This window comes from Pedobacter sp. (genome assembly GCF_046462515.1).
Lineage (GTDB): Bacteria > Bacteroidota > Bacteroidia > Sphingobacteriales > Sphingobacteriaceae > Pedobacter.
Genome location: NZ_JBKGVD010000011.1, coordinates 1 through 57,671, shown reverse-complemented (window position 1 = coordinate 57,671; position 57,671 = coordinate 1). Strand labels below are relative to the sequence as shown.

46 protein-coding genes (1 of these 46 running past the window's edge) are annotated in these 57,671 nt (G+C 36.9%); 13 read left to right on the top strand and 33 right to left on the bottom strand.

Annotated elements, in window-relative coordinates; all coding sequences use genetic code 11:
* From ACLHG9_RS15605 to ACLHG9_RS15575, 7 genes are all read right to left on the bottom strand, one after another.
* On the bottom strand, positions 1-1,337 hold the 5' portion of the coding sequence (locus ACLHG9_RS15605) for a RagB/SusD family nutrient uptake outer membrane protein (RefSeq protein ID WP_410222431.1). Its footprint begins 46 nt before the window's first position; 1,337 of the gene's 1,383 nt are visible here — the first part of the coding sequence; its start codon is at positions 1,335-1,337; its stop codon lies beyond the left edge, outside the window.
* Between the two features lie 11 nt (positions 1,338-1,348).
* On the bottom strand, positions 1,349-4,744 hold the full coding sequence (locus ACLHG9_RS15600) for a TonB-dependent receptor (protein ID WP_410222430.1): 3,396 nt from the start codon (positions 4,742-4,744) through the stop codon (positions 1,349-1,351).
* A 33-nt stretch (positions 4,745-4,777) separates the two neighbouring features.
* Positions 4,778-5,962, bottom strand: coding sequence for a FecR family protein (locus tag ACLHG9_RS15595; protein ID WP_410222429.1), 1,185 nt, complete (start codon positions 5,960-5,962; stop codon positions 4,778-4,780).
* An 80-nt stretch (positions 5,963-6,042) separates the two neighbouring features.
* On the bottom strand, positions 6,043-6,624 hold the full coding sequence (locus tag ACLHG9_RS15590) for an RNA polymerase sigma factor (protein ID WP_410222428.1): 582 nt from the start codon (positions 6,622-6,624) through the stop codon (positions 6,043-6,045).
* Between the two features lie 36 nt (positions 6,625-6,660).
* A complete protein-coding gene (locus tag ACLHG9_RS15585; RefSeq protein ID WP_410222427.1) occupies positions 6,661-8,451 on the bottom strand; it encodes an ABC transporter ATP-binding protein in 1,791 nt (596 codons plus the stop codon).
* Positions 8,452-8,580: 129 nt separating this feature from the next.
* Complete coding sequence (locus tag ACLHG9_RS15580) at positions 8,581-9,135, bottom strand: DUF5606 domain-containing protein (RefSeq protein ID WP_410222426.1); 555 nt, start codon at positions 9,133-9,135, stop codon at positions 8,581-8,583.
* 12 nt (positions 9,136-9,147) lie between these two features.
* Positions 9,148-9,606 carry a peptidylprolyl isomerase gene (locus tag ACLHG9_RS15575; RefSeq protein ID WP_243361287.1) on the bottom strand — a complete coding sequence of 153 codons (459 nt, stop codon included), beginning with the start codon at positions 9,604-9,606 and terminating at the stop codon, positions 9,148-9,150.
* A 234-nt stretch (positions 9,607-9,840) separates the two neighbouring features.
* On the opposite strand from ACLHG9_RS15575, the gene ACLHG9_RS15570 reads away from it, so the two are divergent.
* From ACLHG9_RS15570 to ACLHG9_RS15560, 3 genes are all read left to right on the top strand, one after another.
* A complete protein-coding gene (locus tag ACLHG9_RS15570; protein ID WP_410222498.1) occupies positions 9,841-11,022 on the top strand; it encodes an asparagine synthetase B in 1,182 nt (393 codons plus the stop codon).
* A gap of 56 nt (positions 11,023-11,078) precedes the next feature.
* A complete protein-coding gene (locus ACLHG9_RS15565) occupies positions 11,079-11,519 on the top strand; it encodes a VOC family protein (RefSeq protein WP_410222425.1) in 441 nt (146 codons plus the stop codon).
* A gap of 297 nt (positions 11,520-11,816) precedes the next feature.
* Complete coding sequence (locus ACLHG9_RS15560) at positions 11,817-12,500, top strand: porin family protein (protein ID WP_410222424.1); 684 nt, start codon at positions 11,817-11,819, stop codon at positions 12,498-12,500.
* 50 nt (positions 12,501-12,550) lie between these two features.
* Here the strand turns inward: ACLHG9_RS15560 and ACLHG9_RS15555 are convergent, their stop codons facing one another.
* The 8 genes from ACLHG9_RS15555 to ACLHG9_RS15520 form a co-directional block, all read right to left on the bottom strand.
* Positions 12,551-14,548 carry a putative porin gene (locus ACLHG9_RS15555; RefSeq protein WP_410222423.1) on the bottom strand — a complete coding sequence of 666 codons (1,998 nt, stop codon included), beginning with the start codon at positions 14,546-14,548 and terminating at the stop codon, positions 12,551-12,553.
* Entirely contained in the window at positions 14,548-15,363 is an 816-nt protein-coding gene (locus ACLHG9_RS15550) for a purine-nucleoside phosphorylase (RefSeq protein WP_410222422.1), read from the bottom strand. Before ACLHG9_RS15550 ends, ACLHG9_RS15555 begins: the two co-directional genes overlap by 1 nt.
* On the bottom strand, positions 15,335-16,387 hold the full coding sequence (gene lpxK / locus ACLHG9_RS15545; protein ID WP_410222421.1) for a tetraacyldisaccharide 4'-kinase: 1,053 nt from the start codon (positions 16,385-16,387) through the stop codon (positions 15,335-15,337). The genes ACLHG9_RS15550 and lpxK overlap by 29 nt, the downstream gene beginning before the upstream one ends.
* Positions 16,388-16,496: 109 nt before the next feature.
* Positions 16,497-19,538: an efflux RND transporter permease subunit gene (locus tag ACLHG9_RS15540; RefSeq protein ID WP_410222420.1), complete on the bottom strand. Its 3,042-nt coding sequence runs from the start codon at positions 19,536-19,538 to the stop codon at positions 16,497-16,499.
* A gap of 13 nt (positions 19,539-19,551) precedes the next feature.
* Positions 19,552-20,613: an efflux RND transporter periplasmic adaptor subunit gene (locus ACLHG9_RS15535; RefSeq protein WP_410222419.1), complete on the bottom strand. Its 1,062-nt coding sequence runs from the start codon at positions 20,611-20,613 to the stop codon at positions 19,552-19,554.
* 2 nt (positions 20,614-20,615) lie between these two features.
* Positions 20,616-21,992: a TolC family protein gene (locus ACLHG9_RS15530; RefSeq protein ID WP_410222418.1), complete on the bottom strand. Its 1,377-nt coding sequence runs from the start codon at positions 21,990-21,992 to the stop codon at positions 20,616-20,618.
* On the bottom strand, positions 21,992-22,627 hold the full coding sequence (locus tag ACLHG9_RS15525; protein WP_410222417.1) for a TetR/AcrR family transcriptional regulator: 636 nt from the start codon (positions 22,625-22,627) through the stop codon (positions 21,992-21,994). Before ACLHG9_RS15525 ends, ACLHG9_RS15530 begins: the two co-directional genes overlap by 1 nt.
* A gap of 106 nt (positions 22,628-22,733) precedes the next feature.
* Entirely contained in the window at positions 22,734-25,880 is a 3,147-nt protein-coding gene (locus tag ACLHG9_RS15520) for a right-handed parallel beta-helix repeat-containing protein (protein WP_410222416.1), read from the bottom strand.
* Positions 25,881-26,503: 623 nt separating this feature from the next.
* Here ACLHG9_RS15520 and pruA point away from each other — a divergent pair.
* A complete protein-coding gene (gene pruA, locus ACLHG9_RS15515) occupies positions 26,504-28,138 on the top strand; it encodes an L-glutamate gamma-semialdehyde dehydrogenase (protein WP_410222415.1) in 1,635 nt (544 codons plus the stop codon).
* A 90-nt stretch (positions 28,139-28,228) separates the two neighbouring features.
* On the top strand, positions 28,229-29,653 hold the full coding sequence (locus ACLHG9_RS15510) for an amino acid permease (RefSeq protein WP_410222414.1): 1,425 nt from the start codon (positions 28,229-28,231) through the stop codon (positions 29,651-29,653).
* A gap of 50 nt (positions 29,654-29,703) precedes the next feature.
* On the opposite strand, the gene ACLHG9_RS15505 is transcribed toward ACLHG9_RS15510, so the two are convergent.
* The 3 genes from ACLHG9_RS15505 to ACLHG9_RS15495 form a co-directional block, all read right to left on the bottom strand.
* Positions 29,704-30,366 (bottom strand): carbonic anhydrase, encoded by a 663-nt coding sequence (locus ACLHG9_RS15505; RefSeq protein WP_410222413.1) that lies wholly within the window; start codon positions 30,364-30,366, stop codon positions 29,704-29,706.
* 3 nt (positions 30,367-30,369) lie between these two features.
* Positions 30,370-31,971, bottom strand: coding sequence for a SulP family inorganic anion transporter (locus ACLHG9_RS15500; protein ID WP_410222412.1), 1,602 nt, complete (start codon positions 31,969-31,971; stop codon positions 30,370-30,372).
* Positions 31,972-32,110: 139 nt separating this feature from the next.
* Entirely contained in the window at positions 32,111-32,386 is a 276-nt protein-coding gene (locus ACLHG9_RS15495) for a hypothetical protein (protein WP_410222411.1), read from the bottom strand.
* Between the two features lie 243 nt (positions 32,387-32,629).
* Here ACLHG9_RS15495 and ACLHG9_RS15490 point away from each other — a divergent pair, with 243 nt between their 5' ends.
* From ACLHG9_RS15490 to ACLHG9_RS15470, 5 genes are all read left to right on the top strand, one after another.
* Positions 32,630-33,865: a porin gene (locus ACLHG9_RS15490; protein WP_410222410.1), complete on the top strand. Its 1,236-nt coding sequence runs from the start codon at positions 32,630-32,632 to the stop codon at positions 33,863-33,865.
* A gap of 4 nt (positions 33,866-33,869) precedes the next feature.
* A complete protein-coding gene (locus tag ACLHG9_RS15485; protein WP_410222409.1) occupies positions 33,870-34,376 on the top strand; it encodes a DUF1648 domain-containing protein in 507 nt (168 codons plus the stop codon).
* Between the two features lie 8 nt (positions 34,377-34,384).
* Positions 34,385-35,926 (top strand): acyl-CoA carboxylase subunit beta, encoded by a 1,542-nt coding sequence (locus ACLHG9_RS15480; protein ID WP_410222408.1) that lies wholly within the window; start codon positions 34,385-34,387, stop codon positions 35,924-35,926.
* Positions 35,927-35,998: 72 nt separating this feature from the next.
* Positions 35,999-37,168, top strand: a complete 1,170-nt coding sequence (locus tag ACLHG9_RS15475; protein ID WP_410222407.1) for an MFS transporter — start codon at positions 35,999-36,001, stop codon at positions 37,166-37,168.
* Positions 37,169-37,183: 15 nt separating this feature from the next.
* A complete protein-coding gene (locus ACLHG9_RS15470; protein WP_410222406.1) occupies positions 37,184-37,597 on the top strand; it encodes a GNAT family N-acetyltransferase in 414 nt (137 codons plus the stop codon).
* Here ACLHG9_RS15470 and ACLHG9_RS15465 read toward each other — a convergent pair.
* A complete protein-coding gene (locus ACLHG9_RS15465) occupies positions 37,583-37,984 on the bottom strand; it encodes a hypothetical protein (RefSeq protein WP_410222405.1) in 402 nt (133 codons plus the stop codon). The genes ACLHG9_RS15470 and ACLHG9_RS15465 overlap by 15 nt on opposite strands.
* A gap of 111 nt (positions 37,985-38,095) precedes the next feature.
* Here ACLHG9_RS15465 and ACLHG9_RS15460 point away from each other — a divergent pair, with 111 nt between their 5' ends.
* Entirely contained in the window at positions 38,096-39,220 is a 1,125-nt protein-coding gene (locus ACLHG9_RS15460) for a M42 family metallopeptidase (protein WP_410222404.1), read from the top strand.
* 71 nt (positions 39,221-39,291) lie between these two features.
* Here ACLHG9_RS15460 and ACLHG9_RS15455 read toward each other — a convergent pair whose 3' ends face one another.
* On the bottom strand, positions 39,292-40,662 hold the full coding sequence (locus ACLHG9_RS15455) for a dipeptidase (protein ID WP_410222403.1): 1,371 nt from the start codon (positions 40,660-40,662) through the stop codon (positions 39,292-39,294).
* A gap of 138 nt (positions 40,663-40,800) precedes the next feature.
* Here ACLHG9_RS15455 and ACLHG9_RS15450 point away from each other — a divergent pair, with 138 nt between their 5' ends.
* Both ACLHG9_RS15450 and ACLHG9_RS15445 read left to right on the top strand, forming a co-directional pair.
* The gene (locus ACLHG9_RS15450; RefSeq protein WP_410222402.1) at positions 40,801-41,766 is read left to right on the top strand and encodes a GDSL-type esterase/lipase family protein; all 966 of its coding nucleotides are present in this window, start codon (positions 40,801-40,803) and stop codon (positions 41,764-41,766) included.
* A gap of 74 nt (positions 41,767-41,840) precedes the next feature.
* Complete coding sequence (locus ACLHG9_RS15445) at positions 41,841-42,797, top strand: zinc dependent phospholipase C family protein (protein ID WP_410222401.1); 957 nt, start codon at positions 41,841-41,843, stop codon at positions 42,795-42,797.
* On the opposite strand, the gene ACLHG9_RS15440 is transcribed toward ACLHG9_RS15445, so the two are convergent.
* From ACLHG9_RS15440 to ACLHG9_RS15380, 13 genes are all read right to left on the bottom strand, one after another.
* On the bottom strand, positions 42,794-43,462 hold the full coding sequence (locus ACLHG9_RS15440; protein ID WP_410222400.1) for a VTT domain-containing protein: 669 nt from the start codon (positions 43,460-43,462) through the stop codon (positions 42,794-42,796). The two genes, ACLHG9_RS15445 and ACLHG9_RS15440, sit on opposite strands and share 4 nt — an antisense overlap.
* A 68-nt stretch (positions 43,463-43,530) precedes the next feature.
* Complete coding sequence (locus tag ACLHG9_RS15435) at positions 43,531-44,211, bottom strand: DUF4397 domain-containing protein (RefSeq protein WP_410222399.1); 681 nt, start codon at positions 44,209-44,211, stop codon at positions 43,531-43,533.
* 78 nt (positions 44,212-44,289) lie between these two features.
* On the bottom strand, positions 44,290-45,414 hold the full coding sequence (dnaN, locus tag ACLHG9_RS15430) for a DNA polymerase III subunit beta (RefSeq protein WP_410222398.1): 1,125 nt from the start codon (positions 45,412-45,414) through the stop codon (positions 44,290-44,292).
* Positions 45,415-45,447: 33 nt separating this feature from the next.
* Positions 45,448-47,130 carry a gliding motility-associated ABC transporter substrate-binding protein GldG gene (gldG, locus tag ACLHG9_RS15425; RefSeq protein WP_410222397.1) on the bottom strand — a complete coding sequence of 561 codons (1,683 nt, stop codon included), beginning with the start codon at positions 47,128-47,130 and terminating at the stop codon, positions 45,448-45,450.
* The gene (gene gldF, locus ACLHG9_RS15420) at positions 47,124-47,852 is read right to left on the bottom strand and encodes a gliding motility-associated ABC transporter permease subunit GldF (RefSeq protein ID WP_410222396.1); all 729 of its coding nucleotides are present in this window, start codon (positions 47,850-47,852) and stop codon (positions 47,124-47,126) included. The genes gldG and gldF overlap by 7 nt, the downstream gene beginning before the upstream one ends.
* 98 nt (positions 47,853-47,950) lie before the next feature.
* Positions 47,951-48,601 (bottom strand): porin family protein, encoded by a 651-nt coding sequence (locus ACLHG9_RS15415; RefSeq protein WP_410222395.1) that lies wholly within the window; start codon positions 48,599-48,601, stop codon positions 47,951-47,953.
* A gap of 145 nt (positions 48,602-48,746) precedes the next feature.
* The gene (locus tag ACLHG9_RS15410; RefSeq protein ID WP_410222394.1) at positions 48,747-49,274 is read right to left on the bottom strand and encodes an outer membrane beta-barrel protein; all 528 of its coding nucleotides are present in this window, start codon (positions 49,272-49,274) and stop codon (positions 48,747-48,749) included.
* A 128-nt stretch (positions 49,275-49,402) separates the two neighbouring features.
* Positions 49,403-49,948 carry a hypothetical protein gene (locus ACLHG9_RS15405; protein ID WP_410222393.1) on the bottom strand — a complete coding sequence of 182 codons (546 nt, stop codon included), beginning with the start codon at positions 49,946-49,948 and terminating at the stop codon, positions 49,403-49,405.
* On the bottom strand, positions 49,945-50,655 hold the full coding sequence (locus ACLHG9_RS15400; protein WP_410222392.1) for an ATP-binding cassette domain-containing protein: 711 nt from the start codon (positions 50,653-50,655) through the stop codon (positions 49,945-49,947). The genes ACLHG9_RS15405 and ACLHG9_RS15400 overlap by 4 nt, the downstream gene beginning before the upstream one ends.
* Position 50,656: 1 nt before the next feature.
* Complete coding sequence (locus ACLHG9_RS15395; protein WP_410222391.1) at positions 50,657-51,586, bottom strand: glycerophosphodiester phosphodiesterase family protein; 930 nt, start codon at positions 51,584-51,586, stop codon at positions 50,657-50,659.
* Positions 51,587-51,797: 211 nt separating this feature from the next.
* Positions 51,798-54,683 carry an outer membrane beta-barrel protein gene (locus tag ACLHG9_RS15390; RefSeq protein ID WP_410222390.1) on the bottom strand — a complete coding sequence of 962 codons (2,886 nt, stop codon included), beginning with the start codon at positions 54,681-54,683 and terminating at the stop codon, positions 51,798-51,800.
* A gap of 8 nt (positions 54,684-54,691) precedes the next feature.
* A complete protein-coding gene (locus ACLHG9_RS15385; RefSeq protein WP_410222389.1) occupies positions 54,692-55,576 on the bottom strand; it encodes a hypothetical protein in 885 nt (294 codons plus the stop codon).
* Positions 55,577-55,695: 119 nt separating this feature from the next.
* Complete coding sequence (locus tag ACLHG9_RS15380; RefSeq protein ID WP_410222388.1) at positions 55,696-57,465, bottom strand: S8 family peptidase; 1,770 nt, start codon at positions 57,463-57,465, stop codon at positions 55,696-55,698.
* Between the last annotated feature and the right edge of the window lie 206 nt (positions 57,466-57,671).

Here is a 57,671-nt window from a genome sequence, read left to right as displayed (position 1 = left end):
TGTGCTGGTATAGGGAAAGCATACTGGGCTTTTGTTGGCAATAATTCAACAGCTCCTGATGCATTTACCGCATCTGCTGCCAGCCTCTGAACCGGCATACTTCTTCTTCTCAGGTCATAAAAACGATGTCCTTCAAAAGCAAGCTCTTTAAATCTCTCCGCATAAATCGCTTCTATAAGTGCATTTTTATCTGCAAAATTCTGATCGGTATAGCCATTAATTCTTGCAGCCCTAAGCGTATTGATATCACCAGCTGCATCTCCTGAGGATTCTGCTCTTGCTTCGGCTCTGATCAGATACATTTCCCCGGTTCTGTAAAGTTTAATATCAGTTAAACCTGGTGCAGTAACTGTACCTCCTATGTATTTATTGACAAGATATTTTGATTTGGTACCTGTACGCGTAGCGTCATATTTAATATAGGCGGTATAACGTAAATCATTGGCCTGATCAAATGTATTGATTAATTTCTGAGCCGGTGCATACAATACAATACCCCCTGTTTGTCTATAATAAAAATCGCCCACTCTCGAATCGGTAGTCCCTACACGTTTTGCCTTCCAAATGATCTCACTGTCATTAGCATCTGTCCATAATCCCGGGAATTGTGCCTTTGTTGCCAATGGAAAAGCATTGATCACTTCTGTAGCATATGTAATGGCATCGCTCCAGTTCTTTTCATATAAAGCAACCCGAGCCTGTATAGCAGAGATAGCCGTTTTGGTGATACGTGTTTTATCATTAAAAGCAGAAGGCATCAATGGTTTAGCTTCTACCAAATCGTTTTTAACTTCTGCTATTACCTGTTCGAAATTTAACCTTGCTGGGTAAATTACGCCAGAGCTCTTCATATAGGGAATACCCAAGGCTCCGGTTTCGTACTTAGCCGCATAATTACGTAACAGCTCAAAATGAAAATATGCTCTAAGACCTAATAATTCTGCCTTGTAACGGTTAGCCAAAGCAAGATCTCCTGATGCTATTTCTAATTTGCTCATGCCTTCAAGAACTCTGTTAACTCTGTCTATGCCTCTAAAATACTCATAATAAAGCGAGGTAACAGAGCCAGAACTGGCATTGTATAACCATCTGAAAGCATCGCTGTTTCCAACTGTATTTTCAGTTGGGTACATGGCTTCATCTGATACGGTTGAAACAAGGCTTATAGGTGTATAATCTACTACTGCGTATGCCCCTATGATACCCATATTCACATCATTGAGATTTCTGTAGGCTTTATCAGGTGATATACTATCTGTTGGCACTAAATCTAATTTAGCACATGATATTGTTAAGATTAACAAAGAAAATATAACGCTATATAATTTGTTTTTCATTGCTATCGTAATTAAAAGTTAACATTTAAACCTGCTGTATATGTTCTGGTATTCGGATATTGAAAACGACCATATATGGCATTATTTTCAGGATCAAGACCTCTCCATTTTGTCCAGGTATACAGGTTTTGGCCTTGTACAAATATTTTTACGGCTTTGATAAAACCTGTTTTATTAAGAAGTTGCTGAGGAACCGTATATGAAATATTCACATTTCTCAATCTCAAGAATGAAGCATCCTGGATATCTTTTGAGGTAAAATTTCTCGGAATATCAAATCGCTGTAAGATGGCATTGTCTCCGGGTTTTTTCCACCTATCATTTAACATCCTTACCGTTTGATTACTGGTTGCATAGCGCTGATTTTCGTTATAAAAATCTTCGTTGTTCCAACGCATTACATTTGATACAAAAGAGAATAAAGCAGAAGCTGTAAAACCTTTATAGCTTAATGAGGTATTAAACCCGCCTGTAAATGTTGGATATAAACTTCCGGAGTTGGTATTATTTTGGGTAGCCGCATCATAAACCGTAGTAATACTACCATCCAGTTTATAATATTGAGCCTCTCCTGTTTGCGGATTAACCCCTGCCCAATCTGGCGCATAATATGTACCCACAGGGTAACCAACTTTATAAACACGAGTATCGCCATCAAGTAATAAATCAGCTAAAGGAGTAAGGTATAGTATCTTATTTTTGTTATATCCGGCATTTACTCCCACAGACCAGGTAAAAGTGCTGTTCTTGATCACATCTCCATTAATTTCAAACTCTATTCCTCTGTTACGCATTTTTCCGGTGCTTAAAGGTAAAGAACCTCCTGCACCAGCACCAGCAACTGCAGAAACCGGTTGATCAAAAAACATGTTGATCGTTTTTCGATTGTAATAATCAGCTGATAATCTTAGTCTTTTTGATTTGAGCAAGGACAGGTCAAAACCTATGTTTAATTCATATACATATTCCCAATCATAATCTGGATTACCTATTGCTGATGGCCTTATTCCAGCAACACCGCCGTAAGTAGTGCCCACAAACGTTGGAAGATAAGAAAAATCACCAGACAATGGACTGGCTGTTTTTCCATAACTGGCACGTAGTTTTAAGTCTGATATAAATTCTGCTTTCTGCATAAAATTTTCTGCTTTAGCATTCCAGCTTGCACCAAATGAATAAAATCCTTTCCATTTGTTTTTAGGGGCTACTTTTGTTGACCCATCATAACGATAACTGGCATTAAGTGTATAGCGGTTATCATAAGTATATCTGCCTATACCTATTACTGAGGCCAATGCACTCTTGGTTTTACTACCTTTAATGGCGGGTAAAAAGGTTGAACTTGAGGTTACTCCGGCTGGCGTTTCAGGCAAACGTCCGTCTATGCCATAAGCATCAAATCCAAAAGATGAGAAATTATTATAAACATACTCGTAATAACCTGCCAGTTCCACATCATGTTTAACATTAAATGTTTTATTGAAAACTAAACCCGAAGTAGAAATAATATTAAAATTCCTGCGACTAACATCTGTAAGCCTGCCTTTTCCACCCAAAGTATTGGAGTTACTCCTTGAACCATAATAAGAATCAGGATTGATAAAGGTCTGATCTGCTGAATTACGGTAATCGATACCTGCTCTCGTTGTAATTTTTAATTCGGGTAAAATCTGGTATGCAAAAGAGGTACTGATAATGGTTTTTAATTGATCCGTTTTATCAGATGAGTTGTACAGGCGTTCAAGTCCCTGGCTGCCCTCTCTCTGATCTAAAATAAAGTACTTAGACTGGTTACCGGGATGGATTAGCGTTCCATCGGGTGCATAAGGATATTCGTAAGGCAGCGCATAATACACCGATGCCATTGCCGTACCAGCTCCCGTTCCCCCTTCTCCTTCTGTAAAACTTGATTGAGAATAACCTAAAGATAGGTTTACATTTCCTGAAAACTTGTTATCATTAAAATCGACATTGCTGCGTAAAGCATACCTATCCATACCGGTACGTTTAGCCACGCCATCTTGTTTGTAATAGTTTAATGAATTGTAAAAGCGGATTCTTTCATTACCCCCACTGATACTTACCTGTTGTTCCTGGAACTTACCTGTCTGGAAAAACATATCTCTCCAGTCTACATTGATATGCCTTAAACTATCTAATATACGATCGGCATTAGCTCTGAAAGTAGGTGTTCCTGAGATATAATTAGGGTTTTTAGATGAGTAAGTCCAGCCAGGCCCCAGATTTCTGCCATAATTTAACCCTATTTCTTCCTCAAACTGAAGTCTTTGGCTTGTGTTCATCATCTCAAAATTTGGACGACTTAAATTAGAGAAACCGTATTGTGAGTTATAATTGATAGATAAAGCTCCGGATTTTCCCTTTTTAGTTGTAAGTATGATTACACCGTTTGATCCTCTTGAACCATATAAGGCTTTAGCCGAAGCATCTTTAAGTACCGAAGCACTTTCTATGTCTTCAGGATTTATCGTTTGAAAATAATTACCTTCAATAGGTACCCCGTCTAAAACATATAAGGGTGTTGACGATCCGTTTACACTACCTATACCCCTGATTACCACAGCAGCACTTTGCCCTGGTTGACCAGAAGTAGAAATTACACTCATACCCGGAACACGACCTTGTAAAATCTGATCTACCGTTAAACCCGGAACCTGATTAATTTTATCTGCACTTACGGTTGATACTGCTGTCGCAGATTGCGACCTGGTGTAATTGGTATATCCCGTAACAACCACATTTGCCAGGGTATTGGTTTGTGGGTTAAGTTTAATGTTTCCTAATTGTGTTTTTGCCTTAACTTCTCGTTCTTCGTAGCCAATGTAGGAAATTACCAGTATGGCTTGCTCATCTATGTTCTTTAAAAGAAAATTCCCCTGATTGTCTGCAATTACCGCAACAGAGCTTCCCTTTACACGTACAGAAGCTCCAGCCATGGGCAATCCATTTTCATCTACTACTGTACCCTTTACATCAATATTGGTCACATCAGTTAGCAATAAGGGTTTGATTAAAATTGTATTGGCCTTGATTTCAAAATCAAAAGGCTGGGCTTTTAATGCCAAAGTAAGTACTTCTTTAATATCGGCCTCTTTAACCGAAATATCTACCGGTTTTGATTTTTGCTGTAACAGATCTAGGTCATATAGAAAAAAATATCCCGTTTGACGTTTTATTTCTTTAATAACCTTTTCTAAAGGCATGTTCTTTTGGTTAATAGTCACTTTCTGTGAAAAAACCGCCGCATTTAACTGCAAACAAAAAATGGTAAAGAAAACAATAGTTAGTTTCATCACTCTTAATAATTTAAGGTTAACAATCTTTCTAAAATTGTAAGTAAGAGGATCAGCGTTTGCTTGATGATTTTTTAGGTAATCTTTTAGCATGTGATTTGGTTTTGGTTGTTGATTTGTATTCTATTATCGAGTTTGGTTTATGTACAGTTTTCGGTCTTGTGTAAGTTCAAATTCAATGTTTCCTGTTAACGACAGCATATTTAACACTTCAGAGAGGTTAACTTTACGAGATATTACGCCATTAAATCTCTTATTAGGTATATTTTTCATATCTGCGTCTATATTATACCAGCGTTCTAATTGTAGGAGGATAGATTGCAGTGAGGCATTGTTAAACCTAAACAATCCATTTTTCCAATCTATTTCATCTTCTACATTTACGGGATATACCTGTATCTGGTTATGTGTTAAACTTGATTGATAAGATGGGGCTAAAACTTTTGATACATTTCCATTAGAAACTCTAACACTTCCTTCTGCAAGTGTAGTTCTTATAGCAGCATCATAACTATTAATGTTAAAATGTGTTCCTAAAACTTCCACCTCCTGCTTATTGCCTGACATTAATGAACTGGATTTTACAATGAAAGGGTGCACTTTATCTTTTTCCACTTCAAAATAACCTTCTCCCTGTAATTCTACTTCGCGAGTTTTTCCGTTAAATGCCTCCGGAAAGCGTAAAGAGGATAAAGCATTTAGCCATACCTTAGTACCATCAGAAAGGATAAGCTGAATCTGATTGCCTTTTCTGGTTTCTATAGTATTAAAGCTATATGAATCTGACGATCCAGCATTAATAGCTTTTACTTTATATACCAGTTGCCCTTCTGCATTGCTAGAGATGCTCAAGCGATTATCATTTAGTAATTTTTTACGGTTGTTTTCATTTAAAGCAATGGTTTCTCCGGTTGATAGTGTTAATAACGCAGCATCTTCTCCGGGTAAAACATCTAGTTTACCTTTATATACCACCAAAGGATTTACCTGTAACTGCTTTTGGGTGTTCAGATAATGGAAAGCTGCTGCTGTTATGCCCATTAATAATACAATTGCTGCAGTGTACTTTTTCCAATCAAGGTTTTTTACAGCTTTACGTGTTGTTTTTATACGCGATTGAATGGTATTGAGGGCCCTATCTTCCAATTGCGCTAATTCTTCATCACCCAACGCTTTTTCTGCACTTTCTTGAGCATCAAGAAAACTGTAATAAGTTTCTATGAACTTAACCTCAGCCTTGGTCGCTTTTCCGTTAATGTATTTATTAATAATCTTGCGAAGTTCTTCTTCTGAATCAAAAAAAGTGCTCATGATACATGGGTTTATATACTATGTACCATATGTAAGCATTTATCCCGCTTTTTTTAGAAAAAAGAAAAAATAATATGTTATTAAAGTAAAAAGAAAACAATAACCAATAACAGAAACATATTGGTTATCCTCAATTTTAATAATTTTCCGGCCGCGGCCAACTGATTTCTGACCGTCTTTTCTGAAATATCAAGTGTAGTCGCTATCGTTTCAACCTTTAATCCATCCAGATAATACATCTCAAAAATCTGCCTTCTTTTTTTAGGAAGAGTTGCTATAAAAAGCTCAACAATTAACTTAACTTCTTTTTCCAGAACTGTTTCGTCTGTTTTTAAGGGAGAGATGATTTCTTCATCAAAAACATTAAAAAACTTACCTTTTTTGCTATCCCTACTAATGAATTTAAGTACTTGGAACCGCACTGCTGTATGCAAATATGCCAATGGCTTTCTTAGATCCAGCTCATTTCTTCTGTTCCACAGATCTACGAAAACATTTTGTATAATATCCTGGCATTGCTCTTTTTCTGGCAGCCTTTTGTAAGCTGCATTAAATAACTCTTTCCAATACTTATGATAAATTTTGACAAAAGCATTTTCATCGCCCTGCTTAAGCAAGGCAAAAAGGGTTGCATCGTCATTATTTTCAAAATGAATTTTCAAAAGGGGTTAGTATTTAACCAAATTTAGTTATTTATACTAATCTTTTGCAATCCCTACAGATGAAAACTGCAATTCATAAAGCTTTTTATAATAGCCATTTAATTTTAAAAGCTCTTGGTGCGTTCCTTTTTCCTTGATTTCCCCTTTGTCTAAAACAATGATCTGATCGGCTTTTTGTATAGTTGATAGGCGGTGCGCAATTACAATAGAAGTACGTCCTTGCATAAGGTTTTCTATGGCATGCTGTATCATCAGCTCTGTTTCTGTATCTACAGATGAAGTAGCTTCATCTAATACCAAAATGGCAGGTTTATAAACCAATGCCCTGATAAAAGAAATCAATTGTGCCTGCCCGGCAGAAAGCGTTGCGCCACGCTCCATCACATTGTAATGATAAGCTCCCGGCAGACGTTCAATAAATTCATGGGCACCTACTTTCTTTGCAGCCTGTATCACTTCATCTAGAGAAATATCAGGATTATTTAAGGTAATATTGTTAAAAATGGTATCGGAGAACAAGAATACATCCTGAAGTACCGTAGCTATTTTACTTCTCAGATAGCTTAGTTCATACTGTTTTATATCAACATCATCTATGGTAACAGTACCTTTTTGAGTTTCATAAAACCTGTTCAGGATATTGATAGTTGATGACTTACCTGCACCTGTAGCACCTACTAAAGCAACGGTTTGCCCAGCTTTTACCTCAAAGGTGATATTTTTTAAGGCATATTCGTTCTCTGCCACTTCTGTGTCCTGATTGTAGCTAAACCATACATTACGAAATTGGATATGCCCGTTAAGATGTCCCGGTTTCAATGTGCCCTCATTAACGGTTGTTTCCTGAGTATCTAATACGCTGAATATACGATCGGCACCCACCATACCCATTTGCAGAGTATTAAATTTATCCGCCAGTTCCCGTATTGGCCTAAACAGCATATTAATGTACATGATAAAAGCTGTAATTACACCTGGCTCTACATCTAAAGGCTTTAGCAATACATTTTTAGATCCGTACCATATCAACAAACCTAAAGACATGGCCGAAATGAGCTCTACAACTGGAAAGAAAATAGAATAATACCAGTTTGAACGGATGTTCGCATCACGATAGCGAGTATTGATCTCTTCAAATTTTTTATACTCCTGCTTTTCGCGGGCAAAGTATTGTATAATGGCAATACCGCTGATATGTTCCTGTAAGAAAGTATTAAGATTGGAAACCTCGGCTCTTACTTCTTGAAATGCTTTTTTTATGGCCCGCTGAAATATACGGGTAGCGATGATCAAAAGTGGCATAGGGAGCAATACCACTAAGGTAAGTTCCCAGTCTATGTAAATCATTACCCCAATGATTACGATCACCTGCAACATATCGCCAATCATAGCAATCAATCCTTCTGAAAAAATATCGGCAATGGTTTCGAGATCAGAAACAGTTCTGGTAATCAACTGTCCTATAGGAGTTCTGTCAAAATATTTTAGCCGCAAACTAGAAATATGATTAAACACATTTATACGCAGATCTCTTATAACCGACTGACCTAAAGTATTAGTAAGTAAAGTATGCAGGTATTGAAAGACAGTTTGCAGCAACAATAATACAAGAGCCAGGATGCTCATTTTAATCAGACCATTATAATCGGCCTTTAAAATATATCGATCTAAAGTATAACCTACCAAAAATGGTCTTACCGGAGCCAAAGCCGCTAAAATTAGCGTTAGTACTACCGACCATACAAAAATGCTTTTATAAGGTTTTACATACGTAAATACACGCTGCAATAAATTTACATTAAAGGCATCTCCGGTAACTTTAGACATGAGCTAAGAAAGGATTAAATTTTAATGGGATATGTTTCAAATTTAAGGTAAAAGCTTAAAAAGAAAAAGGTATCCAGAAATATATTAAACATTTACCGGATACCTTAAGCTCTATAATATGATTGGGTATTAAACGCCTTTTTTGCTGGTCATATTAGCTTTTTTAGCTGGTGCCGAAGCTTTAGTTGTTGGTGCTTTAGCATTTGCAGGTTTTGCTTTTGGTGCTTTAGCCTTTGTTTCTGCCTTAGCTTTTATTTCTGATTTTTCTTCAGCTTTTGAAGCTTCAGTTGTTTCTTCTACTTTCTCAGTAAATAATGGCAGATCTTTTAACTGGTTATACCATGCCAAGATTTTTTTCATATCAGAAGCATACACCTTTTCCTGATCATGACCAGGTGCTACTTCCAGGAAAAATTTTCTTAGCGTAGTACCATCGGCCTTTGCATCAGGTACAGCTGTTTTGGTTTTTGAAATAGCTTCCAGAACATCAGAAAGTTTTATTTCTTCTTCTTCACCATAAACCGTAATATCTTCCAACGAAGCTAATTTTGTATTAGCCAGGTTCGCAACAATTTTCAGTTTTTGCTCATCAAGACCTTCTAAAACATACCCTGCTTTATTTTGACCAATTAGTTTAAATAATCCCGGTCTGCCAGAAACAGCTACAATTCCTCTTAAATTCATATGATTTGGATATTAATCTTCAATTACTTCAATCGTTAAAATTCTGTCACCTTGACGAATGTCATCAACAAGGTCAACATTTTCAACCACTTTACCAAAGCAGGTATGGTTTCTATCTAAGTGAGCTGTATTATCTCTGCTATGGCAAACAAAGAATTGTGAACCTCCTGTATTTCTTCCGGCATGAGCCATAGATAAAACACCTCGGTCATGATATTGGTTATCACCTGTTAATTCACAATCAATTTTATAGCCCGGGCCGCCTGTACCTGGTATGCCTGTAGCACCTTCTTTAGAGTTTGGACAACCGCCTTGTATTACAAAATTAGGAATTACACGGTGAAAAGTAACTCCGTCATAAAATCCTTCTTTAGCTAGTTTTTTAAAATTGGCAACTGTGTTAGGAGCATCTTTTTCATAAAACTCCACAGTCATGTTACCTTTTTCAGTTTTTATAATCGCTTTACTCATAATCTTTTTTTAAGGTTTCAAATTTAGCAATTTGCCTGATATATGCCATCAAATAAAAACATCATCATATCATTTAATAATTTTTAACGTTTTTAACATACATTAAATTTTAAATACGGCCTTTTTACGTTATTTTTAGCTTCATACTTTATCATGGTTTTTAAAAAATTAGGTTTATGGCTGTTCTTTATGACTGCCGCTGTAGTAGCAAAGGCTTCTTCTATCCTTATTCATATGGATGAAGACCAAAAAAATCACCTTAAAGCTTATGGTATTGCTTATTGGACCATTAAAAATCAGTTAGAGGTTGACTGGTTACTCAATTACCGGGGTGGAAGCTTTCTGATCAAATATGCCAAATCTGTTGAAGATGAATGCAAGATCAGAGGAGTTTCTTATGAAATTTTAGCGGATGGTAGGGTGACTTCCATTTTAAATGAAATTAACAAGCCCGATGTTAACATGGAAATGGTGAAACTTGAAAAAGCACCAAAAATTGCCGTTTACTCGCCTAAAAGCAAATTACCCTGGGATGATGCTGTAACTCTGGTGCTTACTTATGCCGAAATTCCCTACGAAGTAATTTATGATGATGATATCTTAAAAGATAAATTGGTTTCATACGACTGGCTGCATTTACACCATGAGGATTTTACAGGTCAGTACGGAAGGTTCTGGGCCGCTTACCAGAATGCAAAATGGTACCAAGATGATGTAAAATACCAAGAAGAAGCTGCCAAAAGGAATGGTTTTAAAAAAGTGTCTGAGATGAAACTGGCCGTAGCCAAACGCATTAAAGAATACTGCGTGGGAGGAGGTTTTTTATTTGCCATGTGCTCTGGCACAGACAGTTTTGATATTGCTCTTGCAGCCGAAGGTGTAGATATTGCAGACCGAATGTTTGATGGCGACGGTGTAGATCCCCAAGCTCAAAGTAAATTAGATTATAGTAAGACCTTTGCTTTTACTGATTTTAGGTTAGACATGAATCCTTATAACTATGAGTTTGCCAATATTGATGTTACACAAACCCGCAATTTTAACCCAACCAACGATTTCTTTACCTTATTTGATTTCTCTGCCAAATGGGATCTGGTTCCTACCATGCTTACACAAAATCATGAAAGGATAATCAAAGGTTTTATGGGACAAACTACCGCTTTTAGAAAGCGTTTGGTAAAACCGAGTGTTACCGTTATGGGCGAAAATAAAGCTGGTGAAGAGGTGCGTTATTTACATGGTGAAACCGGAAAAGGTCAATTTACTTTCTACGGCGGACATGATCCGGAGGATTACCAACATCAGGTTGGCGACCCGCCTACCGATTTGAGTCTACATCCCAATTCGCCGGGCTATAGGCTCATTTTAAACAACGTGCTTTTTCCGGCAGCTAAAAAGAAACCTCAAAAAACCTGATCGTAGTTTTTCTATGAAACTTAAAAAATTTAAAACAATAATAAAATCTTAGAACCATGGCTACTGTAAATGTTTACTTAACTTTTGAAGGAACTTGCGAAGCTGCATTTAACTTCTACAAATCTGTTTTTGGTGGCGAATTTGCTCATATTGGTAAATTCAAGGATATCCCACCAAGCGAAAATATGCCACCGGTGGCTGATGCTGATGCTGAAAAAATCATGCACGTTAGCTTGCCCATCAGTAAAGAAACTGTATTAATGGGCAGCGATACAGCAGGCGAATGGTCTGGAACGCTTACCGTTGGAAATAACTTTGCCGTATCTATTAATGCTGAGAGTAAAGCAGAAGCGGATAAATTATTTAATGGCTTATCTGCTGGCGGTAAAATAACCATGCCTATGGCAAATACTTTCTGGGGTGCTTATTTTGGTATGTTTACTGATAAATTTGGCATAAGCTGGATGGTAAATTTCGATGAAATGCCTCAAAAATAAATTCTGATTTGACAGGTATTCAAAAAGGAAGATAGTCTGTTTTTTTTTGAATACCTTTTACGCTTAGGTCTCTTTATCTCGCTCTTGTTTTAAGATTATTTTAGCTCGCTGCTTAAATTCTGACCTGTTTTAAGCACTATATCCGCAAATTAGCACGTCGCTCAAAAAACTTTAAAAACACACTGAAAACCAGAACTTTAAAGCAAAAACACACAAATTAATCTCGTTTTTGGCACAGCTTTTGGAACTTGCTTACTGTTTTAATATTTAAAAAATTAGACATCAAAACAGAAAGTTATGAAAAATTTAATTGTAGCGTCAGCATTTACGTTTCTCTCAATAGGGGCCTTTGCACAAACCAATAAAATGTCGGGAAACGATGCCCGCTTTGGTGTAAAAGCAGGGGTAAATTTATCAAGTTTAAAATATAGCGGAGAAAACGCTGGCCAGTTAGATCAGTATTCAAAAAATATTGTGGGCTTTAACGTTACTGCTTATGGCGATTTTGGTGTAGCCAATAACTTCTTTATCCAGCCAGGCATTTCCTTACAGAACAAGGGTGGAAAAATAGAAGGAAACATATTTGGTGGTACCGGTAAAATAGAACAAAATGTAATGGCTATTGAGGTTCCGGTAAATGCCGTACTTCGCATTCCTACCGGTGACGTAGGTGCATTTCAGATCAGTGCAGGTCCTTATGCGGCTTTTAATATTTCAGGTAAATACAAAAACAGCGTAACCGGATCATCCTCTACTATTTCTGGCGACAGAGATATGAATTTTGGAAGTAAAAACTCTGATGATATGAGCAGCATGGATTTTGGAGCCAACTTTGGTTTAGGTTATCGTATTGCTTCAGGTTTTTCTATAGGTGCAAATTACGGTTTAGGTCTTAGCAACTTAATTCCAAGTAACCAAAAGTCAAATGACAATAAAGTAAGTAACCGCGTATTGGGTTTTACCGTAGGTTATTCATTTTAAGATTTGTTAAAGCAATAAAAAGCAGACCAAATGGTCTGCTTTTTTTATTATTAGTCGTAAAAATTCCAGCTTACCCCTACCTTAAATAACCTGTCGGGCATTGGGTACTGGTTAACCGTATAATATCCTTTGCTAAATACGCCTTGGTTTACATATTCATACTTTGCAAAAAGATTAGCTCTTCTCAAACCCGCTTTTATCCATACATCTGCTACCGGTTTTGACCCGAACACCACATTATCGCCATTATAAAACTGTGCAACTGCCGGAGCGTAAGATTTGGCTACATAGGCTGAGTTATATCTTACATCGAAACCAATTTGTGTTTTCAGGGTTTTAAAAAAGGTCTGGTCTTTATAGATACTTGCAAAAGCATAAAACTCAGGCGTTCTTAAAATATTAGCATAATCTGTTTTCTGGTATACGCCGTAAACATCAAAATGAAAACTTCCTAAGTTTGTGCTTTTACCTAAATTGATCTGCAATAAACTGATGTTTCCACTTTCTTGTGCCGGATTAATCACATTAGGTGCCGTTTGCACGAAATAAGTATAATTTGAAATGAGGTAATAAGATGCTTTTGTATCAAGACCAAGTAATCCATTTATATATCTGAAAGAAAAACTGGCTGTTTTAGTTCTATCCAGGTCTTTTCTAAAATCCCAGTTATAATAGTTACTATTGTAAAAGGTGTAGATACTTTCAGGAGATTTGTTCTGGATATAAGCATCCATAATAATTTTACCTGCTTTATTGCCTATATCTATATTAGACTTTGCTTCATACAGAAAATCTCCCGCATACCTGCCCTGAAAGATCTGTTGTACGTCTAAATTCAAATCGATCTTATTGCTAAATCTGTAACCTAAAGCCCCTAATAAGGTAAGGTCTTGGAAAGTGGTTTTATAGTCAAAAAATGATGTTTTATCTTTCTTCAATACAGACTGTCCAAAGCTATAGTAATTATGCCTGATACCTGCATCAATCTTTAATTCATTTTTAATGAAAGAACTTGATTTAGATCTTAGAAAAAATGAATACACAAATTCATTTTGTAACTGTTTTACAAAAGTAGTATCGTTGGTAAATACCAGATCTCTTGCTGTGGCAGGCAATACCTTAAACTCATCTTCCTCGTCTTTTTTAAAGTTATACGAGTTTGTATTATAAATCAGTGTATAGGATACCTTATTGGTTGGTAATATATTTTGCGAATTCTGGGTTTGCGTACTGTCTATCCGACCCACAAAATAATCCTGCTTAATCATAATGTTGGTATTTCTGTACAATTGCTTAGCCGTATTTAATTTTACCGGTTCAGCCTTTTTGCTCACCAAGTTATCGCCTTCATACGCAAATATATCTCCTTTTACTACCCCTCCATTTTCCTGAGCTTTTAATGTATTAAAAATCACATCGGCCAGCAGGTTATAGCGTTTGTTAGGCGATTGATACCAAGTAAAGATCGCAGCATTCAAATCATCTCCCCGTTGATGGGTATAAAATCCATTAGCCCCTATACGATTGAAGTTAGCTCCAAAATTCCAGTTACGCTTGATGTTTTGAGAGTGTATGATTTTAAGGGTTTGTTCATTATCAGATGCAGCCGTGTAATTTAAACTGGTAAACGGTGATCTTGCCCTGTAAAACTTAACATCATCATGCGTAAGCTTATAAAAATCAAGCGCATGAAAACCTGCATCAAAACCTATATTTTTTGAGGGCATATACAACATGGGTGCTGCCGCCAAACCTAAAACACCCGTACCTACCGTAGGCATATACGGTTGTTTAATGGGACTAAAATTCTGGATACCTGCCAATGTGGTATCAAGAGGTATGGTTTGCACACTATCTCTCATTAATTTGAGTGTAGTGTACCTGATATATTTTGAATTAAAAATAACCGTATCTTTTCCTGCTTCTTCCTGTTTTCTTAAAGAATCTAATTCTTTGTTACGTCCCACAGAAGTTTTCAGATCCTGTGCCTGCACATAACCAGCGCTTATCATAAGCAAAAGAATAATAGATGCAATGTGTTTACGCATTATAAACCAGATATAAGCTTACTTAAGATAAAGGTCATTTTAGGTTCGGCTTTTGCCGCTGTTTCAATAATTTCTTCTACGCTTACCGGCTTAAGATCGGCAGGAAAACCTTCATCCGTTAGCACAGAAATAGCAAAAACAGGTAACTTCATATGATTAGCTACAATTATTTCGGGCACAGTACTCATACCTACCGCATCACCGCCAATTACTCTCAAATATTTGTATTCTGCCCTGGTTTCAAGATTTGGCCCGGTAACGGCTACATATACCCCTTTATGGCATATTATATTTGCTTCTTTGGCTATCGTCAATCCTTTTTCAATCAAATCATGATTATAAGGCTGGCTCATATCCGGGAAACGGGGACCTAAATTGGTATGGTTTAATCCTCTTAACGGGCTTTCGGGTTGCAGATTGATATGATCGTGAATGATCATCAGCTCTCCTTTTCTGAATTCAGGATTTAAAGATCCCGCAGCATTTGATACAAATAAATGTGTAATGCCCAGCAGTTTCATAACCCTTATAGGGAAGGTAATCTGCTGCATGCTATAACCTTCATAGTAATGCAGCCTACCCTGCATGGCCACTACTTTTTTGCCATTCAACGTACCAAAAATAAGTTTTCCTGAATGGAATTCAAGCGTTGATATCGGGAAATTAGGAATGCTTGAATACATGATACTGTGCGCAACATTTATCTCGTTTACCAAAGCACCTAATCCTGTACCTAAAACAATACCTACCTCAGGTGTAAAATCTCCTATTTTATGTTTAATGTATTTAACTGAATCTTCTAAAGCTTGCAACATAGTTTAAAATTTTTTGATCAAACGTCTGTTTATCCTCTTCTTGCACAACCATGCTTATAGGCAGGTAGTAAACAGGCAAATTTAACAGTAAATCTCTTAAATTATTATTTAATAAACGCTGGGCATCCTTTTCTGTTGTAATTATTATTTTTTCCTGAGCAGGATTTTGTTCAAATGCCTTAACCAGCCTGTTTATTTCATTTAGGGTAAAGTTATGGTGATCTGCATATTTAAAATGGTGCAGATTAACCGGGAATTTATTTAAATATTCTACTAATGGATTGGAGTTGGCTATAGCCGTTAGTAAAAATACTTCTCCGCCAATGCTTTTATCATACACGTCTTTATTGAACAAATGAATTGGTTTTTCATAAGCAATACCCGCAAAAGCAAGGTTTTGATTACTGGCAAGTTCAAATTTATGTGATACAGCCAGTTTTAAGTTTAATGACGACAGAGGCGGACATTTTGTTACCAGTACACTGTCTGCTCTTGTTACCCCATCAAAAGTTTCTCGCAGGTTTCCGGCTGGCAGCATAAATTGAAAGCGACTAAGCCTGTCAAATTCAAAAAGCAGAATACTGAAACCGGGCTTTACCTTTCGGTGCTGAAAAGCATCATCCAGTAAGATGATATCGTGTTTTTCTTGCAATAAAGAAATTCCTTTAATCCTGTCTTCGCAAACAGCAACCGTTACCTGTTTAAATTTATGGTAATACTGCATAGGCTCGTCACCAATGGTAGCTGCCGTTGCATGCTCATCGGCTAAAATAAACCCATTTGTTTTACGCCCGTACCCTCTGCTTAAAATCGCAATTTTATAAGTACTTAAAAGGTTAACCAGATATTCTGTTGCCGGTGTCTTACCCGAACCCCCTACAGCCAGATTGCCCACACTGATTACCGGAATATCGAAACTAACTGATTTAAGCAGGCCTTTATCGTACAAGTAATTTCTTATTGTTGTAATTAGACCGTAGATAAATGAAAAGGGCAGAAGAATTAAACGTAAATATTTTAGCATGCAGGTTTCAAAAGTAAATAATTATTTGATGGCAATGAAACAAAAAAGCCATCCCCAGTGGCCAAAAAATATTACCTGACCGGTGATGGCTTTGCTTTTAACAGTTTGCCTATATTTTGGGCGGCATCAATTTATAAACCACCGGCGTTACTATTCTCGACAATAAAGTTGAGCTGATTAAACCGCCAATCATTACAATAGCCAATGGCGATATCAAAGGATTACTTGACATAGCGATAGGCAGCAAACCTCCTATTGCGGTAAAAGTGGTTAAAATGATGGGTAGAAACCTCACCTCACCTGCTTCTTCAATCGCTTCGTTCAATCCTTTACCTTCGGCTCTCAATTGATTGGTAAAATCTACCAAAAGGATGGTATTTTTCACTTCTATACCCGCCAGTGCAACAATACCAATGGTAGCCACAAATGACAATGAATTTCCGGTAACCAAAAGTGCCATAACAGCACCTACTATGCCTAAAGGAATAACCGAAAGTACAATAAGCGTGCTCTTAAAGGTTTTGAACTCAAGCACCAGCACCGCTATAAACAAGAATACTGTAATCAAGATGATGCTTCCAAAACCACCAAAAGATTGATTACGACTTTCTACCTCTCCGCCCATGGCAAATTCATAACCTTTAGGCAGTTTCATTTTCTGCATTTGTGCTTCAACCTCTTTAATTACACGATCGTTTAAATAACCACTTTTTACAAACGCGTTTACAGAGGTAGTTCGTTCTTTATTCTGGTGGTTGATGCTAATAGCAGAGGCTTCCAATCTTAAGGTTGCAATTTGTGATAAAGGAACAGAAATACCCTGATTATTATTCACATATAAATTTTCTAAAACTTTAAGTGTAGGATTTGCAGGTCTGCTGGTAGTTAATATAATACTGTAATCATCGCTGTTTGCATTAGGGTTTACAAATTTTCCTACTTCAACACCGGCTAAAGCCATACGCACAGTACGATCTATGTTAATGGTGGCAATGCCCAAAGCATTGGCCTTTTCTTTATCAATTTCTACTTTAATATCAGATTTTAGGTTTTTAAGTGGATTGTTTACATAAATAGTTCCTTCTGTTTGCTTTAACAAATTTTCTACTTTTGCCGATAAATGACGTAAGGTGTCTAAATCATCGCCAAATAAACGTACTTCTACCGGCGAAACAATGGGCTGCCCCTGTTCAAAGTCTTTTACTTCTATTTTGGCCCCTGGATAGGGCGACCATTTCTTACGAAGATTTTCTATGAGTTCTACCTTTTTATTGGCCTTTATATCATCTTTTAAAAGAACAAATATTTCTGAAAAATCTGATCGCTCATTTTGCGGTAAAACATTATAATAAATCCGGGGATTTCCTTTACCCACATTTGTGGCAAAATATTTTACCTCCGGAATGGTTTTTAACTCTCGTTCTATTTGGCGGGCTATTGAATCTGTATATTGTAAATTAGATTGTAAAGGTGTAGAGATATTAATCAGAAACTGTGGCTTTTCTGATGAAGGAAAAAGGCTGAAACCGATAACCGGTATCAATGCCAATGATCCGCCAAAAATTACAACCGCAACAATGATAGTCACTACAGGTTTATGCAAGGCTTTATCTAACAACTTAGCATAAGTTCCATGAATTATTTTTTGCAGGGTTTTTAAAACAATGTTTCCCGTAGGGTCTTGATGTGGTTTTAAAATCTTGCTCGATAAGAACGGCACAATGGTCAGTGCCACAAACATGGAACCGAGTACCGAGCTCATTACAGCTACAGGCAGACTTCGAATGAATTCACCTGATGCCTCAGGCATAAACATTAGCGGCATAAAAGCAATAATAAGTGTTGCCGTACAGCCAATAACCGCCAAACCTATTTGTTTGGTAGCTTTAAAAGTTGCTTCTATGCGACTGTGCCCCTCCCGCATCCACCGTTCTATATTTTCTACCACAACAATGCTATCATCAACCAGCAAGCCTAAAGAAACCACTAAGCCTACAATACTCAATTGGTTTAAGCTAAAGCCAAATAAATTAACCAGAATAATGCCAATAGCTAAAGACAGGGGAATAGAAACCATTACCACAATGGATGCCCTTGTGCCTAAAGGCAACAAAGTAATTAGTACCAAGGTAATGGCAATCATAAAATCTACACCCAGACCGCTTAATCTTGTATTTACATTTTCAGCCTGATCAAACATTACCTGCATATCTATATTATGTGGCAAGGTATTTTTAAACTGATTGATTGCCGGTAAGTATTTCTCTTGTGATTGCGATATATTGCTTCCTGATTTTAAAGCCGCCACTACAAATACACAACGATAACTATTTAAGCGGGCAAGGTGCTTATCCTGCGAATAATCAAAATAAACATTGGCAACATCTTTAAGCATGATATTTTTACCCCCAGCGCTGAATACAATGGTATTTTTAATCTCATCTATATTCTGATAATTGCCGCTCGTTTTAATATTAAATGATTTATTACCTGCATTTACACTACCTCCCGGGATATTGGCTACCTCGCTTTGAATTGCATTAGCAATAAAGGTTATAGGCAATCGCAGCTGAGCCATTTTATCGAGATTTAAATCTACCCGGACTTCCTGATCGGGCAAACCCACAATAGCTACATTTTTTAAGGTGGGAACCTTTTCAAGTCCGGTCTGCAATTTTTCTGCAGCTGTTTTAAGATGATTTCTCGATGCATTCTGAGAAATCAGTGCGATTTGTAGCACATTAACATCAGAGGGACTTACTTTCTGTACTTCGAGACTGTAAATCTCTTTGGGCAGATTTGCCCGTTCAATATTGATCTCTCTGATTAGCTCCTGATACTTGTTCTCTACATTTACATTGTATTTATATTCTACAAAAATTACCGCTAAACCATCTCTAATTGTGGTTTTGATACTTTTTATATTATCCAATCCATAAATCCTTTTTTCAAGCGGTTTAACCACCAACTCTTCCATGTCTTTAGGACTGGCTCCCGGATAAACTGCCACCACCGGAAAATTGGGCGCGTTCATATCAGGATCTTCAGCACGTGGCATATTCAATACCGTTGTAATACCCAATACCAGTAACATGAGCATGATGATAAGGGTGAACTGGTAATTTTTTACGGCATATTCAGATATCTTCATTTTCTGTTTAAGCTTAGTTTAACACCTTGATCTTTGAATTGTCTTCTAAATAAGCACTACCTGAAACAATGATTGCTTTTGCCTGGCCCAATCCTCCGGTTATGACCACTCTGTTTTGCTGTAAAGCTCCCAGAGAAACCTTGATTTTCTTTGCCGTGCGCTTATCATTGGTAATAAAAATATACCCTTCATTTTCATTGGCATCTAAAAGTGCATCGTAAGGAATACTGTATTGAGTAAGCGAGAGCGTTGGAAAAACTTTGGCCTTACCAAACAAACCGCTTGCCAGTCCCTTAACAGCAGCATCCTGCACTTTCAATTCAATGCCGAAAGTTCCGTTTGAGGGATCTATGCTTTCCGCTTTCCTGCTTAATATGGCATTAAAAATTTTACCCGGTAACGCATCTGTGCTGATCTCTGCTCTATCTCCTATTTTTAAAGCAGCCCATTGTTTATCACTCAAACCCGCTTTTAAAATCCAGTTGCTCTGTCCCGCCCCGTTAACCTGCAAAACCGGAGTTCCCGGGCCAACTACCTGACCTTCGTTTGCTATTTTTCTAAGGATATATCCGTTTTTCTGTGCTCTTATTTCGACATAGCCCACATTGATATTGACTGCATTTAACTGTTGTTTTGCAACATCCAATGCAGTTTTGGCATTTTGCATCTGTTCTAAGGTAGCTACGCTGTCTCTGAACAGTTTTTGCGCTCTGTTATAATCGCGTTCTGCCTTTTGAAAAGCCAGCTTAAGTTGATTGGCCTGTGTAGAAATTTCATTCTCGCTCACTGCGGCCAGTAATTGTCCCTTACGTATCGCATCTCCTTCTTTTACATAGATTTTTTTGATGACTCCACCGTTTTTAAATGACAGAATAGTTTCATCATCAGTAGAAAATTGCCCCGACACAGTAATGACCTGTTTAATATTTTCTGTTTGCAAGGTCTCCACCTTTACGGGAATAACATCTCCGTTATTCATCATGCTCTTACTTTCCTGAGCGTGCCTGCAGGCCAGACTCGTTAACATAGCCGTAACTCCTATGGCATAAAGTCTTTTATTTGTGATTGCTTTCATGATCATTTTATAGCATAAGCGGCTGTTTCTCTTTCCAGATCTGCAAGCGCGATTAATACTTTGTACTTATTTATTTGTGTTAATATTTTAGAGCCTGTAAACTGATTACGGGCATCAATGGTTTCTACAAAAGAATTAGAACCAGCCAAATAACCTTTATCTATCAACCGCTGGTAAGCCGCAGCGGATTCAAATTGTTTTAATGATGATTGGTAGTTTTGATTAGCAGAAAGAAGATTGTTCTGTGCAACTTTTACAGCCAGATTTAATTGCTGATACACTAAACTGCTGTTCAATTCAGCATTCTTAATATCTAAATTGCTTTCTCTGATCTTATAGCTGTTTCTATTACCAGAAAAAATTGGGATCTCTAACTGTAATCCCGCCATGTAGTATCTTGAATTTTGATTAAACTTAAAACCTTCTGACTGCGAACCCGCATCGATAAAAGCCCCAAGTTTAGGTACGGCATATAATTTATTCAGTTTATTTACATCTCTGTTAATAGCCGCAACCTGATTTGTAAGTTTAATCTCTTCCCGTAAACTGGCATCGTTTACGGTCAAAAGCATAGTGTTTACTTTATGGAGTTCGTCATCAACTTTAAAATCAACCTCAATCTCTTTATCTGCTTCTCGGTTCAATAAAAAATTAAAATACATTTTTGCATTTTTAACTTGCTGTTCTGCAGTAACTATCTGGGCTTTAACATTTTCAATTTCACTTTTAGAGCGTAACACATAAGCAGGTAATCCTTTGCCATTTTCCAATAGTTTCTCGTTAACCCGCAAAGCTTCCTGAGTTAATTTCATAGCAGATTGATAGATTTCTACAGCCTGCAAGGCGCTTAAATAGTTATAATATGCGGTTTTAACATTTCTAACCAATTCTCTCTTGTAAATAGCTACTTCATATTCTTTAAGTGTATATTGCTTCTGAACAATTTTTTTATTGTAGGTTAAATCAGTGTTGATCAATGGAATTGTAGCCCGTAGTTTGGCATCATAAAAATTTTTAGGAAAAAAATTGATCTGTTCATTCTCTAGCATAGGAAATTTATCAGATTGAGTAATCTGGTTAAGCGTAGTATATACAGGATTTAACAAATCGCCAAGTGGCAAAGGAATATTTCTTCCTCCATCTGCCGTTTGGTAAGCTCCCTGAAAGTTTAGCGAAGGAAGAAAAAAACTGTTAGCAGTTTTAAGTGCCATTTGTGCTTTTTCTAAGCTTATATTTTTCTGCATCAGTACAATGTTGTTTGTACAGGCCTGGTCTATATATGCATCTAATGTGTTTTGAGCCTTTAGTATATTTGTACTTCCACATAGAAGCATACAAACAGTTACAAATACATCTTTTATTAACACCGTTAATTTCATTACCTTAAGCTGTTTATCATTAATATTAAACCATTATAGGCATCTTCTAACACATCTCTTTGCATACCCTCTCCGAAATGAGCTGCCGCAACATGGTCTAAATGCCCCTGTAATTTTAAACTGCATAAACCATGCACAAGCGCCCAGATGTTAAGCGCTACCATTCTTTCATCCATTCCTTTGAAAAAGCCTTCTTTTTTACAATCAGCAACTGTATTGAGTAAACTGTTAAAGGCCTGCTCACCCTCTTCCCATTCGCACACATTCTGCCTGCTTAGAAATTCAATTGGCTCTTTCATGATGAACATAATCTCATAAAAATCAGGATTTTCTAAAGCAAAACGCAAATAAATTCGGCCCATGGCTTTTAAACGCTCAAAGGCATTCTCCACACTTTGCAATACCATAAACTGCTTGCCCAGTATTTTAAAGCCTTCTTTGTGCAGCGCATAAGCCATATCACTTTTATCTTTATAATAGAGATAAATAGTTGTAGGACTTATACCTGCTTCCTGCGCAATTTTTCTCATCGATGTAGCTTCATACCCGTCTTTAAGAAACAGGTTTTTAGCTTCTTTTAATATCATTTGCCTGATATCTTCGCGCTGTTGCTCATTTTTTTCTTTTCTACCCATAATGCTAAAATCGAACAAATATAATTAACACCGTTAATTTAAAAAATAAAATGATAAAAAAAGAGGAAAGATCTGGTCTTTCCTCTTTTTCATAGCTCAGGTAAACTTAGAGTTTTACGATTTTCTTGGCCAAGTCGCCCGTATTTTTCAGTATTCTCAATGTATATACACCTGGTTTAGCATCGCTGATATCAAATGTGATAGGCTGAGAAGTATCTGCCTGTTGTACTTTAAGAATTCTGCCAGTTATATCCACTAATTGTAGCTTAACCACCTCTTTTTCTGTTGAAGCAATACTTACAAAAAGTTTTGATGCAGTAGGATTTGGATAAGCGGTTACGCTTACACCATCATTTAATCCTTTTACAAATCTGGTTAACTTATCGTACGCAGTAGATTTTCCATCTGCATCTATCTGTACAAGTCTGTAATAAGCAGATTTCAAGAAAGTTACATCTGTATAGCTGTACTTACCAGCACCTTTGGCATCTATTCTTTTCAGTTCAAAGAATTTCTTACCATCAAAGCTTTTTGTAACCACAAATTCCTTATTCTGGTTTTCAGCTGCTGTTTCCCAAGTAATTAAAGCTCCGTTATTTGCCCGGGCTGCTTCAAAAGCAACAAGATCTACCGGAAGAGTAGTTCCTGTACCAAAAGTAAATTTACCAGAGATAGTATTAATAGGATTTAAATCAGAAGTTACACTAAACTTATTACCTGCAACAGTTTGTGAAGTTCCGCCATAGCTAACCCACTCTGTACCTCCATAAAATGCCACTTCTGTAATTAAGGTGCCTGAAATACCACTACCGCTTTTATCGAAAGTAGTTAACGAGACACTCCCTAGCGTACCTGTGCTGCTTACATTCCAATACTCTTTATTACTTACGGCTGTAAGCGAAGATCCCGACGCAATAGTGGAAGTATTACCTGCATCTGCATTAAAATACTCGGCAGTTATGGCAGCTGTAGGATTATTAAACGAAATTAAAGTTTGCACACCGCCTTTACCTAAAGGCATATCGTAAGTAGCAACAGCACCTGTTAATGTTAACGGACCATCAACATAACCAACGCCACTAACAATAGAATTAGATGCAGTTAAGGTATTGGCTGTTGTTGATTTAATGTTACTGCCCGCAAATTCTATAGTACCATTAAAAGTAGCTGGTTTTGCAAGGGTTAACATCGTGTTGTTTCCGTTCAGTTTTAAATTTCCATTCACAACAATTGTCGCATTATCTGCATCAAGTGTTGCATTTACAGGGATATCTCCTCCTGAGTTTATAGCTGCGTCTTTCAGTAAGATGGTTCCTCCCGGATTTACAATTTTAGCTGCCGATGAAAGTCGTGGTGATAAAGTAGCCAAGGGGCCTCTTTCAAAAACCCAAACCTTAGTATCATTAGGTTGGTAACCTATTGCCGGATCCGTATCTGTATAATTTTCTAAATCAGCCGAATAATCCACTTTGTCTGAATGAACACCGCAAATCATATAGGAACTACCTGGCGCAGTAGCAGTCCCGCCAAAAGCGACAGGAATTTGCGCAGCATAGCCCGGTTCGCCCGAAGGATTTGTAGAAACTGAAGGTGCCACTCCTGGAGTTTGACCTAAATTATTTGCACCAAAATTAAGCACATTAACATTATCCCCCCTGAACTCTATTTGTGAGTACCAGTTACCTGTGATATTATTTTTAACAATATCAGCCGCTGTAGCCTGTGCTGTTACTGGAGGATTGGGAGGACTAGAAGGATCATTAAATAAAAATCCCATTGTCCAGTTATTGGTTATATTATTGTTTCTGATAATAGTTCCAGATATATTATTTGCAACCTGTATCCCAGTACGGTTATTGTCTATATCGCAATATTCTACCAGTACATTTTGACGGCCGTTAATATACATCCCGTTTCTGTTACCTGTAATAATCAATTTTCTTGCAGTAGTATTGTTGGCATCCATAGAGACTCCTTGTTTATTCAGAACTCCATAGCTATCATTCCAATCTGTTAGGTTATTTCCTTCTCTTGTAATGGTAAAACCCTCTACTGTAGCTCCATCAGCAGCAATAGACAATGTAGTTGCAGAAGAATTTCCTTTTATACCAATAATTTTTGTAGTCTGTTCATTTGCTCCTATAAGTTTAAGCCCCTGTTTATTTACCACAACATCTTCAAAATAATTACCCGCCGAAACATTTATTGTATTTGCAGCCCCTGAATTGTCTATTGCATCTTGAATGGTGATATAACCCGTAAAAGATGGAGAAGATGAACTAATTGCTCTGCATAATGCTGCCCCATTTATGTTAGCAGTGGCGGCATTAAAAACTCCTATTGTTGTAATTTTAGCAGTTGCATCGCCTGAAACAGCATTAGGATAACCAGTACTACTATTATCGGTAAAGTGATATTTATCATTATCATAATCGCTATTTACGTTATGATCATCTACCGTAAATCCACCATTGGTACGGCCATTACGAATGGCATTATTGGTTTCATCAAAATAATTACCCTGCAGAGCAATTGCAGTTGTAGCATCTGATGAATTAAGCTCAAAGCCCCCAGCTAAATTCCCTATAAAATCATTATAAGCAATCCTAGCGGTTACCTGCCCAGTTAAGGAAGCATTATCTGACGCACCTAAAAAGATAAAGCCATAGCTTCTGTTTCTGAAAAATTTATTGCGCTCGATTTTAAGACCAGTTACTGATGGACTACCCGAAGGATCTATAACAAGCCCCGTCCTGTTATTTTCAAATTCGTTGTCACTTATTACGTGATTGCTACCTTGTAAATAGATAGCCGTACGATTTCCAATAAATTTACATTGAGTAATAGAAATATTATTGCTCCCACTATAAGTTGAAACAGATATGGAATTACTTATACCAGGCCTGGTAACGGTAACACTGCTCAATGCACTATTTGATTGCAATTGAATATTTCCTGAAGTTTCCAAGGTTGTCAAACTAGCGCATTCGCCTACTACCCTTACCCCCGATGGAATCGCAAAACCAGAGGTCGTGTATACGCCTGCAGACAGCTTAATATATTTCAATGTTATGGATGGATCTACTATTGCTGCTACCGCAGCAGATAAAGAAGCTTTAGCCGTAGCCGGAGTTTTCCCATCATTTCCATCATTTCCCGATGGTGATACATAAATCTGTGCTCTTATGCCAAAGGAGCAAAGCAACAGCAATGCAAGTAAAAAACAACATTTTTTTAAGTAAAGTTTTTTCATATTATTTCAGTTTATTGGTGATTGGTTTTATTTTTCAGTATTAAAAATTAAGTTACAGGTCATAAGGAATAGGAAAAATGATGGCAAATGCCATCAAGCGTAATGATGATTTGACCTGGCCGTTCAGGTAGTTATTTATCAGGCATTAACCATATAAATGGTAATTCCCCTGGAATTGCATGGCAGTTAAGAAGAGCATTAAAACAACAAATAGCATAGGTAGCGCTTTTTGTAGATTTTCTTTCATAGAACCTTATTTTAAAGGCAAAACTATTTTGTTTAAAGATAAATATTAACTATTTAAAAATAAATAACTTAACCTATTTTTTTTTCAAAAACGCATAAACATTTAAGTTTTAAGCCTTATAGCGCTTTTAGACAAAGAAACTGAGAAAAAGTAGCAATTGATTTTTTAAATAAATCAGGAAAAGGTTAAAAATCCAACCCAGCTTAACTTTAATTGGTTAGCTGCAAACAAAACAATCATCACTTAACAGAAAGAAAAACTAACTGTAATTAACCAGTATTTATCGTTAATTATCATTTCAGTTTACTTTTACATCCTCATCAGACTTTTTACTTCATAAAAAGCTATATTTGTGCATTAACTACTTATTTCACGCATGTTAAAAGGATTTTTTAATATACCGGCTCCGGTAAATGAACCTGTTTACAATTACGCTCCGGGTTCTAAAGAAAGAAAGCTACTAAAAGAAGCTTTGGCTGATGCCCGTTCTAAAGTTTTAGACATACCTATGTATATTAACGGTAAAGCAATTTTTACCGAAGACAAAGGAAAAATTAACCCTCCTCATGATCATCAACATTTATTGGCTACTTATAGCAAAGGTACCAAAAAACATGTTGAGCAAGCTATCGATGCTGCTCTTGCAGCAAAAGCAGATTGGGAAAATTTAGCATGGGAACAAAGGGCTGCTATTTTCTTAAAAGCTGCCGATCTCATTGCAGGTCCTTACAGATATAAATTAAATGCCGCCACCATGTTGGGGCAAAGCAAAAACGCTTATCAGGCCGAAATTGACTCTGCCTGCGAGATCATAGATTTCTTACGTTTTAACGTAAGTTATATGGCCGAAATCTACAAACAACAACCTCCCGTATCGCCTAATGGCAGCTGGAACCGTGTAGAGCAGCGCCCTTTAGAAGGTTTTGTATTTGCGCTAACGCCGTTTAACTTCACAGCTATTGCGGGCAACTTACCTTCGTGCGTAGCAATGATGGGTAATGTGGTGGTTTGGAAACCTGCCAACACCCAAATCTATGCTGCCAATGTATTAATGGAAATTTTCCGTGAAGCAGGGCTTCCTGATGGTGTAATTAATCTAATTTATGTTTCCGGCCCTGATGCTGGTGATGTAATTTTTAATCATGCTGATTTTGCGGGTATTCACTTTACCGGATCCACTGGCGTGTTCCAAGATATCTGGAAAACTATTGGTAATAACATCCATAAATACAAAACTTATCCTCGCATTGTAGGTGAAACCGGCGGTAAAGATTTTATTCTGGTTCATGGTTCTGCTGATGTAGAGGCGGCCAATACAGCTATTGTAAGAGGTGCTTTTGAATACCAAGGACAAAAATGTTCGGCTGCTTCAAGGGTTTATATTGCCAAAAGTATATGGCCTCAGTTAAAGGAGCTGATGGTTCGTGATCTTGCTTCTTTCAAAATGGGCCCAACAGAAGATTTCAGTAATTTCATCAACGCGGTTATCGATGAAAAATCATTCAATAACTTAGCAAAATATATTGATGCTGCCAAAAAAGATAGTGGCGTTGAGATTATCGCCGGTGGTAATTATGATAAATCTAAAGGTTATTTCATTGAACCTACTGTTTTAGTTGTTGACGACCCTAAATATACTACTATGTGCGAGGAGCTTTTTGGTCCTGTACTTACCGTGTATGTATATGATGACAAAGATTTCGACAAAATTTTAGATATCATTGATACAACTTCTATTTATGCTTTAACAGGAGCCGTGATAGCTCAAGATAGATATGTAATTGCACAAGCTACTCAGGCGTTAAGAAATGCGGCTGGTAATTTTTATGTAAACGATAAATGTACCGGAGCTGTTGTGGGTCAGCAACCATTTGGCGGAGCAAGAGGCAGCGGAACCAATGATAAAGCGGGGTCTATGATTAATTTATTGCGCTGGGTTTCTCCCCGCACGATCAAAGAGACCTTTAATCCTCCAAAAGATTACAGATATCCCTTCTTAAGCGAAGAATAATATAAAAGCCCCGAAATTCGGGGCTTTTTTGTTTTCTAAAGTAGTATTTTAGCCCCCAATTAAGCATACAAATTTTAACCATCTGTTTCTTTGGAAAATACGGAAAACAAAAAAGAGCTGAAAAGAGGCTTACAGAACAGGCACATACAGCTCATTGCATTGGGAGGTGCTATTGGCACAGGATTATTTTTAGGGATTGGTCCGGCGGCGGTCTTAGCTGGCCCTTCTGTTATTTTGGGCTATGCCATTGCAGGCTTTATTGCCTTTTTTATTATGCGCCAGCTGGGCGAAATGGTTGTACAAGAACCTGTTTCGGGTAGTTTCAGTCATTTTGCTTATAAATATTGGGGACCTTTTCCCGGCTTTGCCTCAGGTTGGAATTACTGGATGCTGTACATCTTAGTGAGTATGTCTGAGCTGACCGCAATTGGAGTTTACATTCAGTTCTGGTGGCCCGATATTCCATTATGGGTATCGAGCTCATTTTTCTTTGTTGTAATTAATATACTCAACCTGGCTTCTGTAAAAGTATATGGAGAAGCTGAATTCTGGTTTTCTATTATCAAAGTAGTTGCAATCATAGCCATGATCCTGTTTGGCTCATATCTGCTGATCAGTGGTACGGGTGGTGAGCACGCCACACTTTCAAATTTATGGAACGATGGTGGCTTTTTACCTAAAGGCTGGTTAAGTTCAAATACTAAAGGCGGTTACGAAGGACTTTTAGCGGCAATGGCACTCATCATGTTTTCTTTTGGCGGATTAGAATTGGTAGGGATTACCGCAGCAGAAGCCGAAAATCCTGAAAAAAATATCCCTAAAGCAACCAATCAGGTAATTTACCGCATCTTGATTTTTTATGTAGGTGCTTTGATTATCTTATTTTCTTTATCGCCCTGGAAAAACATTACCGGTGGCAGCAGTCCTTTTGTAATGGTATTTGAAAGATTAAAAGGTTTTCAGTTCGATCTTTTTGGGCATACTGTTTATTTTACAAGTCTTATTGCCAATGTTTTAAACGTAATTGTACTTACTGCTGCCTTGTCTGTTTATAATAGCAGTGTTTACAGTAATAGCCGTATGTTGTACGGACTGGCCGAACAGGGCAATGCTCCTAAATTCCTATCAAAACTTAATAAGAATTATGTTCCCGTAATGGCTATCCTGGTTTCGGCCATATTTGCTGCCATTTGTATTGTTGTAAATAAAGTCATTCCTGAAAAGGCACTGAATATACTAATGTCGTTAGTGGTATCCTCATTAATTATTAATTGGCTGATGATCAGTTACACTCATATTAAATTCAGGCAGTCACATGGTAAGGAAACAACCAAATTCCCTTCTTTTATGTATCCCTTAACCAATTACATTTGTTTGTTCTTTTTATTGGGCATCTTGATTATCATGTGGCTTACCGGTTTAAAAATGTCTGTTGAACTTATTCCACTATGGCTGGTGTTTTTATATCTGTGCTATTCATTGGTTAAACGTAAGCAAAAGAAAACTGCAAACTAAAAAAGCCCCGAAATTCGGGGCTTTTCAAGACTAAAACAAAAACTAAAAAATTAATCGAATTTGAGCTTAAATACCGGCGATACATCATCGGCATTTGAAGCGCTGACTTTTAAATCGGTTATCAGACCTGTTTTTAAACTATAAACCCAAGCATGAACTGAAAGCGTCTGACCTGATTCCCAGGCTTTTTGCACAATAGAGGTACTCATTACGTTGGCGGCACCTTCTATGGCATTGAGTTCTACCATTCGGTCTGATCGTCTTTGCGGATCTTTAATGGTCGACATTTCTCTTTCGTGTACACGGTAAACATCTTTGATGTGGCGTAGCCAGTTGTCAATTAAACCTACCTGTTTATTGCTGATAGCGGCATTTACACCTCCACAACCATAGTGACCACACACAATAATATGCTTTACTCTCAACACGTTCACTGCATAATCCAGTACACTAAGCAGACTCATGTCTGAGTGAGTTACAACGTTTGCAATGTTACGGTGCACAAAAATATCGCCCGGCAAAGTATTGGTAATCTGATTAGCTGGTACGCGACTATCTGAACAACCGATCCATAAAACCGGCGGGTTCTGACCCGCCGCCAGTTTATCAAAGTATCCTTTATCTAATTTAAGGGTTTCTTCAACCCATGTTTTGTTACCTTCTAAAAGGCTATCGTATGTGATATTCTCTTGATGTTTATGTTGATTTGTCATAACTTAATTTACGTTTTCTTCTATTTTTATATTCAATTTTGGGATAGTATAGTTCTTCTGAATGTTTTCTAAAGTTACAATTATGCCTTTAGAATAAGCGCTGTGTTTGTAATTAAAAATTGTCTCCAAAACGTCAGGATCAATGTATCTTGAGTTGGATCCATCAATAATTACATTCGTTTCTTTTGGCACTCCAGCTAATAAAACCTGTATAGAGGCTTTATTTAAAAACGACACCTCTTCGGCCAGTTTAATCCTCAAATTCTTCTTGCTGCCTTCATGCTGTATTTTATAGAAATATGGGTTACGCATATTGTTGCGCAACAAATAAAAGATAGATACCAGCATACCAATGGCAACCCCTTTGAGCAGATCTGTAAACACCACGGCAAGAACGGTTACTACAAAAGGTACAAACTGATCCCAGCCTTTACGGTACATATGCTTAAATAATGCAATACGGGTAAGTTTATAACCGGTAACTAATAAAATAGCAGCCAAAGCAGCTAAAGGTATCATATTAATTAAGCCCGGAATAAACAGCAACGACAGCAATAACCAAAATCCATGAAATACTGCCGACATTTTTGACTTTGCGCCTGAATTTACATTGGCAGAGCTTCGTACAATTACCGATGTCATAGGTAATCCGCCAATCATACCGCTACTGATATTACCTATACCTTGTGCAATAAGCTCACGGTTAGTTGGGGTAACTCTTTTCTTAGGGTCTATTTTATCTACTGCTTCAACCCCTAACAAGGTTTCAAGACTGGCAACAATAGCAATTGTACCTGCTACGATCCAAACTTCCTTATTCATGATCTCCCCAAAATTTGGCAAGCTAAAAAGGCCTATAAATTCATTCCATCCATTAAACAAAGGAATGTTTACCATTTGTGTTGCCTTTAGTGCATAAGGTGTACCTGCAAAAGTAAAAGATAAAATAACACCTGTTACCACCACAATTAACGGGGCCGGAACCACCGCCAGTTTTTTAAATTTAGGCCAGTAGATCAGAACCAGAACCGATAATAAACTGATTGCAAAAGCAACCGGACTGATTTTGCTCAGTGCTCCTAAAACCGCACTGAAAGTATTTTCATGATTGCCTTGTGTAAATGCTTCGTCTCCAAAAAAGTTGCTGTCTACACCCAGTGCATGAGGCAATTGTTTCAAAATCAAAATAATACCTATTGCGGCCAGCATCCCTTCAATTACACTCGAAGGAAAATAATTACCAATGGTACCTGCTTTGATCATCCCCAAAACCAATTGGAAAATCCCTGCCAGGACCAAAGCCAATAAAAAGGTCTGGTAACTGCCTAATTGCGCTATAGATCCTAAAACAATTACGGTTAAGCCTGCAGCAGGCCCGCTCACACTGAGCTGAGAACCACTCACAAAACCTACAACAATACCTCCTACTATACCGGAGATTAACCCTGCAAAAAGCGGAGCACCAGAGGCAAGCGCTATTCCTAAACATAAAGGCAATGCAACTAAAAATACCACTATACTCGATGATAAATCGCTCTTCAAGTTTCTTTTAAGCACATTACTTTTTGCTCCGAACCTAAAAAAGTTCGAATTTTTCTTTTTCATAAATTAAATTCTTAATCATAATCCATCTGCGTTATCAGGAATCTGACCAGACATAATATGCCCTCATAAAACGCAGTTTTACTAATACAAATGTTAAATTCAGATTAAGCATCTCGACTTAATCATAAAAATTACTGGATTAAGAAAAGTTAGGAGGAGGTGTTGGTACCTGAGGATGGTATGGATCTACATACCGGCGTGAATGCTCAATAAAGCTATTGGTTACGCCATAATCGATATCTTCACTTACATAAGTAAGTTCTGTACGCTCAAAATAAGCTTTATGGTCAGCCGAATATTTAATACTCGATTTGCCATCTTCGCTGTGATGCTCGTTTTCAAGCTGCATGATAACGGCATTCATAAACTTATTATCTAAATCGCCAGAAAACACAGGGGCAACCGAAATAACCATCTTAGCTACGAAGATGCTTATAAACGCAATTGCTATTAAAAATTTAAATTTCCTGACTGTCATCAAGTTCGATTTGCTGCAAAATTAAGACCGCAAATTAAAAATCAAATAAAAAAATCGTAATTAAATTGTAATTTATCTTTAAACCTAAGTCTAAATCTGTTTAACTTTCATTCAATTTTATGCAATTTCCAATCAATACACCGAAATTTGCAGTAATTTAATCCCTTCAAAACCTGATGAATGAAAAAGACCATTGTTTACCTCATTACTCTTATGCCATTTGCGCTTTTTGCCCAAAACAACAATGCCCCATCATCAAAAGATATACACGATATTAAAATAACCGGCTACCTTCAAACCCAATATCAAAAAGCGCAATCCAATGGTATTGTATCTTTTTCAGGAGGTGATTTTGCTCAAAACAGCGATAGCAGGTTTATGATCAGAAGAGGTCGCTTAAAAATAGACCGGGTCGATGAATACTCTAACATTGTTTTCCAGTTAGATGCTACTCAAAATGGTGTAAATCTGATGGATGCTTTTATCCAGCTTCATTTACCTAAAGTAGAGAGTTTTCTTTTAACCGGAGGACTGTTTAACCGACCTTTTGGTTATTCAATTATTTACTCATCCGGATACCGGGATTTTCCTGAGCGTGCAAGAGTATTTCAGACCTTAATGCCCAGAGAGCGTGATCTGGGAGCAATGATAACCTACAAACCGCAACAGATATTAAAATATTTATCAGCCGATTTAGCTGTAATTAATGGCAGTGGCCTAACAGCCCGCGATTATGATTCTAAAAAAGACATTGTAGCCAATCTGGCTTTTGATTTCGATAGTCTGGCTAACAAAACCATGTCTTTAGGTTTTGGTGCTTCTTACTACGGTGGTACGGTTCGCAGCAATACAGATACTTATTATACTTTTAAAGATAATGGCTTTGTAGCTTTAACAAATGGTCAGAATGTTGGTAAAAATTTAAAAAGAACATATTATGGTGCCAACCTGCAATTTCAGTTTGACAATCCGCTGGGAAAAACCAGCTTTAAAACAGAATATGTAGAAGGTACCCAGCCGGGTATTGCAGCGTCAACAACTGTTAATGGCCCAACGGCTAGTACCAGTTTTAACAATCAACCCACAGGCAATCTTTACCTCAGAAAATTTAACGGCTATTATTTCTGGTTTACCCACCAAATTGCAAAAACCAATTTAACGGCTCTTTTAGCTTACGATGTTTATGACCCCAATACCGAAGTAAAAGAGGCTGAGATTGGCAAAGCAGGCAACAATACCACTACAGGCGATATAAAATATGCTACACTGGGCTATGGCTTTACCTACGCCATCAATAGCCGCATAAAATTAACTTTATACAATGAACACGTTAAAAATAACCCTACACAGGTTAACGGTTATCAGGAAGACCTGAAAGATGATGTGTTCACTGCCCGCTTACAATATAGATGGTAAACCTATGAAAAACAACAGACCAAGGTTAAAGCTTCATTTAAGCTATTCCGATATTATAATTGAAGCACTTAGTATAATCGTACTTGTAACGTTAGCCGTTATTACAGTTGTAAGCTATAAAAATCTTCCCGATATTGTTCCCGTTCATTTTAATCTGGCAGGTGGAGCAGACAGATTTGGCAGTAAAAAAGAAATCTTTGCCCTGCCCTTAATAGCCATTGTTATTTATACCTTATTAACTATTTTAAACAGGTATCCGCATATTTTCAATTACCCTACTCAAATTACAGAAGCCAATGCCTTACAGCAATATACAAATGCAACCAAACTGCTGCGTTATCTGAAGCTTATTATAGTGAGCATTTTTTTGCTGATTTTTTATTTTACAACAAAGGCTGCTGATGCCAAAAACACCACATTACCTTCATGGATTTTATTACTGGCATTTGCCAGTGTTACTATTTTAATTATTACATTCGTTGCTAAATCTCTCAAAAAAACCAATAAATAACCCGTATAATGAAAAGTAAGATCGACTTATTACAGGATAAAATAAAAAAAGCGCACCTTGGCGGCGGACAGGCCCGCATAGACAGTCAGCACAAGAAAGGAAAACTTACCGCTCGTGAACGCATTCATTTCCTGTTAGATGAAGGGAGTTTTGAAGAAATTGGAATGATGGTTACACACCGCAGTACCGATTTTGGTATGGAGCGTGAAAAATATCTTGGCGATGGCGTAATTACAGGCTACGGAACCGTAAATGGTCGTTTAACTTACGTTTTCTCACAAGATTTTACCGTATTTGGAGGTTCATTATCAGAAACACATGCCGAAAAAATATGCAAAATAATGGATATGGCCATGAAAAATGGCGCCCCTATTATTGGATTAAATGACAGTGGTGGTGCCCGTATCCAAGAAGGTGTGGTTTCTTTAGGCGGTTATGCCGATATTTTTTACCGTAATGTACAAGCTTCGGGGGTAATTCCGCAGCTTTCTGCCATTATGGGCCCATGTGCAGGTGGAGCGGTTTATTCGCCGGCCATTACGGATTTTATTCTGATGGTAGAACATACTTCGTACATGTTTGTAACCGGGCCAAATGTGGTAAAAACAGTAACTCACGAAGAAGTTACCTCAGAAGAATTAGGCGGAGCTTCTACACACGCTACCAAATCGGGTGTAACCCATTTTGCCTGTGCCAATGAAATTGAAGCCATTGGCCATATTAAAAAACTATTAAGCTACATCCCTCAGAATTGTGAAGAAACTGCTGCGCGGCTTCCGTATGAAAACACAGATGAAACAAGACTATCTTTAAATGAGCTGTTACCTCAAAATGCAACACAACCTTATGATATCAGAGATGTAATTCATGAAATAACAGATGCAGACAGCTTTTTAGAAGTACATGCAGCTTATGCAGAAAATATTGTAGTCGGATTTGCACGTCTTGCCGGACGCAGCATAGGTATTGTAGCCAATCAGCCCGCTTATCTAGCAGGTGTACTAGACAATAATGCTTCGGTTAAAGCTGCCCGCTTTGTACGTTTCTGCGACTGTTTTAACATTCCTTTACTTGTTTTTGAGGATGTACCAGGCTTCTTGCCAGGAACAGACCAAGAATGGAATGGTATCATTACAAACGGAGCCAAATTGTTATATGCCTTTAGTGAAGCTACTGTGCCCCGTGTTACCGTAATTACCCGTAAAGCCTATGGTGGAGCTTACGATGTGATGAATTCTAAACATATCGGTGCAGATATGAATTACGCCTGGCCAAGTGCCGAAATTGCCGTAATGGGAGCTAAAGGCGCAGCCGAAATTATTTTCAAGAAAGAAATCAGCGGAGCCGAAAACCCTGAAGAAAAATGGCTGGAAAAAGAAGAACTTTATTCAAACATCTTTGCAAATCCTTATCGTGCCGCAGAGCGGGGCTTTATAGATGAGGTAATCGAACCTTCGCAAACAAGGGCAAAATTAATCAGAGCTTTTAAAATGCTGGAAAACAAAGTAGTGAACACCCCACGCAAAAAACACGGCAATATTCCTTTATAAGTTTTATGTTAATTTTTAAAATCATAACCCCTATTCAAAAAGCCAAATGCTAAATTTGGCTTTTTATTTTTTATGCAAACATCAACCACTTTAAAAAGAGCCGATATTCTATTGATGGCTTTTTGTACCGGTTTAATTGTGGCCAACATTTATTATTGCCAACCTTTGGTAATTTTAGTAGCTAAAGAGTTTAATCTTACCGAAAGCAGAGCCGGAAGTATCACCTTTTTAACACAAGCCGGTTATGCCATAGGTTTGTTTCTGCTGGTACCATTGGGAGATATGTTTGAAAGAAAAAAACAAATCCTCATCATTACCGCCTTAGCAATACTTTCCTTGTTAATGGCCGCAGTTGCCAAAAGTTTTTTAATACTCGAAATAGCCAGCGTATTGATAGGCGCATGTTCCATTGTTCCGCAGTTAATATTACCCTTAGCAGCCAATTTAAGCACCGATGAAAACCGCGGCCATAATATTGGTATTGTAATGAGCGGTTTACTGGTAGGTATCCTGGCATCAAGAGCAGTGAGTGGTGCAGTAGGCGATCTGCTTGGATGGAGAGCCATGTTTCTTATCGCGGCAGGTATATGTGCTTTACTAATTGTGCTGATGGCCCTGCGTTTTCCTAAAAGCCTACCTTCTTTTAAAGGAAGCTACAAACAGCTTATGGGCTCTATGTTTTCTTATATCAAAACACAGCCTGTTTTACGCGAAGCTTCTTTAATTAACTTCTTTGCATTTATTGTAATAATGGGTTTCTGGACTACCATGGTATTATATCTTGCCAATCCTCCTCATGAATTTACTACTTACCAAATTGGTTTATTTGGTATTGCCGGAGCCGCAGGAGCATTAGCAGCTCCATTAGTAGGTAAATTAAGTGGAGGAGGTAGTAATCCCCGTAAAAACGTCATGGCTGGCTTTATTTTAGAATTGATTAGTGTGGCTTTATTCTATTTTACAGGCCACAGTGTTTTTCTTTTTGTGATAGGAATCATCCTCATAGACATAGGTCAGCAAGCTATCCATGTAACCAATCAAACCCGTATCTATACTTTGGTACCTGAGGCCAGAAACAGGCTCAATACCATTTTTATGTCGGTAAGTTTTGTGGGGGCCAGTTGTGGTTCTGCTTTAGGCTTATGGTTATGGTCTGTAGGAGGCTGGGCCATGTTTTGTTACGGTACAACAGCCATTATCCTGTTAAACATAGTAATCTATCGGTTGTATTCTAAGAAGTAATAAAGCATTAATCTCATGAATATCACAATAGAACAGATTTTTCCTTCTCTTACATGGGCTATAAGACAAGAAGCCATGTATCCCGGAAAGGATCTGGATGTGGTAAAATTAGATGATGATTTTAAAGGAATACATTTTGGTCTTTATGTAAACCACGTATTAACCGGGGTAGTTTCTTTGTTCATAGATAAAGATAGAGCACAGTTCAGAAAACTGGCTGTTTTACCCCAAATGCAACGAAAAGGTTTAGGAAATTTAATCATACAATATCTCATCGGTTTTTGTAAAACTGAGCAGATCTCTAAAATCTGGTGCAATGCCAGAGTTAATGCCATTGGCTTTTATAAAAAAAATGGTTTCGTAACCTCAGGAGCACCTTTTGTACGAAACCATTTACAATATATTAAAATGGAATTACTGCTTAGGTAATGTTTTATGTATATCCATAACCGGGGTTAAGCCTTCAGAAGGTACATAAATAATCTGCGGAAGACTACCTTTATCTGCCAGTTTCTCTAATGTTCTGATAAATAAATATTGATTATAAGTTGTAGATAACGTACCGTTTTCTACTTTCATGGCTTCGGCCATCCCCTTAGCCCTTTCAATCTCAGCCGCTGCATTTAAACGTTCGGCCTCTAAACGTGCTTTAGCCTCTTCCACTAAAATTCTGCGGTTCTGCTCGGCCTTGGCCATTTCCGCTTTACCTGCCATTTCTTGCTGCCATACATTGTACAAAGGCAGGCCCCACATTAAGCCTACAATCACCAATGCAATTAATATAAATCCCGGAATAATAATTTTTGTAATGTTCATACCTATCTGTTTTTTGGCTTTAAAATAATGATTTTGCTGTCAAAAATCAATAAATTGGTTTTAAAATAAGGGTCTAATATGTACATTTACCCATTATCATAAAAAAACGTTATGGCAAAGAAAGAAGCAGACGAAAAAAAGAAAAAACACATTTCTGTAGTAACTAAAAAATCATTACAGTTTTTTGAACAATATATCAATAATGCATCCCCTACCGGTTATGAGTGGCAGGGACAAAAGCTTTGGTTAGAATATCTAAAGCCTTATATTGATGATTATTTTGTTGATAATTATGGTACTGCGGTTGGGGTAATCAACCCTAAATCCGATTATAAAGTAGTTATTGAGGCCCACGCTGATGAGATTTCATGGTATGTAAATTATATCACACCTGATGGTCTGATCTATGTAATCCGTAATGGAGGTTCCGATCATCAGATTGCGCCTTCAAAACGTGTAAACATTCATACAGAAAAAGGGATTGTTAAAGCTGTTTTCGGATGGCCAGCTATACATACCCGTTCAGGCGAAAAAGAACAGGCTCCTGAGTTAAAAAATATTTTCCTGGATTGCGGCTGTACCACTAAAGAAGAAGTAGAGGCTTTAGGTGTACATGTTGGTTGCGTAATCACCTATGAAGACGAATTCATGGTATTGAACGATCGTTATTATGTAGGTCGTGCTTTAGATAACCGCGCAGGTGGTTTTATGATTGCCGAAGTAGCTCGTTTATTAAAAGAAAACAAAAAGAAACTGCCTTTTGGCTTATACATTGTTAACTCTGTGCAGGAAGAAATAGGTTTACGCGGAGCAGAAATGATCGCACAGCGCATTAAACCAAATGTAGCTATCGTAACTGATGTTACACATGACACCACTACGCCAATGATTAACAAAAATACTCAAGGCGAATTATTTGCAGGTAAAGGCCCGGTAGTTTCTTATGCCCCTGCCGTACAAACCAATCTGAACAAGCTTTTGATTAAAACCGCTGAAAAGAATGAAATTCCATTCCAGCGCCAGGCTTCTTCACGTTCAACAGGAACTGATACAGATGCTTTTGCTTATTCAAATGGAGGTGTGCCTTCAGCATTGATCTCTTTACCTTTACGCTACATGCATACTACAGTAGAAATGGTTCATAAAGAAGATGTAGATAATGTAATCCGCTTAATTTACGAAAGCTTATTAAGCATTAAAGAAGGACAGGATTTTAGAGAGTTCTCTAAACTATAAGTTTTTATTTAACCATATTAAAAAAGCCCGGATTTTTAAAAACCCGGGCTTTCTAATTTATTTATCAATAATTACTTACTGAACTCAGCAAAATACTTGTGGAACAACGGTAAGGTTTCAATACCTTTATAATAGTTGAACACATCGTATTTTTCGTTTGGAGAGTGTAAAGCATCGCTGTCCAATCCAAAACCTAATAATACCGATTTAATGCCCAGCACATCTTCAAACAATGCTACAATAGGAATGCTACCGCCACCTCTTGTAGGTATAGCCTGTTTACCAAAGCTATCTTCAATCGCTTTTTCAGCAGCTTTATAAGCAATACTATCAGTTGGTGTTACCACAGGTTCGCCGCCATGATGCGGAGTTACTTTTACTTTTACATAATCAGGAGCAATGCTTTCAAAATGCTTAGTAAACAAATCACTGATTTCTGTAGAATTTTGGTTGGGTACCAAACGCATTGAAATTTTGGCATTGGCTTTACTTGGCAATACAGTCTTAGCACCTTCGCCAATATAACCACTCCATATACCATTTACCTCTAAAGTTGGTCTTATACCAGTACGCTCTAAAGTAGTATAACCTTTTTCACCCCATTCTGCATCAATATCAAGGTCTTTTTTATATTCTTCCAAATCAAATGGAGCTGCATTTAACGCTTCTCTTTCTTTTTGCGAAAGCTCTAATACTTTATCATAAAATCCAGGTACAGTAATATGGTTATTTTCATCATGTAAAGAAGCGATCATTTTACATAAGATCGTTGCCGGGTTAGCTACAGCACCGCCATAAACGCCAGAGTGCAAATCGCGGTTTGGACCCGTAACCTCTACTTCCATATAAGCTAAACCACGTAAACCAGTTTCAATAGACGGATTTTCCATACTGATCATCGAAGTATCAGAGATCAGCACGATGTCTGCTTTCAAACGTTCTGTATTAGCTTTTACGAAAGTTGCCAGATTAGCTGAACCCACTTCCTCCTCACCTTCTATCATAAATTTAACATTACATGCCAGCGTATTGGTTTTCATCATCAGTTCAAACGCTTTAACGTGCATATAAAACTGCCCCTTATCATCACAGGCACCACGGGCATAAATTTTACCGTCTCTTATGGTGGGTTCAAAAGGAGGTGTTTTCCAAAGTTCCAAAGGATCTGGTGGTTGTACATCGTAATGACCATAAATTAAAACGGTAGGTAAACTCGCATCGATGATTTTTTCGCCATAAACTATCGGGTAACCCGCTGTAGGGCAAATCTCAACTTTATCAGCTCCGGCATCTTTAAGTTTTTGTGCCACAAAATCGGCGGTCTTTAAAACATCGTCTTTATATTTAGGATCGGCACTTACCGAAGGAAAGCGCAATAACTCAAACAGCTCGTCTAAAAAACGTTGCTTGTTATCCTCCACATATTTTTTGATTTCTTGCATGAGATTTTGTTTTTGTAGAACAAATATAGCTTTTTTGTAATAAGCCCAATGATTTAGCTCCTGCTTATTCTAAATTATTAGAAGTAACTGATAATTTATTACTTATATTTGCTTTTGAAGAGATATGTTGCTGAGCAAATGAATTTTAGATATCTTGCCTGTACCCTGGTTTTAATTTTAAGTGGTTTTCTTTTTACAAAAGCGCAAACTACAGGCGCCAGTTGTCCTGATGCGGCACAATATTATGCCAAAGACAGTATAAATGTGATAACCTTTGGTGCAAGTACGGTTGAAGGCGTTAAGGGTACAAATTTTCAATCTTATTTAACCAATAATTTTACATCATGCTACCAGGGTAAGGTAATTAATGTACAGAATTATGGTGTAGGTGGCGAAACTACCATGCAAGGCTTGCTAAGAATTGACCAAGCTATTTATGGAAAAACCGGCTTTATCGTTATATTAATGGGCGCTAATGATGCTATACAGATTGAAGATGGTAAACAGACCTTGGCAGATACGGAGGCCAGTATGCGGCAGATCATTGTAAAAAGCTTAAACCAAAGACTTATCCCTATTATTTGTACCCTGCAAAATTTTGATGACCGTAACAATCGGCGACTCTTTAGAATAAACGGCCATGTACGTCTTATCAATAATTTATACCGCAAATTAGCTGTTGAATACAAAATTTATCTATGTGACCTTAATCAGGTGCTTAAGCGCGACTTCTCGCTTTACCAGGATATTGTACATCCCAATGCACGTGGAAACAGGTTAATCAGCTTTGCCCTTTTTGACACGATTAATAAGATTATTGCCGAACGTTTTCTGCAATTTACAGTTACCCAAAATTACCCTAACCCCTTTGCTTCGCAAACTAAAGTAGATATTGTAATGCCCGAAGCAGATAAAGTAGAATTGAAAATATACGACATACAGGGCAGGGTGGTTAAAACTGTGCTTAATGAATATATGAATGCCGGTAAACATGTGATACAAATGGATCTGAGCAATCTGCCCCCTGGCATTTATATTTATAAGGTCACTTCTTCTTCTGGTACATACAGAGCTGTTAAGAAGCTTATTTTGGCTGCACATTAAGTACCTGTTTCAATCTTTCTTCTTATAAAATTTATTGATTATCTTGTATTAGATATACTATTAAGACGCTCAGAATGAAGAAATTATTTTTATATCCGGCTTTATGCTGTCTGCTATTACTCTGTACCTCGTGGGGATTTTTTGCACACAAAAGAATTAACCAGCTCGCCATCTTCACACTTCCCGAGTCTATGATCAGGTTTTATAAAACCAATTATAAATACATTACCGAACATGCTATAGATCCGGATAAACGCAGATATACCGATGTAGCCGAAGCAGCACGGCATTATTTGGATGTTGAAAATTATGAGCAGCATATAGATAGCATTCCTGAAAAATGGGATGACGCCCTAAAAAAATACGGTTCAAAAAAGCTGGCCGAAGATGGCATAGTACCCTGGCAGATACAACGTACTTATTACAGTCTTGTAAAAGCTTTTAAAGAGCACGATTCATTAAAAATTTTAAAATATTCTGCAGACCTGGGGCATTACATTGCAGATGCACACGTACCTTTACATACCACCCATAATCATAACGGACAACTTACCGAACAAGTAGGCATACATGCATTTTGGGAAAGCAGAATACCTGAGTTGTTTGCACAGAACTACAATTTTATAGTGGGCAGAGCCTATTATATCAACAATCCGTTAAAAGAAGCTTGGAATATTGTAAAACAGTCTCACATCATGGTAGATTCTGTTTTAAGATTTGAAGCAGCACTGAATAAAGCATTTCCCTCAGATCAGAAATATGATTTCTCCCAAAGAGGCAGCACTGTAATGAAACAATATTCTTCTGCTTATGCCAAAGCTTATGAAAATAAATTAAACCGCATGATAGAACGACGTATGAAAGCTTCTATCTTAAAAGTTGGCTGCTTCTGGTATTCTGCTTGGATAGATGCAGGGCAACCTATACTTAAAAACCTCATAAAAGTAGAAAACACACCTGAAGAACTGCAACAGCAGGAAGCAATTGATCAAAAATATAATGAAGGAAAAATACTGGGTAGAGAAATTTAATTCTCTTCAGACACTTCCGTTTTCTTTTTAACTAATAGGGGCTTAATTGCCGCCCATACTACCGGAGCAAAAGTACCTAAGGCAATTGCTACAATTACAAGCTCGAAATTGCGCTCTATAAAAGGTATTTTACCCAATAAATAACCCGCAAATAATAAACTGAATATCCAGGCAATACCACCTACAAAATTATAGAGGGTAAATCTGCCAAAAGACATACGGGCTGCTCCAGCTACAAAAGGTGCTATAGTTCTAAATATGGGAAGAAATCTGCTAAAAACTACCGCTTTTGAGCCATGCTTTTCAAAGTATTCATGCGATTGATGGTAGTATTTGAGTTTGAGTATTTTATTTTCTTCCTTAAAGACCCTGATGCCAAAATACCGACCTAATCTATAATTTAACGTATTGCCTAAAATTGCAGCTGCGCTTAACAACAAGGCCATATACCAGATATGCAATCCTGTATCTCCGGCTGCAATTAGCGCACCCATAGCAAAAAGTAATGAATCTCCAGGTAAGAAGGGGGTAACTACAAAACCTGTTTCAGCAAAAATAATGATAAAAAGTATAAGATAAGTCCAGGTTCTATATTCTCTGGTAATTGCCGCTAAAGTATCTTTAGTATCGGTAATAAGTTTTAATAACAGGTCTAAGATTTCCAAGGTTACAATTTTTGCGCTAAAATAAAAATATAGTGCTATTAAACAAGTACCTTGTTTGCATTTTGACACTAATTATATGATAATTTATTAACCGTAAGATTAGTATTTGAAGTACCGCTTAACCACAACAGATAATTCTTTCCTTCCTCAAAATCATTAGCATTAAGTGTTTTAATTGTTGAACCTGCAATAATTTTAATTACTGTACCTTTTTCTATAATAAAATTATCTGTATAGTTTTTAAAGGGAAGGCTACTAACTAAAAGCTCTTCATTTGGCAATAAAACATTGATATTAGATGTTACTGTAGGGTTAAGATTTACCAGCTTTAATTTAAATTTACCAGCTGGCGGAGCTCCCAGATCATCTTCCAGAATCAAAACATCAGGGTTAGAGTTTTTATCTGTCAAAGCGAATAAAGTATAAGAAATGCTGGTAACAAAAGTAAATTTATTACCGGGAGTTGTTTTTGTATTATTTGAAACCGAAACATTACGCTCTCCTGAAAATACATTCAGATAGCCTGTGCTTTCGCCAAAAGTTAAATTATTCTGAATAACCTTCTGATCATCCAAGAAGAAATTTACCTCTCCCGATGCCTGTACAGCATTTACAACTCTTACCTTGGCTTTAGGTTTTTCTATGCCATCAGGTGTATCGTTTTTCTTACAGGCAACAGCACTCAGTAGTACTAAAAAAACTACAAGAGCTTTAGTCTGGATATATAATTTCTGTGTTTGAGAGGCCATTTTCATTACAATTTAGGTTAAAACAACAATGGCTCAGTCAAAAACCAAGCCATTGTTCTAAATATGATGCGGTAACTGTTAATAATTATTGTTTAACATTACAGGCATTACAAGCATCAAAACGTTTTCGTTTTCATCATTGGTTTGAGGGATCAATAAACCCGCTCTGTTAGGAGTAGAAAGTTCTAAAGTAACTTCTTCTCCATTTAAATTATTTAACATTTCAATTAAGAAACGGGCATTAAATCCGATCTCTAAATCTTCACCATCATATTGGCAGCTTAATCTTTCATGCGCCTCGTTTGCAAAATCTAAGTCTTCAGATGAAATATTCAATTCGCTTCCATTGATTTTTAAACGCACCTGGTGTGTAGTCTTGTTTGCAAATATCACCACCCTACGTAATGTGTTTAAGAACAATGCTCTATCAATAATTAGTTTATTTGGGTTATTTGCAGGAATAACCGCTTCGTAATCAGGATAGCGTTCATCAATTAAGCGACACACTAAATTGATATTATCAAATTTAAAGAAAGCACTGGTCGCATTGTAATCAATAGCTACATTTACATCACTGTTTGGCAATGCCGATTTTAAAAGTGTAAGTGCTTTTTTAGGTAAAATGAAAGAAGATGCCTTATCAGCTTTGCAATCATTACGTGTATATCTTACCAATTTATGTGCATCAGTAGCTACAAAAGTGATATTCTGAGGCGAAAGCTGACAGAAAACACCTGTCATTGCCGGACGTAACTCATCATTACTTACAGCAAAAATAGTTTTGGTAATGGCTTCGCTCAAAACAGAAGCAGGTACGTTTAATGACGATGCATTATCTACTACAGGGATTTTAGGAAAATCGTCTGCATTCTCGCCACTTAATTTATACTTGCCATCTCCGGCACTAATTTCGATAGCGAAATTATTATCATCTATAATAAACGTAATAGGCTGATCTGGTAAGGTTTTTAAAGTATCTAACAAAATTTTAGATGGAACAGCTACTCTTCCTTCTTCTTTAGACTCTACAGATAAAGAAGTAGTCATACTGGTTTGCAAATCAGTAGCCGAAATGGTCAATAACCCATCTTTGATTTCAAACAAGAAATTTTCTAAGATAGGCAGAACCGTACTGCTGCTCGAAGCACCATTAACTATTTGTAAATGTTTTAATAATGTTGATGTTGATACTATAAATCTCATAGCTTGTTAAGTATAAATTCAAAAGTATGAAAATTACTTTGCATACTTAAGTTTACGGTAATAATGTTGAAAAATTGCAAAAAATATTAACAAAGTAAGCGGCAAGAGGGTGTTAATCAGTTGCCATTTTATTTTTTCTTTTTTGATGCGCGACTTATCCAGTAATCTGATCTTAACCTCTTTATTTCGCAACTCAATCAGGTTATCATGATTTGCCAAATAATCTACCAGATTTAGCAGTAAAGCCTTGTTTCCATAGTTTTGTTGAGTAAATCTGTCAAAACCTAATGAGAAAGGTGAACCGTCTGTATTACTGATCTGGTTTACAAAAATATCACCATCTCCTATAACAACCATTTTAGCTGGTTTACTTGTTTCTACAGAATTAAATTGCTCAGTAATTTTAGCAGGTACAGGTCTGTTTAAAAATACCGATTTAAAATTGCCTTCAAGTAAAACCCCAATGGTTTGAGGTTTACCACTCAGCTCACGGGGCTTAGGTTGCTGCTCAAGCTCCTGTAAGGAAAGTACTTTGGGTATATTATGTAATTTATTGTAAGGAGAAGTGGTTAGAATAACATGTTTTGCAATATGCTTAACCGCAATGGTATCGACTGTACTTGCAAATTCAGCTCTAACATGATCAATATTTTTAACTACGCTCTGTGCGGTATCAGGGAACAATAAAGGAAAATAAACCCATGGAGCCAGTTGAATATCACCACCCGGGCTTCCCGGCGTTGATACAGGAATTTCAGCACAGTTTAGATCTGCTATCAGATTGTAATTAATTCTGGCGCCATACTCAAAAAGCATATCATCTAAATTAAGGTCATGAGCGATAGCCATGTGAGACTTGCCATCAGCCAGTTCCTGCAAATCAAAGCGTACCTGATCTAAAGACCATATTACACTTCCTCCTTTCATTACAAAATAGTTGATTTTATATTTCTGTTCTTCTGTAAATGCTTTTTGTGGTTTGGCTATCACCAGAACCTTTAAACTGTCTAATCCCTCTTTGGTAATCTCATCTAAATTTACCCTGCCTACCACATAACTTTCTGAAAGTGTACTGATCGCATCATATAAATACGCATTAGAAGGTTCTCCATTACCTTCAGTAAAACCGATACGCGGATTATATCCCGATATTACTTTTTTAATAGACGAAGTAAAAATGTACTCAAGATTCTGAATGGAATTATTGATACTTTGCTCATAACCCGAAGCTTCACCCCCTAAGTTCTGGAGGAGCTTTACAGGCATTTGTTTCCCATTGCTTTCTATCAAAGCCATGGGAAATACGAGTTTTTCTGCAAAACCTGCATCACTTTTAATTTTAACATTGGTAGGTTTAATACCTAACTCAAATAAATTATGAATAATAGTATCCCGCTCTTCTGCATTCAGTCCCGCCAGAGGATCAACAAAAACTATTTTAAAATTACCTTTGGCATATGCTCTGTAATCATTTAAGATATCTTTCGTTGCATTTTTAAGCCTTTTAAAGGCAGCGGGCATTTCTCCATCCAGAAATACGGTTATGGTTACATCATGCTTATTATTCCTTAAAAATTCTTTCGTTTTTTGCTGTAGGGTAAACTTTTTTTCTTTGGTAAAATCTATCCGCGTATAAACAAACCCCGCTGCCCAGTTAATGGCAATGATTAACCCAGTAAATACAATTATTTTAATGAGTTTAGCTTTGTTTACCATTTTCTACCTCCTAAAATCAATCGGGTAAGTCCCAAAAACATCACAATAAATGATATAAAATAAACAACATCACGGGTATCTAACACACCTCTGCTTATAGACTGATAGTGTTCATTAATGCCCAAATTTGCTATAAAAGCTTCAACACCCTGCAAGGCCTGTACCTTACTAAGCGAGTCAAACCCTGTATAAGTAAAAAAGCACAAAAACACCGCTATAGCAAATGCAACAATCTGATTTTTAGTAATGCTGGAAGAAAATATACCTGCGGCCGTAAATGCGCAACCAAGTAAAATTAAACCTATATACGAACCGGTTACTGCTCCACTATCTATATTTCCTTTGGGCAACCCCAGCTGATAAACACTATAATGGTAAATTACTGTAGGTATTAAAGCAAGCAGTATCAATACAACACATGCCAGATACTTAGCCATGATAATCTGTATATTGGTAACAGGCTTGGTTGCCAGCAGAACGTAGGTTCCTTCTTTTCTTTCTTCGGCAAAAGAACGCATGGTGATGGCAGGAATTAAAAACATAAATAGAAATGGCACTAAAGAAAAGAAACCACCCAGCTCTGCATATCCGTAGTCTAAAATTGAAGTATCTGGAAAAAACCAAAGCATTAAGCCACAGGCCAGAAAAAAAAGGCCAATAGTAATATAAGCCGTTAATGAATTAAAAAAACTAAATAATTCTCTTTTAAATACTGCTAGCATGCACCTTTAAATATGGTTGACGAAGTTATATATTATATGTTTAAAACAAAAAAGCCCTGACAAAATTGTCAGGGCTTTTTTACTTGTGGCATTTTATCTTAGAACATAAATCCTAAGCCAACAGAAAATACTTTATTTTTAATTTTGGCATCAAAACCAGAACCATTTTCATTACCTAAATTATTTAAGCCTAAACCATAACCGGCATGGATGTTTAAGCCGTTATTTAATTGATAACCAGTTAAAAAGTTAAGACCAAAATCCATTCTTTTCATATCATCTGAACCTGAACCAAATTTGATATCTTCTTTAACACTTCCTTCTTTAGTGTTTCCATTTAATGCATAAGCAACATATGGACCTGCTCCAATAAAAAACTTACCAGTACCAAGTTCAAAGTTACCTATTGCGTTTACAGGAAGCTCGAGATAAGAAACATTAATACTAGAGCTTTCTACTTCAATTTTTATATTCTCATCACTAAAAGTCTGACTGCTTGATTTAGTACCTTTACTCATATAGGTTAAGCCAGGCTGTACAGAAAAGATATTAGATACTTTAAAATCAGCTACAGCTCCTACATAAAATGTAGTTTTAGCTCCTGCACTTGCAGATACTCCCATAGTAGAAATAGTCATGTTAGGAAAAGCAACACCTGCTTTAACACCAAAAGAAACAGATTTGTCTTGTGCATTTGCAGTAACATTAAGGCCAACGGCCAGCGTTAATAATAGAAAGATTTTTTTCATTTTATTTTTATATAATTGATGAACTGCAAAACTAACAATTTAGTCGATAAAGTTGTATAATTTTTAACAACAATTAACTTTTAGCCCAACAAAAAAGCCTCAGCTAAATAACTGAGGCTTTTTTATTTACACTTTTTGATATAGCTTATAAACCAAAATTCAATGCCGCTCTTAAACCAATAAATGAAGTGGTTCCGTTATTTGACCAGCCTTCATAGCGTGCTCCAAAATCAACAGCCATTTTATTGGCTACCGGAAACTCAACTCCTAAAGTTGGTGCATATAAAAAAGCTGTACCTCCACCGGTTTCTGTTGAGAAAGCAGCTCCTAATTGTGCCTGACCATAGAAATTTTCTGCAATGAAATATCTTACACCAGCTTTTACAGGTATTGAGCCTGAACTAAATGTATTTCCAAAAGCATCTTTCTTGGTGGTAAAGCTTAAATATCCAGCCTCACCAACAAAATTCAATTTACTTGCTATCGGAGCCTGATAGTTTAATGATCCCCCTACTCCAAAGTTGTAAAAGTCTCCAAAGCTGCCCATTGGAAATGCAAAATCAGCACCAACTCCAATTTTTGAGCCGCTCATGGCCGGATCTTTTTTGTTCTGTGCATTGGCTGCAAAGCCTAAAGTTGCTACAAATGCTAATGATAATAAAATCTTTTTCATACAATGTTTTTATAGTTTTATTTCCCTAAACGCTACAATTTTTAAACCAGTATATATTCCTAAAATAAATATTCCAGAAAATTGACAAACAAATTACTATTAAACGTGGTTTCTTAAGCTTTACACAACTACAGATTAAAACTATAAGCCACTTTTAGCGCCATAAAGCCAAAATTTGTACTTTTTAAATTTGTTTCATTATTTGGATTTCTTACAGTCCATGCCTCATACCTTAAACCTAAATCTATCAGATTATTGTTTGCCTTAGATTTTAACAAAGTACCTAAACCAGGAGACCATATAAATGAATTTTTAGTATTATCTGAACCAGATAATGCTACACCTAACTGTCCTTCAAAATATACGCCCGCTGTTGGATAATATTTTACTCCCCCCTTTAGAGGGAAAGCATTAATAGATTGTAATCTACTTCCAAAATAATTACGACCAAAGAAATTGGAAAAACCAATACTCCCCGTTAGCGCTATATTTGACTTCACCGCTATTTCCAGTTTAGCGCTTGCACCAAGTCCGATAGCACTTACATTGGATGCGTTACCTGAGGGCAATAACATTTCTGCTCCTAAGCCTATATAAGTTTGTGCCTTTACCTTAACCGTACAAAAAATGAATAGCAGTAAAGATAACAGACCAGCAGTTTTAATAAACCTCATGATGTTGTAAGTTGTTTAAAAATAGATTCAAGATGATTGGTATGATATTGTTCCTTAAGTGCTTGTAAAGATGAATTAGCTACCAGCTTGCCCTTATTTATAATAATAATATCATCGCAAAGAGCTTCAACCTCCTGCATAATATGAGTAGAGATGATAAGGGTTTTATTTTTTCCCAAGTTCTTAATAAGATTTCTTACCTCTGTTAACTGATTAGGATCTAAACCTGAGGTTGGCTCATCTAAGATCAACACTTCCGGGTCATGGATAATAGCCTGCGCCAAACCAACACGCTGCCTGTAACCTTTTGAAAGCATACTTATTTTTTTATGCTGTTCAACAGTAAGACCAGTCAGGTTAATCACTTCTTCCACTCTTTGCTTTATGTTTTTAATTCCATATGTGTGCGCAACAAAGCTTAGAAATTCTTTTACATACATATCTGTATATAAAGGCGTATGTTCCGGTAAATACCCGATCCTTTTCTTTACTTCTAAGGGTTGATCGAGTATATGTTTACCACAAATTTCTGCATAACCTGAGCTAGGTGCCAAATAACAGGTCAGCATTTTCATAGTAGTTGATTTTCCTGCTCCATTAGGTCCTAAAAAACCTAGAATTCGGCCCTGTTGGGCCGAAAAGCTGATCTCGTCAACTGCTTTTTGGTTATTGTAATGTTTAGCTAAATTAAATACCTCAATGCTCACTTTACCTCACAATTAAATTCTTAAACTTTAGCTGATGTCTGGTTCTGTAATCATCAAGCTGCTTACCTGCCAATTCTAGTTCGTCTGTTGATAATACATCTGCTCCGTTAGCGATTAAACGCTGAAAAATATTTTGAGGCAAATTAGCTTTTGCACTACGGTCTAAGTTACCCATGGTACCTAAAATAGTACTGATTCCCTTTTCATTTAACAACTGATACAATTCTTTATCAGGTTCTGATACACCTACAAATGCAATAATCTTATCATTTGGTACGCCCATATCATTTAAACGTTTTAGATCTTCAGGATTTCTAACCGTTGCAGAAATCATCAGATCTGGAGCAAGCTGATGTACTTTAGCTGCCTGATTGGCATTATAGGTAATGATAATAGAGTTATTTTCTGAGCTGGTTTTACGAACGGCTGCAATGATCTTTTCATAAGGAACACCTTTCTTAATATCAATAGTAAACAATACTTTGTTTTTACCCCAGTTTAGAACTTCTTCTAAAGTTGGTATTTTAAAAGTAGTTACTTTACCACTATTATCTTTAAGCGTTAGTTTTTGTAGCTCTTTATAGGTATAATTGTTAACAGGTCCTTTACCGGTACTTGTTCTGTCCAGATTATCATCATGCATGATTACCAAAGCAGAGTCTTTACTTAAGGCTACATCAAACTCTATGATAACCGGATTATATAGTGTTGCATTTTCAAACGTTTCTATAGCATTTTCAGGATATCCCTCCATAGGACCGCCTCTATGTGCGCTGATGAGTGGATATTTATCGGTTTTACGGTTAAAAAAAGAGTGAAATTCCTGAGCTGATTTAAAGCTGATATAATGATGTTTTGTTGCTGTTTTGGGTGGTTGGCATGAAGCAGCAACAGCCACCATCATTGCTAAACATAGATTAAAAAATTTCATGTTCAAATGTAAATATTATTGTTGTATTGCCTAAATTTTAGTCAGTAACAATAAGATTAATTACAAAAAGGAACTGGCTCGAAAGGCTGCTGTAGACCTAAATTTGTTTCAAAGTTTCTTTTGTAAAGATTTTACAATTAGACTTCAGATTCTGAAACAAGTCTATAAGACCACCTTAAGACTTTGAGACAGTTCCTTATATTTCAATTTCCTAATAAAAACTTCCGTCTCCGCGACGTCTGATTTGCATACCATTTCTTGCTTTGGCTCCGGTCCATTTTTGTAATCTTACACTGGCTTTGAGCATAAAATATCTGCTTAATGCGTTAGATTTGGTTTCTGTTGTAACCAAACCGTTTACATCTACATTCACAAAGTTATTTTGTTTTAAAATATCAAATGCTTGGAAACTTACTGTAGCCCTTCGCTTCCATAACTCTTTCTGTACATACGCATTGATAACCAAAGGATTTGAAGTAAGGTTTGCACGAATTCCACTTACAAAATTCTTACTCGCGCTGTAACCGAATATCAATGTTTGCCACATATAAAAACGCCCATCTACATTCAAAGCCCATGTTTTTGTATTTACCTCACTCAAATCAAGCGTATTGTTGCTTTTTAACAAAGTATAAGAAACACTTGGGTTAACTTCCATCCACTCTGTTGGGTTAATACGCGGACCAAAACGCTGACTTATATTCCACGTTTGCGTAATGTTCTTTACATCATTACTCATGGCAACTCCATTATTATAAGATATATTACCGCTATAAGAAAGGTTGTATTTTCTATTGTAGAATTGTTTTGATACTGAGTAATTTCCACCTGCACGGTATGCACCGTTCATATTTAAAAAGCGGGTTTCATATTTAAAACTACCATAACTATCAGGAATGGTTACCCTGTTTCTTACCACAGAGTTATCAATAAAAGTTACATTGGCTCCTATACTGTAATTTAATTTCTGGTTAGCTAAATAATTATTGTAATTCAGGTTAATTGCGTGGTTAAACGTTACCTTCAGATCAGGGTTACCCACAACCGGGTTCTGAGGATTTGAAACATCTCTTACAGGCTGTATCTGGTCAAAAGTAGGTTCTGTGGCATTTCCAGAATAATTAATCTGAATACTATGCTGTCTTGAAAACATGTATTGGAATCTGGCAATCGGTATCAGATTAAAGCTATTTCGATGTGTGGTTGTTCCTAAACTCACCTTTGTTCCGCTTAAAACTCCCGGAACCGCAGTTAAACCTGCAGAAAAACGAACTCTCGAAGTATTGTTAAGCCCGTAACGGTAATTAAAAGCTAAACGGGCTTGGGTAAATGAATAATCATAAATATTACTCAGCGAATCAATTGGTTTAGAAATTCCGGCATGATCAATATTACTTGTAATTGCCGTATTATCATAACCATTATAATTTACCTGCCCATTAAACTCAAATTGCGTATTCGCAGATAAAGGTTCGGTAAAAGTTACACTAGCCCTGTAGTTTTTGGTCAGATTCTCTCGCTCTACTATGCGGTGTACCAGCGAGTCTTTAACCACCGTATTACTGGCATTGGCATAATAAATAATATTTGAATTTCTTTCTTGATCGCTTTCTTGTTTACGGCTATTTAGACTTAGCTGTAAGCTAAAATTACGTCGAGGTTTCTTAAAAATATGCTGGTAAAATGCTGTGATACCCAAACTTGGGTTTTTACTGGTACTGCTATTTCCTCCTATCTGATCCTGATGTATAAAACCTGTTTGCAGCGTAGAAAAGTTACTTCCGGTTAATGAGTTTGACAAAGAGATTTCAGGGGTTATACGAAGAAAATTATTACTATCTATATCTGCTTCCAACTCAAAACTAAAACGATGATTCTTTGAATTGCTGGTACTTTTGCTTTCATTTGAAGAATAAGTAGGTGCATCTGTACCTACAATAGTTGAGATGCTACTATTTAAAGAAGTTGAATTATTATAATTATAGCTGTAATTAGTATTGATCTGAACTTTCTTACTCAATTGATCACGATAAGAAAAACCGGCATTACCTGTAGTGGTAGTTCCGCCACTGCCGCCCGAAGAGCCTCCGCCACCCATATTTCCACCCACCATTCGTGGACCGCCACCGCCCTGGCCGCCAATAGAAATTACCTCCATACCACCACCGCCCATATTTCCTGATGATGAATTGGCAACCCCTGTTACGGTATTATTAAGTCTAAAATTGGCTGTAATATTCTGATTTCCATTAATCCGGGTTCCAAAAGCAGATCCCTCATATCGTTTATTATTACCTGCACCTGCTGAAATATTTGCCGTATTTCCCACTGATCTATCTGTACGGGTTACAATATTTAAAACCTTTTGAGGATCGCCATCTTTGATTCCAGTTCTTGCAGCCTGATCTCCATAATCATCAACAATCTGTATCTTATCTACAATGGATGCGGGCAAGTTCTGTATAGCGGTGCTCACTTCTCCTCCCGAATAGGTTTTTCCGTTAATTTTGGCCTTGGTTACATTGTTACCCTGATGTATCAAACTTCCGTCATTACCCACTTCCATGCCTTCCATTTTTTTCAACAATTCATCCACTGTAGCATTTTCTCTCACAATATAATCACTTGCTTTATACTCTACAGTATCTGTTTTGTAGGTAATTGAAGGACTGCCGTTTATCTCAATTTCTTTCAGCATATTGGCCGAATTATGCAAGATAACAGGGTCCATTACAATCCTTGGAACGGCATCATTTTGCTTGTATTTAGTAATCAAAGGCTTATATCCTAACATGGTAATGTTTAAGGTATAAGTGGCCATTTTTACATTTTTAAATACAAATATACCATCAGGATTGGTGCTGGTTACTAAAGTGTCTTTTTCTGAAGTTAACCTGATGGTTACCCCGGGTAAACCCATATCCAATGAATCCTTTACAATACCACTTATTTCACGTGTAGGCAAAGCATTGGGTAAAGCTTTAGGCTTTACCTGCGGATTTTGCGCATAAACTTTTGGCGATAACAAAGCCAAAATAAAAAGACAGGCAATTAACAGCAGATATCCTGCTTTAATTTGAGTAAATATAGATTTCATAGGGCTGTCTATTTATTTTTTTGAAAAATATATTTGCCCCAGAAATCAGTTGCCGCGAACATATCTTGTCTAGAAGTATTGTTTCTTATGTTGTTACCGCCTCCTCCAGATCCTCCACTTATTGCAACTGCTCGAAAAACAACCTGTCCCCCAAGTGCTACACCTATATCCATTCCATTTAATTTAATCTGGTAGGCAATTTCAGGAGCGCTATCTAATTTCACATCTAAAAGCTCTAAAGGAACAGCAAATTCACAAAAGAAAAGACCTTTATCATCAAATGAAGCAGCAGCTTTTAGCCCGTATTCGTTATAAATTGAAAGCGCACTATCGGCAATGCTTTTAAAGCCTGAAATCCTGATTTCCTTAACGCCAGCCAATTGTGATTTGTGCAATGCCAATTGAATTGAATCTCGTTGAGCCTGAGTTCTTTCAACCCCTCCTTGTGTATTGCCACCAATTACAGCACCTTCTCTTGTTCCTCTTGACATTTGCATGCCCTCACCCATTACCTGTACATTGCGCCCTCCCGCATTTCTTCCATTTGCATTTCTAACTACGATAGGATAGGTAATTACAAAAGCATCATTATTTTTCTTTTTACCTTCAGTATTTATCGTAAATGAAATACCTCCTCTAAGTATCTTGGTAGCTACTTCTGTATTAGTGGCTCTTAAAGCTAAATATAAGTTCTTTTCGTCATTACATATAGTATATTGCAATTCTGTACGTTTATTCTCGGCAGCAAAGCCTGCTCCCCACTCCTGAAATTTTCCATCAGCTTTTATATTAGCCGGTGCCCAAAGCGATATATTTTGTATATCAGGTAATTTCTGTGCATATACACAGTTTGTTAATGCTATCAAAAGCAAAAAATAAAATGGTTTTCTCATAATGAATAGTTTTAGGTTTACATTTGTTTGTGTTGATTGGTTTATAGACTTCTAAAAGCCTGAAAGGATTAATATCTAAAAAAAACTCCTCAAAATTGAGGAGTCTATAATTTCATATCTTATTTTTTGTATTGCTCAGCTAATTTTAGGGCATTATAAGCATTCACAATTCCACCACTTACACATAAATCCGAAAAGTTTACCCTAATTGTTTCATCCTGCTCATTTTTGTATTTTATTTTATGATTTACTTTGGTTACAGATTTCATGATGATATCTTTTATCTCCAAAGCAGTTAAATGAGGATAATAACTCCATATTAACGCAGCTAAACCCGATACTACTGGAGCAGCCATACTTGTGCCATCAAATTCATCATATTTATTTCCTGGAACAGTAGAATTAATTTTAAATCCAGGAGCGAATACATCAACTGTATATTTTCCATAATTAGAGAATGAGGCTTTTAGATTATCATCATCTTTATAGCTGCTTGCACCAACTTCAATCCAGTTTTGTGCTCTTGGCAGTTTAAATTTAGCAGAATCCAGAGCAGGTTCCTTATTAATCATATCCTGTTTTCTCATATAAGGATGATTAGCTCCTTGCTGCATATTGTCTCTCTGTATCAAAGGCATAAAAAGTTTATCTTCTGGTTTTTTATGCTTTTGAGCATATTCTTTAGCTTCAGAACTATCATAAAATTTGGTAGGATAATTCTCAACAACATCAATATTTTCATTATCGTTACCAGCAGCGTGTATCAATAGAACTCCTTTACTCTCAGCATATTTTACCGCTTCGTCTACTACTTTTTTATCCCATTTATATGCTTTTCCAAAGCTCATATTAATGATTTTAGCACCATTATCTACCGCATATCTGATTCCATTAGCAACATCTTTATCTCTCTCATCACCGGCAGGAACTACCCTTATACTCATAATACTTACGTTATCTGCCACACCCATTATACCAATATTATTCTTTCGGTTAGCACCAATAATACCCGATACATGTGTTCCATGCTCCGCATCCGGACCAATTACATCATTATTTCCATAACCTCTTTCGCTGGAATTGCTATAATCGTCTCCCACAAGCTCTGCACGCATATCGTATTTTTCGTTTAGATTGTAATTTAAAGTCTGGTTTAATTCTTTATTACCTTTAGCAATATTCTGATAGAACTTTTCGATACTTCCATCTTCTTTAGATCCTTTTCTGATCACTTTTTTAATAAAATCATCAAATTCATCATCTGTTTTAAAACGATCTATATCTTCTAAAGAAGGGATAGTTTTCTTGTTAAGAACAGCCACAGAATCTATCATTTTCTTAATAGCAATATAAATCGGATAAACCTCACTGGCTTCCTGATATTTTTTGCCAAAATCGCTAACTACACGTCGGTAAAGCTTATACTCTTCTTTTTCTGCGCTATCTAATTTAGTACTGGGAAGTGTAGATTTATACTTAGGTTCAAGGTATCTCTTTATCCTTACCAGTTCTAAGTTATCATAATGTAAGTTTCCATTCTTAGAACCTATAAAATTCCAGCCATAGACATCATCTATGTAGCCATTTTTATCATCATCAATCCCATTTCCTACTACTTCCCCTTTGTTGGTCCAAATTACATCTTTTAAATCTTCATGATGTACATCAGTTCCACCATCTATAACTGCTACAATTATTTTTTGTTTAGGCTGCTTATTCTTTAACAATTCTTGGTAAGCCTTTTCTGTACTGATACCAAAATAACCATCGGATTTAAGATCTAAATTGAACCAGTTTGGTGGTAATATTACATTTTTATCTTGTGCAGCTACAAATTGTACAGCGATAAAAGACAACACTACAATTAAGAAAGATCTAAAGAATTTCATAAAGCATAATTGATTTTAAACAAAAATAAGGGTTTAACACAAATAGCAAGTAACAAGTATAGGATTTAACAGACGTTAACACTTGACCGGTTTGCCGGGGGCGGGGCCGCGAAGGGGAAACGGGCATGGGCGGGCAGCCCCCTGGGGGGCACGTAAACAGAAAAAGCCCTCCGTCAATGACGGAGGGCCCTTCTAATAAAAGTCGG

What these genes read in the sequence shown, in the direction of transcription:
- ACLHG9_RS15500 (WP_410222412.1), bottom strand. Translation starts at nt 31,971, where the DNA reads ATGAAAAAGAAAAATTCGAACTTTTTTAGGTTCGGAGCAAAAAGTAAT.
- ACLHG9_RS15595 (WP_410222429.1), bottom strand. Translation starts at nt 5,962, where the DNA reads ATGAGCACTTTTTTTGATTCAGAAGAAGAACTTCGCAAGATTATTAAT.
- ACLHG9_RS15520 (WP_410222416.1), bottom strand. Translation starts at nt 25,880, where the DNA reads ATGAAAAAACTTTACTTAAAAAAATGTTGTTTTTTACTTGCATTGCTG.
- ACLHG9_RS15480 (WP_410222408.1), top strand. Translation starts at nt 34,385, where the DNA reads ATGAAAAGTAAGATCGACTTATTACAGGATAAAATAAAAAAAGCGCAC.
- ACLHG9_RS15460 (WP_410222404.1), top strand. Translation starts at nt 38,096, where the DNA reads ATGGCAAAGAAAGAAGCAGACGAAAAAAAGAAAAAACACATTTCTGTA.
- ACLHG9_RS15525 (WP_410222417.1), bottom strand. Translation starts at nt 22,627, where the DNA reads ATGGGTAGAAAAGAAAAAAATGAGCAACAGCGCGAAGATATCAGGCAA.
- ACLHG9_RS15485 (WP_410222409.1), top strand. Translation starts at nt 33,870, where the DNA reads ATGAAAAACAACAGACCAAGGTTAAAGCTTCATTTAAGCTATTCCGAT.
- ACLHG9_RS15505 (WP_410222413.1), bottom strand. Translation starts at nt 30,366, where the DNA reads ATGACAAATCAACATAAACATCAAGAGAATATCACATACGATAGCCTT.
- ACLHG9_RS15570 (WP_410222498.1), top strand. Translation starts at nt 9,841, where the DNA reads ATGGATGAAGACCAAAAAAATCACCTTAAAGCTTATGGTATTGCTTAT.
- ACLHG9_RS15475 (WP_410222407.1), top strand. Translation starts at nt 35,999, where the DNA reads ATGCAAACATCAACCACTTTAAAAAGAGCCGATATTCTATTGATGGCT.
- ACLHG9_RS15490 (WP_410222410.1), top strand. Translation starts at nt 32,630, where the DNA reads ATGAAAAAGACCATTGTTTACCTCATTACTCTTATGCCATTTGCGCTT.
- lpxK (WP_410222421.1), bottom strand. Translation starts at nt 16,387, where the DNA reads ATGCTAAAATATTTACGTTTAATTCTTCTGCCCTTTTCATTTATCTAC.
- ACLHG9_RS15405 (WP_410222393.1), bottom strand. Translation starts at nt 49,948, where the DNA reads ATGAGGTTTATTAAAACTGCTGGTCTGTTATCTTTACTGCTATTCATT.
- ACLHG9_RS15580 (WP_410222426.1), bottom strand. Translation starts at nt 9,135, where the DNA reads ATGAATTTAAGAGGAATTGTAGCTGTTTCTGGCAGACCGGGATTATTT.
- gldF (WP_410222396.1), bottom strand. Translation starts at nt 47,852, where the DNA reads ATGCTAGCAGTATTTAAAAGAGAATTATTTAGTTTTTTTAATTCATTA.
- ACLHG9_RS15390 (WP_410222390.1), bottom strand. Translation starts at nt 54,683, where the DNA reads ATGAAATCTATATTTACTCAAATTAAAGCAGGATATCTGCTGTTAATT.
- ACLHG9_RS15455 (WP_410222403.1), bottom strand. Translation starts at nt 40,662, where the DNA reads ATGCAAGAAATCAAAAAATATGTGGAGGATAACAAGCAACGTTTTTTA.
- ACLHG9_RS15445 (WP_410222401.1), top strand. Translation starts at nt 41,841, where the DNA reads ATGAAGAAATTATTTTTATATCCGGCTTTATGCTGTCTGCTATTACTC.
- ACLHG9_RS15530 (WP_410222418.1), bottom strand. Translation starts at nt 21,992, where the DNA reads ATGAAATTAACGGTGTTAATAAAAGATGTATTTGTAACTGTTTGTATG.
- ACLHG9_RS15495 (WP_410222411.1), bottom strand. Translation starts at nt 32,386, where the DNA reads ATGGTTATTTCGGTTGCCCCTGTGTTTTCTGGCGATTTAGATAATAAG.
- ACLHG9_RS15575 (WP_243361287.1), bottom strand. Translation starts at nt 9,606, where the DNA reads ATGAGTAAAGCGATTATAAAAACTGAAAAAGGTAACATGACTGTGGAG.
- ACLHG9_RS15535 (WP_410222419.1), bottom strand. Translation starts at nt 20,613, where the DNA reads ATGAAAGCAATCACAAATAAAAGACTTTATGCCATAGGAGTTACGGCT.
- ACLHG9_RS15565 (WP_410222425.1), top strand. Translation starts at nt 11,079, where the DNA reads ATGGCTACTGTAAATGTTTACTTAACTTTTGAAGGAACTTGCGAAGCT.
- ACLHG9_RS15465 (WP_410222405.1), bottom strand. Translation starts at nt 37,984, where the DNA reads ATGAACATTACAAAAATTATTATTCCGGGATTTATATTAATTGCATTG.
- ACLHG9_RS15435 (WP_410222399.1), bottom strand. Translation starts at nt 44,211, where the DNA reads ATGGCCTCTCAAACACAGAAATTATATATCCAGACTAAAGCTCTTGTA.
- ACLHG9_RS15410 (WP_410222394.1), bottom strand. Translation starts at nt 49,274, where the DNA reads ATGAAAAAGATTTTATTATCATTAGCATTTGTAGCAACTTTAGGCTTT.
- ACLHG9_RS15380 (WP_410222388.1), bottom strand. Translation starts at nt 57,465, where the DNA reads ATGAAATTCTTTAGATCTTTCTTAATTGTAGTGTTGTCTTTTATCGCT.
- ACLHG9_RS15415 (WP_410222395.1), bottom strand. Translation starts at nt 48,601, where the DNA reads ATGAAAAAAATCTTTCTATTATTAACGCTGGCCGTTGGCCTTAATGTT.
- ACLHG9_RS15470 (WP_410222406.1), top strand. Translation starts at nt 37,184, where the DNA reads ATGAATATCACAATAGAACAGATTTTTCCTTCTCTTACATGGGCTATA.
- dnaN (WP_410222398.1), bottom strand. Translation starts at nt 45,414, where the DNA reads ATGAGATTTATAGTATCAACATCAACATTATTAAAACATTTACAAATA.
- ACLHG9_RS15450 (WP_410222402.1), top strand. Translation starts at nt 40,801, where the DNA reads ATGAATTTTAGATATCTTGCCTGTACCCTGGTTTTAATTTTAAGTGGT.
- ACLHG9_RS15395 (WP_410222391.1), bottom strand. Translation starts at nt 51,586, where the DNA reads ATGAAATTTTTTAATCTATGTTTAGCAATGATGGTGGCTGTTGCTGCT.
- ACLHG9_RS15560 (WP_410222424.1), top strand. Translation starts at nt 11,817, where the DNA reads ATGAAAAATTTAATTGTAGCGTCAGCATTTACGTTTCTCTCAATAGGG.
- ACLHG9_RS15385 (WP_410222389.1), bottom strand. Translation starts at nt 55,576, where the DNA reads ATGAGAAAACCATTTTATTTTTTGCTTTTGATAGCATTAACAAACTGT.
- ACLHG9_RS15550 (WP_410222422.1), bottom strand. Translation starts at nt 15,363, where the DNA reads ATGTTGCAAGCTTTAGAAGATTCAGTTAAATACATTAAACATAAAATA.
- ACLHG9_RS15540 (WP_410222420.1), bottom strand. Translation starts at nt 19,538, where the DNA reads ATGAAGATATCTGAATATGCCGTAAAAAATTACCAGTTCACCCTTATC.
- pruA (WP_410222415.1), top strand. Translation starts at nt 26,504, where the DNA reads ATGTTAAAAGGATTTTTTAATATACCGGCTCCGGTAAATGAACCTGTT.
- gldG (WP_410222397.1), bottom strand. Translation starts at nt 47,130, where the DNA reads ATGGTAAACAAAGCTAAACTCATTAAAATAATTGTATTTACTGGGTTA.
- ACLHG9_RS15600 (WP_410222430.1), bottom strand. Translation starts at nt 4,744, where the DNA reads ATGCTAAAAGATTACCTAAAAAATCATCAAGCAAACGCTGATCCTCTT.
- ACLHG9_RS15555 (WP_410222423.1), bottom strand. Translation starts at nt 14,548, where the DNA reads ATGCGTAAACACATTGCATCTATTATTCTTTTGCTTATGATAAGCGCT.
- ACLHG9_RS15585 (WP_410222427.1), bottom strand. Translation starts at nt 8,451, where the DNA reads ATGTCTAAAGTTACCGGAGATGCCTTTAATGTAAATTTATTGCAGCGT.